Below are 57,671 nucleotides of genomic sequence, written 5' to 3' on the forward strand. Positions count from 1 at the left end.
CTATCTTCTCTTCCAGATAAGAGCGATAGGGGGACTTAAGGAGCTTTTTCTTGTAGTCAACAGACAGATTCATGATAAGGGGAATAGTGCTGTTAAAGAAATCATTCTCTTTCTTGTAATACTCATCTGTCATATCAACGTCATGACGGATCTCGGCTATGGTAGCCTGACTCATGATCCTGTCAGAAAGCTCGTAATACTTCTGATGAACTGCCCACTGCTCCTCGCCGCTGCTTGCTGCGTCAAAGTCCTTGCAGAGCGATTCAAAAGTGCTCTTGATCTCTTCCACATCAGGGCGCTTATATTCCATATCCTTAAATTTCATGCTTTATACCTCTTTTTAACGTATCCAAATCTTTGGGTCTCTGTTCTTAATCCGTATATCTGCACACTTTTTATGAACAGATATACGGATTGATATTATCTGCCTTATTTACTCAGCTCTTCCATCTCGTCAAGGAGTCCCTCGAATACATCCAGTGCTGAATCTATCACAGCAGGGCTGGACATATCCACACCCGCGATCTTCAGGAGGCTGATAGGATCTGTGCTGCAGCCTGATGAGAGGAACTTCAGATATCTGTCTACTGCGCTCTGGCCTTCCTTCAGGATGCCTGATGCCAGTGTGATAGCAGCTGCAAAACTGGTAGCATACTGATATACATAATAGTTGTAATAGAAATGAGGGATCCTTGCCCATTCGCTGCCAATCTCCTCATCTACTACCATATTATCGCCGTAATAGAGCTTGTTCAGTGCATAGTATTCCTTGTTCAGCTCTTCTGCTGTGAGAGTCTCCCCTCTTTCAACTATCTCATTGAGCCTCAGCTCAAACTCTGCAAACATAGTCTGACGATAGAGTGTGGTACGGAACTGCTCCAGGAAATAGTTGATCAGGTATGCACGCTTTTTCTTATCCTCTGTCTTGGACAGGAGGTGTCTCATCAGCAGTACTTCATTACATGTTGAAGCCACTTCTGCTACGAAGATCACATAATCAGAATATGCAACAGGCTGATTCTGGATAGACAGGTAAGAATGCATAGTATGACCTGTCTCATGGATCAGTGTGAACATGCTGTTAAGTGTGTCCTTGTGATTGAGCAGGATGTAAGGATGAGGTCTTGAACCTGCACCTGATGAATAAGCACCGCTCCTCTTTCCTTCATTCTCATATACGTCCAGCCATCTGTTCTCATAGGCTTCGTGTACCACCTTAAGGTAATCCTCGCCCAGGGGCTTTAATGCCTCGTATACGATCTCCTTTGCTTCTTCAAATGTTATCTTCTCATCAGCATCAGCCACCATGGAGCTGTAGATATCGTACATGTGCAGCTCGTCCAGACCCATGAGTTTCTTTCTCAAATCCATGTATCTGTGCATGCTGCCCATATGTCTGTGAACTGAGTCTATGAGATTGTAATATACGCTTGTAGGTACCTCTGTCCTGTCCAGACTTCTCTCGATATTTGAAGCATATTTTCTGGAACGGCTAAAGAATGTCTGCTGCTTGTAATGAGCATCCAGGATTGCAGCTGAAAGGCCCTCGTGCTCCTTCCAGGTCTTATAGAATGTCTTAAAGGCATTTTCCCTAAGGGTCCTGTCATTGCTCTCCAGCATAGGGATATATGTTCCCTGGGTCAGTCTGTGGCTCTTACCATCCTTGTCAGTTACTTCAGGGAACTTCAGATCTGCATCACGAAATACAGATCCAATATTCTCAGCACCTTCAGACATCTCTCCTGCAGATGCAAGGAGCTTCTCCTCCGCTGCTGAGAGAGTGTGCTCCTTCATGTGTCTTATCTTGTCAAGAGCTCTCCTGTAAGCTTCAAGTCCCGGCTCTTCCTTATAGAACTGATCCAGCTTCTCATTTGATATCTCCATGATCTCAGCATCAGAGAAGGATGCAGCACTGGATATCTTGGTCAGCAGGCCTACAGCCTTGCCTCTTCTGGCCTGATTAACAGAATTGGTCAGGTCTACATCAGCAGCCAGTGATGAATAACCATATAACTTGCCAATAAATACATCCAGGTCATCAGCTTTTTTAAACCAGTCAAGAAGCTTTGCACCGCTGTCTCCCAGATGTCCCTTAAAAGCTTCTATTTCCTCACAGATGCCATCTACCTTCTCGGCATCCTTGTCCCAATCTTCGGGAGTCTCATAGAGATCCTTCAGATTCCATGTATATTCCTCAGCTACTTCACTACGCTTTAAGATCTTATTTTCTTCCATTGAATCCTCCTGTATAAGTCGTAAGTTGATCTTATTATATATATTATTTATATACAATTGTTACTATAATATAAAGCTTTCTATATGAACAGTTAATTATATGATGTAAGGGTCAAAAGTCATTTCGATTCGAGCTTGCTCGAAATCGAATATGAATTTATGACCCGCAAAACATGAGCAAAGTAGCACGATTCTTTATTCAAGCAGCTGCCAATTAGAGACAAGCTTATTTAGTTTTTACGAACTTGCTAAAATCCATTTTCAGATATACTGTTGCAAAAGCAATTGAGCTCAGCGCCCAGGTTATGGGATATACCATATTCACAAAATTAATGTTATGAGCATAGAGGCCGGTAACATAGAGAAAGCTCACTCTGATGATGCACCAGCATACCATCATGACAACCATAGGTACTACTGCCTTGCCCACACCTCTCATAATTGCTGCCATAGCATGTGAAAAGGCCAGGAGGCAAAAGAATAAGGAGCAGGTCCTTCCCTTAACTGTCCCATACCAGATAGCCAGCTCTGAGCTGCTGTCAAAAAGTGCCACCAGATCAGGTATAAATATATAGGTCAATACACCTATTAACTCCGCCAGTATCACTGCGCAGGTTACACCAAACCTTGCACCCTTCTTTGCCCTGGACAGGTTCCCTGCACCCAGGTTCTGACTGATAAAAGTGGTGATAGCCATGGCAAAAGAAGTGATAGGCAGGAAGGCAAAGCCTTCTATCTTGGTATAAGAACCTATGCCTGCCATAGCATCCTCACCAAAGCTGTTGATATAAGACTGTACTACCACATTGGCAAAAGCTATGATGGAATTCTGAAATGCTGAAGGAAGTCCGTAGTGGAGGATCTTCCTGAGCATGGTCATATCAAATGCTATCTTGCCGGGAATGAGCTTGTAATCAGCATCTATTCTCATTAGCCTTATCATGCATAGTATGGCACTGACAAACTGAGATATAGCAGTAGCCAGAGCCGCAGCCCATACTCCCTGCTTAAAGCCGGCTATCAGGATCAAATCCAGACTGATATTGATAGCCGAAGAGATTATGAGATACATCAAGGGATGTCTGGAATCTCCCGACGCCTGCATAATGCCCACAAAGCTATTATACATTACAAAGCCCAGTGATCCTGCAAAATAAAACCTCATGTAGATAACAGACTGAGGCATTACAGATTCAGGCACTCCCATCCATCTGAGTATGGTAGGTGTACAGGTCACGCCTATCACAGTCATGGCAAGGCCTACTACAAGGCCCATAGCCACAGCGGTATGCACAGCCTTTGAAGTCTTCACCGCATCCCTGGCGCCTATATACCTTGCTATCAATACTCCTGCGCCCATAGACAGACCTATAAAGAAGCCTATGAGCAGAAATATAAGCGAACCAGCGCTGGTAACTGCCGACAAAGCAGATGTACCCAGCACATTACCTACTATGAGCGAGTCCGCCGTATTATATAACTGCTGAAAAAGGTTACCTACAAAAATGGGCAGTGCAAAGAAGGTCATCTTCTTCCACACAGATCCCTCAGTCATCAGATCCTTTTCTGATGCTCTCTTTGCAGATCCAATCCTTTCAGATTCCTTATTATCAGAAGCGACTTTAGGGCTGCTATCATTTATATCTGATTCGAACAATTTATCACTATTATTCGTAACAAACCTCCACAATTATATTCCGCTTCCGTTCAAGCCTGTTTGTTCGCCCATCAGACTTTAGCATACTGCTGACAGCACACCTGCCTCTTGATGGCTTATTGCTACAAATAGCGGCGAATAAACTATCCGCCGCTACATTAGAATACTATAAAGTCAAGGAACGCTATAAAGAGACCAAAGACAAGACCAAATAAAAGAGCCACCAGAAGTGCTGCCTTTAAGGCTGCCCATCTGTAGGCCCGTACCTGCTCGGGGGTGAACTCATCACCCCCGTAGCCGGGTCCCTTTTGCATCGACATGTCGCCTGTCTTATCAGCCTTGTCTTTCCAGGGCTTATACCAGGGCATGCCATCCACATTCATATTTACGATGGTCCTGCCATCGTCTTCCTCTTCTTCAAATTCTTTTTTCATTATTACAGCTCGTCAGAAGAACCTTCGGTAGCTACTACTCCGTTCTTCTCTTCATGCTTCATCTTAGCCATGATCTCTTCAGCTCTTGCATCCTCTTCAGCATTATTGTAGAGGTGGCATGCGCAGAAGTGCTCAGGCTCTACTTCCTTCCACTCAGGAGCTGCATACTTACAGATCTCCTTGCACTCAGAGCATCTGGTATGGAACTTACATCCCTTAGGCGGATTAGCAGGGCTGGGAATGCTGCCCTTAAGGATGATACGATTGATCTTAACATCCGGATCCGGAACAGGTATAGCAGAGAACAGTGCTCTGGTATAAGGGTTCAGAGGATTGGAATAGATCTTCTCTGTGGGAGCGTACTCAACCATGTTGCCCAGGTACATAACACCTACAGTATCAGATATATGCTCTACTACTGACAGATCGTGAGAGATGAAGAGGTATGTAAGGCCAAAGTCATCCTGAAGATCTTCAAGCAGGTTGATGATCTGTGCCTGAATGGACACGTCCAGAGCTGATACAGGCTCATCGCATACTACAAACTCAGGAGCCAGTGCCAGTGCCCTTGCGATACAGATACGCTGTCTCTGTCCGCCGGAGAACTCATGAGGATATCTGCTCTTATAGTAAGAAGGCAGACCACATACATCCATTACTCTGGTGATATAATCATCAAATTCGTTTTCAGGTACTATCTTGTGTTCACGAACTGCTTCGCCTATGATCTCACCTACAGGGATCCTGGGTGAAAGTGATGAATAGGGATCCTGGAATACGATCTGCATCCTGGGACGGATCTTTCTCAGTTCCTCACGGGACAGAGAAAATACGTCCTGTCCGTCAAAGAGTACCTTACCGGATGTCTTCTCCTGAAGTCTGAGGATAGTCCTTCCGCAGGTAGACTTACCGCATCCTGACTCTCCTACCAGACCCATAGTCTGTCTTCTCTTGATCTTGAAGCTTACGCCGTCAACCGCCTTGACATTGCCTGTTGTGTGCTTGAAAAAGCCTGATTTGATAGGGAAATATTTTACCAGGTTATCAACCACAAGGATGTCATCATTTTCGGTTTGAATATTGTTTACGTTTTCCATAACTATCCTTTTATGTGTATATTCACATCAATTATTTCTTAGATTTACAACTTACAGCTATCAGATCAGCTTGCTGACATCAACAGACTGAGGATATCCCAGCTGCTCGCCCTCTTCAAAATATCTGTAGCAGGATACTACGTGAGTATCACTGATCTTGAATTCCGGAGGATACTGACCCTTACACTTGTCACACTGCATCTCGCACCTGTCACGGAAGTAGCAATAGTTGGGCATATCAACAGGATTGGGAACTGATCCCGGTATGTTATAGAGCTTATCTACCTTCTTGCCCACTACAGGCTTGGACTTCATAAGGCCGATGGTATAAGGATGAGCGGGATGATGGAAAATATCATCTGCTGTACCTTTCTCTACGATCCTGCCTGAGTACATTACTACTACGTAATCAGCCATACCAGCTACCACACCAAGGTCATGGGTGATCAGCATGATCGAAGCATTCATCTTGTCCTTCAGAGACTGGAGGAGCTCTAAGATCTGAGCCTGGATGGTAACATCAAGAGCTGTTGTGGGCTCATCTGCGATGATCAATGAAGGTGAGCAGGCAAGAGCTATGGCGATACAGATTCTCTGTCTCATACCACCTGAGAGCTCATGAGGATACATCTCATATACGCCCTCTTTATTAGCGATACCTACCAGCTCCAGCATGTGCAGTGTATGTGCCTTGACATCTTCAGGAGACATCTCAGGATTATGGATCTGCAGCACCTCATCCACCTGCTGACCGATCTTGAATACAGGATTCAGAGCTGTCATAGGTTCCTGGAAGATCATGGATATCTTGGCTCCTCTGATCTTCTCCAGTACAGAGTTAGGTGTCTTTGCTATATCAAGCGCAGTTCCGTCACCCTGATTGAGTCTGATCTGACCGCCTACTACCTGACCTGAAGGTCTGGCCAGCAGCTGCATCAGTGACAGTGATGTAACAGACTTGCCACATCCTGACTCACCTACGACACCAACTGTTGCATGCTTGGGAATACTGAAATTAACACCGTCTACAGACTTTACTGTTCCTACGTCTGTAAAGAAATATGTACATACGTTGTCAAATTCTACAACGTTGTTCTCATCCTTCATCTTGGTGGTGTAGAGCTTGGGATCCTTAATGGCATTTGCGCGCTCTTCTTCCAGCTTCTTGGTTACTTTTCTGTTAAATCTTGTTATCTTAAGGGACTCACGTCCTGATATATACGAACTTTTCTTCTTTTCTTCTGCCATGATAATTACCTCTTAGCCTTAGGATCATATGCGTCTCTGAGACCGTCACCTACAAAGTTGAAAGCGATAACTGTCAGACAGATAAGCAGACCTACAGGTATCCATATGAACGCATAGTGAGCCATAGCACTGGCGCTTGATACTGAGTTGATGATTGTTCCCCATGTTGCAAGAGGATGCTTAACACCAAGGCCCAGGAATGACAGAGTGGACTCTGTCAGGATGACACCACCGATACCCATTGTAGCTGTTACGATCAGCTGGGGAATAACATTGGGGATCAGATGTCTGAATATCCTGTGGTTAACCTTGATACCGGTAGCCTCTGCAGCTACCATGAATTCCTGCTCACGAAGTGACAGGATCTGTCCTCTGACGAGACGTGCCACACCGGCCCATCCCATAACGCCCAGGGCTATCATCATGATGAAGAGACGCATATATGTATCCATACGAGCTGCATCCATCATAGCGCCCAGGATGATCATGATAGGCATGGAAGGCAGACAGTAGAATATATCTACCAGTCTCATGATCAGGTTATCAACCCATCCGCCGTAATATCCTGCCAGGCCGCCCATGATGACGCCCAGGAATATCTCCAGGAATACTACTACGAAACCTACCAGCAGTGATACACGTCCGCCATACATGATACGGCTCATAACGTCAAAGCCGTCACCGTCTGTACCAAGGATATGGGCAGCAGAAGGAGCTGCGAACATATCGATCACATAGTTGATCTGATTGGCCTTAATAACAAATTCACCTGTATCTCTCTGAGCGATATCCAGATCGGCATCGTTATAGAGGAGATTACCATCCTCATCATAAGAATAAGTGCCATCAGCATCCTGCATAGGAAGCTTGTAAGTCAGGCTACCCTTCTGGCTGCCGCTCTCCAGCATCTCTGCTATCTTGTTCTCCAGAGCGATCTTCAGGTCAAAATCCATACTGTCTTCACCGGTATAACGTCTTACAGTGAAGGTACCAAACTCGGCATATTCTTCACCGGCTTCATCCTTGATCACAAGACCTGTGTTTTCTTCATTAGGAGCAATAGTATATGACTCTCCGTCTGCTTCAAAGGAGCCGTCTCCTGCTATTGCCATAAGAGCTGCGGCCTTGAAGCTGTCAGATACCTTAAGACCTGTTTCCATGGTATCAAGAGTATATCTGGTATAAACCCTGGCTACACTTGCATCACCGGCTTCAAAGATTGTATAGTTGCCATCGCTTCCTGAAAGGCTATAAACCTTATCACCAAGAGTGAAGCTCTCACCTGTTGATGCAGCATTTTCAGCAGCTGCTGCAAATTCTTCGCCCAGGTCTTCTCCTGAATAATTAAGTCCGTCAGATACAGCTTCGATTGTAAAGGACTTTGCCTTGACCTTCTTAAAGCTGTACTCAACACCTTCATAAGTGAAGGTGCCGCCGGAACCTTTTACAGATGCCTTGGCAGCTTCTACAAAGCCTTCTTTGTCACCTGATACAGGATTAGCTTTGAAATTAACTTCCTTCTTGATGCCGTCATACTCGCCCACTTCAACCTTCACATTACCGATTGTTGCAACCTGAGTGAGGCTGGCAGCTGATATGGAATAGATCTCGTCAGCTTCCTTTCTGATGATGAAGCTTCCCTTGTCATTCACAACTGACATCTCAGCTATATCATCAGCGATCATGCTCTTGATATTGGAGTTCATAGCATTGAGGACTTTATTGTCTACTTCTAAGCTATCATCTACGACATAACCGTTATATGTGGCATTCTCTTTGGCCAGAGCGTAGTTTACATTGATCTCATCATATTTGTAGAAGATATCCTTCTGACCATAACCGTATACAATAGGTCCCAGGAAGGAGAATATGAAGAGGATGATCAGAGTAACTGATCCAAATACTGCCAGTCTGTTTCTGACAAACCTCTTAAATACCTGCCTTCCGGGAGACAGTACTTTAACACGGGCAACGTCATCAAGCTTTAGCTCTTCGTCCCCGGCCTTTTTCGCTTTTTGCGTTTTCTCACGCTCTTTTAATACTTCATTAAGATTATAACTGGACATTGTTTTTACCTGTCTGTTTCTAATTATGTTTTTATTCTTGCAATATTTATTCAAGAATAATTTGTATTTTGGATAATAGATCCAAAAGGTCAATTTATAGTTAGCTCAAACGTACGCGAGGATCTACCACAGCGTAAAGGAGATCTGAGATCAGATTTCCCAGGAGCGTCAGTATCGAAATAAATGTAAGATAGAACATTGTAAAAGGTATATCAGCCTGGGTCATGGATGAATATGACGCATAACCGATTCCTCTGATAGAGAACAGTGTCTCTGTGATCAGCGCGCCGGCAAAAAGTCCGGGCAGTGATCCGCCAAGTGTAGTAACAAGGGGAATAAGTGTATTCCTGAATGCATGGTAATTGATAACCTTCTTTTCAGGCACACCCTTTGCTCTTGCTGTTCTGATATAGTCAGCATTTAATACTTCCAGCATGTTGGTCCTGGTATAACGCATAAGACCACCGATACTGATGATAATGATAGTTATGCAAGGCAGGATGAAATGCTTTGCCACATCCAATATCTGACCGGTTCTTGACAGATTCATATAATTACGTCCCTGCATACCGGAGAGATCAAACCAGCCCAGCTTAACTGAGAATACGTATTTCAATATTGTCGCTATAAAGAAAGTGGGCATTGAAATACATACCATAGAAATAACTGATGTAAAATAGTCTGTAAAGCTATACTGCTTCTTGGCAGCAGTGATTCCAAGGGGAATCGCAATGATGATCTCGAAAATAAATGAAACGAGTCCCAGGATAAAGCTAAACCATACTGTTTCATGAAATTCCTGTGTAACAGGCTTGGTCCATGCCCAGCTATCGCCCCACTTACCTGTGATCGCATTGGACAACCATACGAAGTAACCTCTGATCACTCCCTTGTCCATACCGTACTGTGCATTAAGGTCTTCCAGCCATTCCGAGTAACTCTTACCTGCGCCTGGACGGGAGGCAAGCTCTCTGGCCTTTTGTTCAATATAACCCGAAGGCATATTGGACATAAGCAGATATACTAAAAACATTACAAAAAACAAAATGAGAACGCTGTATAATATGCGTCTTAGGGTATATTTGAACATTTCGCACCTTTTAATCATGAAAATAGCGGGAGGAGAATAAACATCCTCCCGCTTTTTCTATTTTTTAATATTACTAAATTTCTACAACTGATTTATCTTGTTGCCAGAGTGTCGATCTCTGCTTTCCAACCCCAATAAGGAGTCATGTCCTTAGGCATTGTATCAACATCGATTCTCTCTGTGGATACTGTTGTGCAATCCTTTCTCTGATAGAGAGGAAGCTCACAGCCCCAATCCATGATGATTTCCATTGCGTTCTTGTATACAGACTTTCTGTACTCTGTATCAGCACTGGACTTACCTTCTACGATAAGCTCGTCAAGTTCAGGATCATCTACAGCATAGTGGTTGGAGTTTGTACCCTCACCATGAGCATTCATGGAGTGATATACCTGAGTCATATCAGGATCAACAGTTGCCTGCCATGCAGCAGCCCACATCTGAGCTGTGTTGCCTTCAAGAGCGTTATTCCACTCGGAAGTACCAACGTCGGAAAGCTGAAGCTTGATGCCCATGCTCTCAAGATCAGAAGCAGCAGCTTCTACGATACCGTATGCAGGGTGATCCTGTGTACCGGAACCGGGAATGATCACTTCATATACTGTATCAAAGTCTGTGAACTTGCCTGTAGCATCATCAAATGTGTAGCCTGCAGCCTTGAAGTATCCAATAGCTGCCTGCTTAGCTGCTTCGTATCTTGCTTCCTCATTCATGGAATCGTCATAGATAGGATTGCCATCTACGTCTACTGAGTAAGCTGTCTTGTAGCCTTCATCAGCAGGCTTGGGAGCTGCCCATGAAGTATTGGAGATAGGATACTGGATAACAGAAGCCCTGTCTCCGTAGTAGGAGTTGATAACTGTATCACGGTGTACTGAGAGCAGAGTCATGAAGCCCTTTCTCAGAGCCTTGGAAGCGTCAGAACCGGGCTCGCCTCCAACGTTTACCAGGTCAGCGTTGATACCAAGGTATCCGTATCCTCTATAGTCTACAAGGTATGTTGTGATGCTGTCACCAACGAGATCATCGTTGCCGTTGGCATCCTTGATAGCCTTAACAGTCTCGTCGTTCATGGAAGGTACTGCTATATCAAATGTACCTGTTGTGATACCGGGTACATAGTCAGCATCTACAGCTTCCTGGAAGAGGAGATTCTTGACCTTGGGTTCACCCTCAAAATAATAAGGATTAGCAACCAGAGTTACAACACCGTTCTTGTAGCCTTCGAATGTGTAAGGTCCGCAGCCAAGAGGCTGTGTATCCAGGCTCTTCATCTTGGAAAGGTCACCCTTTTCAAAACCGAACTTGTTGTTGTCATAGTCATAAAGCGAAGGATCACCATAGTAGTGAAGAGGAGCGATAGGGAATGCCATATCATAGATAGCCTTGGCATCATACTGTGTCATATGTACAGTGAGTGAATAATCGCCTGTCTTCTCGATACCTTCAATATTTGCTGCAGACTCACCTGTGCTTACACCCTTTTCATAGTCAGCACCAAGAGCTGCGATTGTCAGCTGCAGACGGTTAGAACCTGCAGACTCAGTTTCTTCTGCTTCCTCTACTGTGTCATAAGCAGCTACGATAGCATCCCAGAAATCCTGAGCAGTAGCATCCTCAGCCAGTTCGAATCCCCAGTTAGCTGCGCAGGCTGATACAGAATCACCTTCTGCATTGTAGCCATTAGCGATACAGTAGTCTACGATCTCCTGAGCGAAAGCCGCGCCTGCTTCGTTATTATAGTAATCCCAGAAAGCATCATACTGCTCCTGAGTATAGTTGTCATTTTCCTTGTAACCATCCTCACCTGCTGCGAAGATTACGTTACCTCTGGAATCCATACCACCTCTGAACTCTTCCATGCCCTTTATAGGAAGTGCATATATTGTGGAAGATCCATCATATGTAGGATCGCAGAGTACATAGATAGAGAAGATAACATCATCAATTGTTGCAGGCTCGCCATCTGAGAACTTGACATCATCTCTCATGGTCAGCTTGTAATCAACTGTTCCGTCATCATTCTGAACGACTTCAACATTACCTAATCCGCGATATGTGTAGTCTGTTCCGTTGTAAGTTCTGGTCTCGCCTTCGATACCGTTCTCAACGATAGCACCGCCTCTGTCAGTAGCAAGCAGGAAACCACTTGTAAGCTCCTGAATCTCTACGTCATAAGCAGTTGTAGCAAAGAAAGGTCCGAACTTCTGTCCCAGAGTAGCTGTAGCATAAACTGCTGTAGAATCAGCGCTTTCTGCAGCAGGCTCCTCAGTAGTATCTTCTGCTTCAGCCTCTTCCTCCTGGGGTTCTTCTGCAGTCTCTTCTGAAGCTGCAGTTTCAGCACTCTCTTCCGGAGCAGGTGTCTTTGCACAGCCGGCCATCATTACTGTGGCTGTTACTGCAAGACCTGCAGAGAGCACTCTCGACATAAGTCTCTTTTTCATTTTTAATCCCTCCTTTTTTATTAAAAGTCTTCGAAAAGTAAAACTCCCATTACTTATTATTCGAAGAACTTTTTATCGTTTTAAAATACTTTCTGTTATTAAAAATCATGACACTCATGATAAAGATCAAGGCTGCACTTATAAGGAAGAGATAATCATAAATGTCACGTGAATATCCAGCCATCAAAGCACAGATGATGTCTGATATGATCGCTCCAGCGCTCAGCACTATGCTAAAAAGGGATGACGGAACTATCCTGTTCTCTATTCCCTCAGCCACTCTCCTCTCCATGGGCATCTGTCCGTATACAGCCTTGATACCTTCCTTGGTCATAAGGAATAACGGTATGACCTCAAATGCATAGATCAGACTGGTGGACAAGCTCCTCATAGCAAATGTGCTGGGAATAAGAGAAATGATATATGCTGCCGTGCATAGGAACATATAGACAACAGAATAGACTCCCTTGCTGCCTAGCTTCCCTTTTTCGCCTTCAAAGCAGTAATACTCACCTATGTACTCAGTATGTGTTTTTACTTTGCCTTTGCTATCGAATTCTTCAACGATCCGATAGTCTCCCGTATACTTATTAATCGCCATAACTATGAAAATATAACTGAATAAACTTAATCTGTCAATCTGCTGCGAACATATGTCCGCATACCGCGGACACTTTTTTTATATTTATACTAATAATTGACGCCTTTGTCATTAAAGCATGCATTTTTATGAATATCAGTCATTTATCTTCGAATAAATATTTATTTTTTACGAAAATATGTCTTTGAAACAGCGACACTTTAAAGCACTGCATCGTAAAACCAAGGCCTTCCGCATTTGCAATGTCCTTCTCCGGCACACAACAAACATCACAACATTAAATGTATTTAAATATAAAAAGCCCATCTGTAACTTTAAACAAATTACAGACAGGCCATTCTGTCACCAAAAATATTAACCGAAAGAAGGCTGCCATAGCTAGAGCTGTAAAAGCAAGAGCATCGATGGGGCATCTGACGTCATTAATATTTTAACGTTTTTTCTTTTATCAATCAAGCTTTTTTAACAAGGAGACTCTTACCTGTCATCTCAGCAGGCTTCTCTTCACCCATACACTCAATAAGTGTAGGGATGATATCAGCCAGGCATCCGCCCTCAGCCAGAGTATATTCAGGATCATAGTTCACCAGGATGAAAGGAACGGGATTGGTGGTATGAGCTGTCCAGGGCTCTCCTGTCTCGTAATCGATCATCATATCTGCATTACCGTGATCTGCGCAGATGAACATAGTGCCGTTCTTCTCAAGAAGAGCATTGTAGATCTTGCCTACGCACTCATCCACAGTCTCTACAGCCTTGACTGCTGCAGGGATCACGCCTGTGTGACCTACCATGTCAGGATTTGCAAAGTTGCAGATGATCACATCATACTTATCAGAATTAATTGCATCCAGGATCTTGTCGCATACTTCCGGAGCGCTCATCTGAGGCTTGAGATCATATGTAGGTACATCCTTGGGGCTGTTGACCAGCACTCTGTCTTCGCCTTCATTGGGCTCTTCAACACCGCCGTTAAAGAAGAATGTTACATGAGCATACTTCTCAGTCTCAGCGATCCTGGCCTGCTTCATTCCCTTAGCAGCTAGCCACTGTCCAAAGGTATTGGTCAGCTCTACCTTCTTAAAGGCTACTTCCTTATTAGGGATCAGTGGATCATAATCTGTGAAGCATACATATGTCACATCAATGCGCTGACCTCTGTCAAACTTGTCAAAGCTGTCATCGCAGAAGCAATGAGTGATCTCTCTTGCTCTGTCAGGGCGGAAATTATAGAAAATGATGGAATCGCCATCCTTGATAGTAGCTGTAGGCTCACCGTCCTTCATGATCACTGTAGGCAGTACGAATTCATCAGTCTTGCCTGCAGCATAAGAATCAGAAATAGCCTGGTGTGCGCTGTCAGCCTTCTCGCCAATACCCTTTGTCAGTGCATCATATGCCTTCTGAACACGATCATAGTTGTTATCTCTGTCCATAGCATAATAACGGCCGGTAACAGAAGCAACTTCGCCTACACCGATCTCTTTCATCTTGGCTTCCAGCTGATCTACAAAATCAATTCCGCTTTCCGGAGGTGTATCACGTCCATCGAGGAAGCAGTGTACATATACCTTATCAAGTCCGTTCTTCTTGGCCAGTTCCAGCAGTCCGTATACATGAGTATTGTGACTGTGTACTCCGCCGTCTGACATCAGACCATAGAGATGGAGAGCGCTGCCCTTTTCCTTGCAGTTATTAATGGCAGTCATAAGGCCCTCATTTTCAAAGAAGTCACCATCCTGGATAGACTTGGTGATCCTGGTCAGCTCCTGGTACACGATCCTTCCTGCACCCATGTTCATATGTCCGACCTCGGAATTACCCATCTGACCATCAGGAAGTCCTACAGCCAGTCCGCTGGCATATCCCTTTACAAAAGGATATTTCTCTTCCAGCATGTCAAGGTTTGGGGTATTTGCCATGGCAATGGCATTGCCCTCAGTCTTGTCATTAAGGCCGAAGCCGTCCATTATCAGCAGTACTGTTGGTTTGGAACCTTTCATTTGTTAACCTCCGAAAAAACAGATAATATCGTCAATCAATAGTTTTGCAAAGATATATTAACCCCGCAGAGGAAAACAGTCAACATCCTGCCTTACCGGTCAAAGCTCATCTCCCTCTTCATCAAGGATACGCTCCGCATCCTCAATATATTTTTTGGTAAGCTCTATGAGCTTCTTGGCACTCGGATCTTCTTTCCTCCTATAATAAAAGCCTGTCAAAGCATTATTAAGAAGTGTCAGTGCCTTGGGCACATCCGCAGATACTCCAATGCCGTAGAGGAAGCATTGGCCCAGTCTCTGCATGATATCCGCAATGGTGGGATCCGGCCTGCCATCCTCGCTGTAGGAAGCAAACATAGCTCTTTCATATAAGAGATAAGCATATCTCTCATTTACTTCCACATGATAACCGTGGAGATACATGTCTCCCAGCTTATAGAGGCAATTGGAATCATCAAATAAGAGCGCCCCTTTTAGGAAGTAATCATAGGCCTTGTCATAATCCACTTCCTGATGCCTTCCATAATAGTAACAATATCCCAGGTTGCAGATAGCTCTGGGCTCGCCCGCATCTGCAGCTATCTTATAGAGCTCATAGGCCTTGGTATAATCCTGTCTCACATATCTGCCTTCATAATAAAGAGTACCCAGGTTCAGTGCAGCAGCGGCCATATTCTGCTTTACACATTCCTCATAGCACTGGACCACCTTCTGCATGATCTGTATGGAATCATCCCTCTCATGATGCTCTACAGCCCACTGATACATGGCATCATAGTTTTCATCCTCCAGGATCTCCACTATCTGTTCAAGGTCCTCTCTATCTTCAGGAGTCATCACATCGCCGCTCTCGTCGGTCTTCTCAAACTCCTCCTGAGTGATCTGTCTGATGATATGCTTGGTCTGATCAGCGGGAAATGGTACCTTGTCACCCTCAAAGATATCTGACATGATGACAACACCCTTCATCATCACATTGTCCTTGCCAAAGGGTACTTCCACAAAGTCTCCGGCCTGCAAAAGGCCAAAGTCGCTGATATAGAAATACTCAGTATTCATGCCCCTGGGCTGTATACTGCAATAGCAGTATTTCACCTTATTGGGACTTGTACTCTCCACATAACCGCCGTCAAAAAGGAAGAGACCGTCAACAGGTATAAGGCTTCTTAGGTCATCTGATAATGTAGCCATTATCCTGTCTGCCTTCCTACTCATAATACCGTAATAGATATGATTCTTACCCTTGGTATCAGTGATAGTCAGCTGATACTCATCATCCTCTTCGCTTCCTGCCAAAGCTCTCTTACCCTCTATTTTGCCCCGAAAGACCTCTTCTATATGGTCCAGCACCTCAGCAGCTCTGTCTTTGCCAAGAGTGGCACCCAGCTTCCTTACAGGTCCATAATCAGGATCATCCTCTTCCGACCTGCAATATGCGCTAAACCAAAGCCTTCCTGAAGCTGATATAGTCAGCTTTTGTTCTGTTTCCGAAGAGGACGGCCCTGTCCCGCTCACACTGTTCCTATTTGATACCAGACGGATCTTCTGTATTTTCATAACGCCTCCTAGTGATCAACAAAGCAAGGTCAAATTTAAGATCATTCATTATCTGCTGTTGAAGGATCATACTGATCAGAATAGAAAAAGGGCCTGGTTACAGACCCTTTTATATTATCAATCTTTCTTATCTTTTCTGCTGTTGATTCCCACTCTCTTTACTATGGATTGCCACATCTGCTGCTGAAGCTCACCCACATAGCCGTTGTCCGAACATTCCTTCTTAAAGTCGTGATAAGAGGCATCATGTCCCCCCTCAGGATCTGCCTTTAGTGCCTCATAGAGAAGCTTCTCATACTTCTCAATGATCTCACGTTTTCTCTCACTGGTCATACGCTCACCCCCTAATTATGTCATTTATGATGCATATCTTCTTGACAGTCACCCCGGCCATCAGAACAACTGAATAACAACATGGTCATCAGTATGACTGAATAACAACATTGTCATCAGTATGACTGAATACATCAGTCAGTCTGCTCACTGCTCTCTTCCTGCAGATCCTCCGTATCTGACATACTGACCTTGCCTGCCAGCTGATGTCTCAGAAGTGCTATATCATATATTTCCTGCTTCATATCAAAAAAGCCTGCTCTGGGAAGGGACTGTATATTGGTATCCATTCTGCCAAGAGGCTGCCCCCAGAGGAATACATCCTTGGCATGCTGATCCGGAAGAGATAACATATAAGTATTGATAGCTCGTCCGAATGCAGGATCCTGTCTTAGTTCCCCGGGTTTCAGATCAAATTCGTCTATCTTGGGAGCCCCAACCACATCTATGTAAGGCGGAATCTCTCCAAAAGCCAGTGAAAAGAGTCTGATCTGGGTCCTGGCTTCCATAAGAAGCTTGCCCAGCCTGTTCTTGCCCTTCCACTTGGACGGGTCCGCTGAAAAAGGATCTCCTGCAGGCATGCCTATCCCCCACTCTCCATCCAGAGGATTGGCAAATACCAGGATCTTATCCCCTGTAGACAGCAGAAGGTTTCCCATTTCCTTATTCTGCATAAATTTGCTCATGGCAGCTCTGATCACAATTCCTTCGCTGATAACATCCCACTGCATCGTAGAAAAGCCTTCAAACTGGCTGCTTCCCAGCTTCTTGATCTCCGAAGGTTCTTTTTCTTCCATGATCTTGTTAGCAACGTGTCTCCTGCCAAAGAGCATCATCTTATGATACATAACATACTGCATCATAGAATTATATTCACTTCCCGCATAGCGAAAAGGCGAAATCCTGCGAGGGCTAAATTCGCCGAAGGCTTCGTTTTCATTGTAGAAAAAGACAAGCTCTTCTTTCTTCATGATCCCTCCTTAAGAGACGCTGTCTCATAAGAACCGGTGCCCATAACTCCCTGATATATCAGCGTATGATCATCTATGCAATTCCAGGAGCTGGTAGAATTGCCGGTGCAGCACACATAGCTTCTGCCATCATCAGCAACTGCAAAGCTTACTGCACAGTTACCGGACTGTACTACAAAGCCGGTCTTGCCGCACAGCACATCTCCGCCCAGATCTCTATCTTCAATCCTTCTGAGAAACCAGTTGGATATCTCTATACCCTCAGGATGCTCCTGTGTAGAGGTGGTAACATAATGATGACAGGACAGCACCTCCCTGCAAAGGTCATTATCAAGAGCTGTCTTCATGATCATAGCCATATCATAGGCTGTACAATAATGCTCATCATCATAGAGTCCTACGCAATTGGTAAAATGAGCACTGCCGGATAGTCCCATATCTCGGAGCTTATCATTCATCATATCCACAAAGGCTTCATGAGAGCCGGCAACATAATCTGCCAGTGCCAGCGCAGCATCTGCGCCGGACGGGAGGATGAGGCCATAAAGCAGATCCTTTACAGGAACATCTTCTCCCACATCAAAGCCTACTGCGCTGCAGTCCCTGGAATAGGTATAATCCGTGATCTCCCTGGTGATCTCAACGCTGTTATCAAAGTCCTCCTCTGACAGATTCTCCACAGCCACCAGAAGTGTCATAACCTTGGTCATAGAAGCGGGATACATACGCTCCATGCTGTTTCTCTCAGCTACTATCTCCATATTATCAGCATCTACCAGTATGCCGTAGCTGCTGATCACATCCTCTCCAAAGCCTCCTGTAGAGGGCGTGATCTCGGCAGAATATACATTATCTTCCTCGATATCCCATTCTGCCTCGGCATCAGCGCTTTTCTCTTCAAAGTCATCAGCCGTATCATCTGCGCCGGCTATAACAGGAGCTGCAGGAGTCTCCTCTTCATATATGCTATCGTCAGCCATAGCCAGCTGTCTGTCATCACTTCCATTCTCTGTGGTGAATGCAGGCAGTCTCCTGACCACTGAAAGTCCTGTATATGCACCCCACAGACTTACTGTGCTAAGTGCAAGTGTCAGCACAAATCCCGGTATGGATCTCACAAGGCGCTTTCTCTGATCAGCCCTGTGCATATCCTTCTCCATCTCGGATATCCTGCGATTCATGGCGGCTCTGCGCCTTAAATATTCTCTATCTCTACCAGACCTGTGTTCTCTGTCTGCTCTCCTGACAGGCCTTTGCACATAGGCATGGACATTTGTCCAATCCGCCTCATTTACGTTCAGGATCTCCAGATCATCATCTTCCAAGCTGTCATATAAGTCAGGTCTGTCAATTTCGCTAAAATGAGTGTTTCCCCCGATTTTATTCCCCAATTGAGCTCTCCCTTTTTATTCTGACGTGTTTGAAAAAAAGCAGGTAATTCCATAAACAATTTTACCCTAAAACCGATAATATTTCACCCCTTGTAATATTTTCAAAAATCTGCTATAGACCCCCGGAAATTTTTAGAATCCTTGTCAGAATAAGGTCAAGCCAGCCATTTGCTTTATTATTTGCTTTATTATTTGCTTTATTACTTGCTTTCTAATCTCCTTAACAGATCATATTTCCAGCTTACTCTTTTTCCTGGTGATCTCATTCATATATGCAGCTGTAATGATACCTGACGGGAGCGCTATAACGCCCATTCCCACCATAGAAGATATGACAGCAATGATACGCCCCGCCTGGCTCTGAGGCGCTATATCTCCGTAGCCTACAGTCAGTATGGTACAGCCGGACCAATATATGGCATCCAAAAATGTGGGAAAGATCTCAGGTTCAACCTGGAACATAATAAGTGCACAGGCTATGACATATAGTAGGACCAGGATAAATACGGCAGCCAGCGGCCTCCATACCTTTCTCATAACATTACCGATAACCCTCATGGCTGTGGAATACCTGAGCACCTTAAAGAGCCTGACGATCCTAAGCAGCCTTGTCAGAGCTATAGTCTTGGATACCGGAAAAAAGATAGCCATGACAGGTATTATGGACAATAGATCCACTATAGCCATAGGAGTAAAAGCATAGAACAAGTATGCCTTATAACTCCTGATACCCATCTTGTAATCAGATGTAAAAAGGCGAAGAAAATAATCAAAAACAAATATACATGCAGTAATAATATCTATAGGAAAAGTAAAAGGATTCTCTCCTTTGATAGTAAGCGGCATAAGGCCGACGACAACCGCTATGAGCATCATAGTGTCATAGGCCTTACTGGTCTTATCCCCATCATGGGATACTTCTACTATCTCGTATATTCTCTTTTTTAATGTCATGAAATCAGCCATGAACATTTCTCCCGTTTATACTAAGGCAATTACCGACCCTTTTGTCACAAAAAAGGCGCGGCCCTGCCGGCTGCTATCTCCTTCAGTAAATATACAAGCATACTCCCAATACTATTAACACTATGGACACAACCGCACATACAGCCATCACAAGCAGGTCTGCTATATGCGTTCTCTTTACTTTACCTCCGTCATATATGAGTTCTTCTTCTTTGATCAGCTTTTCTTTCATGGAATCCTCCCTGATACTATATGTATACATTATCGGACAAATATCATCCATTCTTCATTCATCTTTCATGCTAAAGACCCTGCACCATAAAGGTGCAGGGCCTTTTCAGGTCATACCTTATCCGCCGGCTTATTCTTTTTGCTCTCTACGATCTTTTCTGAATAGAAGCTCTGATAATGCTGTTCCCATTATGGTCATCATCAGCGCAGGAAGATCATAACTGCAGCTGCCATAGAAGAAGAGGATCACAGCTATGCCATTAAAGATGATGAGCACAAAGTAGTGTCTGCTCTTTTTGTCCTTCTTCTTTTCTTCATCTTCATCAGCATATGCAGGATGATGATCCTGAGCATCTTTGTCATCTCTGTCATCTTTATCCTTCTCATCCTTCTTTCTGCCATAATAGATTATGATATACACAAGTGACAGGATCAGCATCAATAGTATCAGAATATGGATGATGCATTTGCCACCAGCCGCCTCCTCTATAGCTATGCCTGCTGCCAGTATATAGAGCGAATCATTATCAATATCGATGACTATCACCTGATCCCTGATGGCACCCAGTACCATTTCAGTTACAAGTTCACCGGATTCGTTCGTATAGACCCTCAGCAGCTGGGCATTTCCTGACATGGATTCATCCCATATCTCATCAGGGATACTAAGGGTTACGCTCTTCTTGCTGTATTTTTCATCAAGAAGCACTTCTTCCTCTTCATTTACCTGCATAAAGAGCTTTGCATCAAATGCACCTGCGATGGTATAGCCATCAGGGATCACAGCAGTTACATTTTCCAGTACTTCTTCAGTCAGCCTATCATCGTCTTTCTCTATCCTGACTTTGTAGAGACGTTTTTCGCTGCTGCCTTCATCGCCCTCAGGAATGCTTTCCCATATATCGATCACGTATCCGGAGCTTCTCTCTCCTGAATCCTCAGACCATAATAGCTTATCGCTATCAAATACGCTTCCTGCATTATCCAAACCGCTATCGTCCGCATCTTCAAATACAGATCTGCCACTTTCTTCACGGCTGTCTTTTTCCGGCTCCTTTCCGTCAGCTTCGTCCGACTCTCTCCTATCATCATTCTTCTTGACCTTGGGCTTTTCATCAGGAAGCTTTTCTTTCTCATTATCAGGCTCTATGTCTGCGGTATTTTCCGAAGCAGGTGTGTCCCCTGCATCCCCTGTTGTCTTCTTGTCAGATGCCTGTTCTTTATTATCGTTTGCGGTTTCTGATTTATTTGCATCCTCACTTTCTGAAGGATTATCAGTAGCAGTCGTTCCAGGTGTTTCTTTAACAGCCTTTACAGTCAATAATCCGTTTTGATATGTCAGCTCATAGCAGCTGCTCACATCCTGATCTCCGGCCATTATCACAGCTTCTCCGTTTATCTTATTGACCACTGAGCCTGGATTTACTATATATCCCTTCTTGTTATCAGCTCTTACTCTGATAGAATCCTCTAATATCTCGTGCCCCTCTACCAGACTACCTTCTGTTATTGTCCAACTTTCCCTGGTCAGACGCTTACCGTTGTATTTTCTTTGGGCAGAATCCGCAGTAATAGTCAAAGGTCTGGGAGTGATGATCAGCTTCACTGCTTTTTCAGCCTGCAGGTAGAGATCGCTCTCACGGCTGATCAGTGTCACTTCCAGTTCGCCCGTAGCTGTGAGACTGTCACTTTGAGCCTCGCGGTCTATAAGAGGCTGATCTTCATACTTAAGTGTCATAGGAATGTCACTTATCATGTGACTCGCTCCATCATATACGATCTCCAGATCCTCTGCATATATCTCCTGATGGCCTTTAGTAACTGTCAATAGACCATTGTTGTAGCTTATAAGATAATTGGCAGTTTGATCTTTGCTGCCTTTCTTTATGACAGCAGCAGATGGGATATTATCGGCAGTTCCCACACTGTCAAGGCTGCCTGTCACAGTAACGCTTGTCAGGCTGTCGCCATCAGCAAGGCTCCCCTGAGTGATCCTGTAAGAATCTTTGGTAAGAATAATGCCGGGAAGATAAACTGCAGACGCAGAGTCAGCTGTGATAGTTATCTTTCTTGGCAGCACAGTATATTTGCCTTTTACAGGACTCAAGCTATAATTGGCATTATCTGTATAGGGAACGATGTCATATTCACCCACATCCATACCATCTGCGTCACATCTATAGCTTATATCCGCATCGCCTTCTGCCGTTTCACTACCCTCTGTTATAGTGTATTCCAAAGAAGCCATAGCTTCTCCATATATGCTTTCTTTATCCATAGCCTTAACAGTTACGGGCCTTGGAGTGATGGAGAGACTACCGTTTACATAGCTTACAGCATAGCTGCCTGTGACATCTGTATCACCTCTCATGATACGCACAGCTGAGGGAACCATATTTCTTGTGCCTGCATTAGTCACAGAGCCCGAAAGAGTGATATCAGTTATCTCATCTCCCTGTACAAGGCCTGTGATATTACAAGCATCAAGCTTGTCATTAAGGCTTCTGTCATAGCAGCTCAGAGCTTCACCGTCATACTCTCTGCTCAGCTCCTTGCCTTTTATGGTCAGTTCTGCCTGACTGACAGTTATATGTCCGTTATTGTAGCTGATATTATAATTGCCTGTTCTGTCCTCTTCACCATTCTTTATGATCAGAGCTGAAGGTGTAAGAGGAGTCTCTCCTGCATAAAGGCCAGTTCCTGTCAGAGTAATAGTGTCAGCCAGGTCACCTTCTGCCAGGCCCCTTCCGCCTATGCTTATAAGGCTATCTTCTGCGGCATAGCTTCCATCATAAGCCAGTTGAGTTCCGTCATATACCTTTGCCTGATCCCGGGCAGTAACAGTGATATTTCTCTTATTGATGATGATAGAGCCGTCATTGTAGCTTATGTTATAACAGCCTGTAACAACCTCATCAGCATCCTTTATCACCGCATCAGATACAGATACATCATAGCTTCCTACCAGCATGCCGTTACCTGTCAGAGTCAACTCGGCCACGCTGTCATTGCCTGCAAGGCCCATTCCGCCTATAACATAATACTCATTATCACCATCATTCTTGTCAGACATATCCACCGGGCCTGCAAATGTCGCAGCCGATGCATTGTACTCAAGGCTTTGATCCTTGAAGCTTACCTGCAGATCCCTTGGTGTAAAGGATAATATGCCATCCTCATAATCTATGAGATAATCACCTGTCACATTTTCACCATGAGCATTTTTGATAACAGCAGTTCTCACATGAGAAGCTTCTGTATCTCCCACTCTCCTGGCAATACCATCATTATATACATCAACAGAGGCAACATGATCTCCCTCTGCCAGGGACGCTTCCTGATCCACGCTATATTCTATATCTGCCAGGCTGTGAGGACTTGCATCATAGACCTTGGACTTGCTATCAGCAGTAATAGTCAGCGCCTTTTGACTGATAGTGAGCGTTGCATCCACTGCAGCAGCAGGCAGATGATTAGCTGACTCAGTATAGCCTATCCTGATCTTGTAGCTGCCGCTATGAATAAATGACAGCTCTGACTGCTCTTCCCCAACATTTTCGTGACCTTCCTCATCTGTTGTCACAAGAGCATATGTGAATGCACCTCCCACTATTTCTTCTTCCGGATGGACTGTCCCGATCTCAGGGCTGAGAGTCCTGGGACTTCCATTATATGTATAGCTTCTGTCATCTACTGTTATAACAGGGACAGCCTTTGTCACAGTCAGGGTGCCGGGTATCAGACTATAGTCGTAGTTAGCTGATACATCCCTGTTATCATGTGCAGTATCAACTACTACTATGCTGGCTTCATCAATCTGATTAGAGCAGCTGCCAACCTCTGTTTGGCTGCTCTGTGATGTCATGGCAAGACCGGAGAGTACGTGCCCGGGCAAAAGACCTGTAGCCACAGCCAGCTTATCTGCTGCCACACCCTCGCCTATCCCGGGAGCTGTAAGAGCACTTCCGTCATAGATCTTCTCATCACAAGGAGCTGTTATCTCGGCGGCTTTAGCCGTAATAGCCAGCTCTCCTGCTATATAGGTCACTGCATAGTTCGCCGTATTGTCTGCGCCGGACCTTGTGATCTGCAGATCATATGGCATATTATCCTCGCTGCCCACATCAGTTATGCTGCCTGCAAAACTAAGGCCCGAGATCTCATCACCTGCAATAAGGGCACTTGTCACTCCTTCGACCGTGCCTGAATATGCTATGGAATACATATCCGTAGTCAGACTGCTGCCATTAAATACACCGCTATGTGTCAGAGGAAGGTCATTGTATACTCTGCTCTCAGATGAGCCAGTGACAGTCACAGGTCTTGGAGCGATCGTTACCAGGATAGTCTTACTGGATATCCACTCACCTTCTGTTTTGGCAGATAATACATCGACGCTGTAATGACCGCTCTCTGCCACATCCTTTATCTTGTATGTCCTCTCATCAGCACCTGTTATGACTGCGCCGTTCCTGTACCATTTAAAGGAGTATTCCGACTCTGCAGAGCCGTCAGAATAACCGGCTGTCATGGTCACTTCTTCGCCGTCATATTCTTTGGAATTGCCTTCAATATCCGTGGTAACCTTGGCACCTATGATAGGAGTATTCTTAACAGCCTGCTCACTGTCATTGCAGTTATTATTTCCATTTTCTCCTCTTTCATTAGCCAGCGCTCTGACCCTGAATTTGTAGAAGCCGTCTTCATTCAGATAATCATTGATATTCAGCTGATTATCAGTCACGACCACAGTATCCAGCACTGTATCAGATCCCCAGTTGCCATTGTTTCCGGGAGCCATGATGATGGTCACCTCATAGGAGACCGTAACTACGGAAGCAGGATCACTGCCTGCATTTTCTTCATATCCTGTTACAGGATCCCATCTAAGGAGCGCCCAAGGGTAATAACCGTCAGAGCTGTTCTCGAAATTCTCCGGAACTGCCAAAGTGACTTTATTGATGCTAAACTCCTTAACCTCCGAAGTAACCGAAGGATATGAATCCGTTCCTGCAGATCTGGCACATACTTCGTAATCTCCTGCCTCTGTGGGAACATTTTCGCTCCAAGCACTATCGTCCTCTCCATAAGGTCTGTAGAGTATAGTGATATCACCCATATCAGCGCCAAAGAGAGCTATGCATGTAGCAGGCTCCCTTGCAGAGCCGTAATCCCAGCTATTTGCCGTCAGTACCAGGCTGGCAGGATCACCGCTTGTAGGCTTTGTAATGGTGAAGAGCTTATGATCAGCAACCGCTATACTTTCACCGTTGTCCTGCCTAACAGCAGTAACGTTAACATATATATCATATGCCTGTGCCTTTTTGCCTCTTGGGAAGCTAAAGGACTCTTGATCCCAAACAACATCATACTGGTTTGTGACAACAAGGCCATTTTCCACAGTCTTTACTGTATCCTTGCCTGCATTTGACGCATTATATGTATAATTATTGAGCTTGTAATACCAGTTATATGTATAGCTGTAATCCACCTCTTCCTCATGACTAAGGACAGCTGTGTATACAGGGTGGATAAGCGCGCCATAGGGGGCAGATACTGCATCGGAATCAATGGCAACTACTGCCTCTGCAGCTTTCTTTCTGAGAGTGAGCAAAAGCTCAATACTCAGTTCATCCACGTCATCTGATATCGTAACAGCACCTGTAAAACTGCCATTTGCAGAATCATCTGCAACAGCAGCTGCTGCCACGCCTGTATCTGTTGAAGCTTCAAAAGTATCTATCTCATAGCCGGATCTGTATGTATGACTTCCATCTATGCCAAGGCTCGTCCACTCATATATCAGCTCTGTCTGAGCTTCTTCTCCGGCTATCACCACCCTGGAGGGAGCAGCGGTGCTATCAGATATACGTACCTGTGCTGTTCCTGATGAGCTTATAGCCTGACTTGTCATTGCATCATCACTAAATACAGGAGTTACAAGAACAGCCTTTTTGGCTCCGGAAGCTGCACCAGCGCCGTATTGCCCCACATTCTGATAAGAGCTGTTATTATCTTCGTCTGCTATAGCACAGATCGAAACTGTATATCTGCCGCTTCCGTTTGCCCTGATGATATCCGAGAAATCATATTCGTTTTCAGGATCACACGGGATAGTGGTAACAGGGTCATCTTCGCCCTCCTTTGTGAGCTCAAGCTTATAGCCTGCCACAGATACATTGGCAATGCCTGCCACCTCATTCCAGGCTACCACGCCTCCCTGCCAGCTAATACCGCTTGGTGCAGGCAGAGATCTGCTGACAACTGTCAGCGTTGCCGGAAGATATGTGATATCATAGTTGCCGTTTATACCTTCAGCAGGGCTGGACGAGCTGATATCAATTGTATAAGCTCCTGTATCAGAGCCCGGCTGATAAAGGGGCGAAGTGGAATAATCCATGGAAAAGCCCTGTATATCACTAAAGCCTTCGCCATCTATAAATCCGTCTCCTGTAAGACTGATGAGCCCGGCAGTAACATTATCTCCATATCTTATCTGAATATCATCAGGCTTAATGGCAAGTGCTTTGGCTGTAATATCTGAAAGAGCTGTTGTCTGGCTCAGATCACTGCCAAAGATTTCATGGCTGTCATAGAGCACAGCCTCTGCACCATTTGCAGCAGTCAGCAGTTCATACCTGGCTGCCAGAGGGCTGTCTGCCTTTATGGCAATAGTCAGATCAACAGGCTTTTCACTGCCCACATTTGCATCCCGGTAAGATGCTGTTACTGTGATCGCATCATCAGATAAGCCAAACTGAGTCTTGATATCTTCAAAGCTCTGATCTACATAGGGAGATGCTCCTACGTAATATCTGAATCTGGCATCTGCAAGACTTATATCAGACTGTGCTACGCTTCTTGTCCCATCATAAGTCTTTGCTGCTACTTCTATGCCCTCTATCAGGATATAGAATTTCTTGATAGTCAGGCTGCCCTCTTCTACCACAATATTGTAATTGCGGGTATATAGTCCGCCTTCTCCCGAAGCCACATTGGCAGGTGTCACGCTATAGGTCCCCGGCAAAGAATCCCCGCTTGCAGCACAGCTAAACTCTACTTCATAGCTTCCCGCTGACAAAGTAAGTGCTTCGTTAGTATATACATCCACATAGCCATCTTCACTGCCTATGATCTTGGCCTTTTCATTATTATTCTTGATAGTACGTATCCTGTCTCCGTATACATAATCTGTCAGCTTAAAGCTGCCGTCATATATAGTAGGAGGATACTCCACACCATAATTGATATATGCATCAACTGCATAATAGTGAAGGTTCTTCTTGGCCACATACAACAGACCGGAGCTCTCACCTGCCAGTCCCGAAGAGATATGGTAATCTATGCTGTAATTAGTATCGGAATAACGTATATCGTCATCCACATTCATTGCATAATAGCCGCAGTCATGACTTTTGCCTGCTGCCGGACTTACCACTGCAGCATAGTCACAATTCACCTTAGTCCTTACAGGATCAGTAAGACCTGCCATGATGATGCTCTCATCTTCCGAAACGGCATTCTCGATGACAAACTCATGCTCAGATGCCGGACTACCGTATGTCACAGTCTGATTAACGATCTTTACGGTGATATCCCTTGGAGTAATAGCAGCAGGCAGCTCAAAGTCATCATTTACAAGAAGATAATCATGGGCCTTTTCTCCTCCAAGCACAGCTTCTGTCACCAGGAGCTTATCAGCACCCAGAATGTTATTATCTGTGTCAGCCACATTCTTGTCATTATATACAGCAGCTATAGAGGTCAGGACAAGCAAGTCCGCATCTGATGCAAGCACGCCCGAAGCAGCTACTCCATCAAGATTTCCAAAGCTGTAATATCCATGAGAAGCTGCAGCGCCCATGACTGTGCTCCTTGAAGCAGCATCAGTATAGACATTACCATCATAGGTCTTAGTGATCGCAGGAGCCGAGTCTATTCCGCTGACACTGATGGGTCTTCTAGTGACTGTAATGATCGCCGGATTCTCATGATCCCAGCCCACATTATATTTTTCTGAGCTAAAGCCCTCTACAAAATGGTGCCCCGAATCTTCGCCCTCTGTTTTTTCCACAAAGAATACATAATAGGTCCCAACATCAAAAGCTTCAAAGAACGAAAGGCTGTCATCTATGTTAAAAGTATGTCCTTCTGAAACTGCATTTACATATTCGCCCTGCACCTTCTTCATGATCGAAAGCCTGGGATATCCTGATGCTACATTCACATCACCATTCTCTATACTGTCAGCCTCTGCAAGACCCAGCAGTTCATAGGCAAAAATATCAGCATCAGGGCTTTCTCCATATACAATCTGGGCACCTGCACCTGTCACACGTACATTGACCTTGCCATCCTTGACTATGCACGCAGTGGTAGCCTGCTGGCTATGCACCGCATCAATGATATAATTGCCGTATGATCCTGTAGCCTTAATAGCTACACCTCTTTGATCCTCTTCTGTGAGATAATAATGTATGGCAACAGGCTTATCGTCTCCCACATATATGGTGTCAAAATCACCGCTCTTTCCAATATTTTCCAGCGTCAGGCTATCACCGGCATATATGGAGCTCGTCCCGTCACTTGCCAGGCTTATAACTGCATCAGACAGATCAAGATCTGCCAGAGTCGTGCCGTCGTATTCTCTGTCTATACCCCTTATACCGCTTATGACGACAGGACACTTTTCTATGGTCAGTGTTCCCTTGCCATACTCTATTACATAGTTATCTGTGATAACATTCTTTCTGTCATGTTCATCCAGAGTGTAAATGGTCAGATCTGCAGCAGCTATATCCGAATATACTCCGGCATTCTTATAGCTTGCCGTTGCCCTGGCGTTATAATGTTCCCCTGCAGGCAGCAGGTATTCATAATAATCGCCGTCAGCACTGTCCTTGGTCTCGAATCTGAATTCATCCCTGCTGTCAAGCATAGTCTGGCTTCCCGCATTGTATACCTTAGACAGATCCTTGGGATAAACCTTGATATATCTGGGCAGTATCCTGTAGCTCTGATTCTGTAGTGTGAAGGTATAATCTGTAGGATAATAATTTGCACCTTCAACTCTCTCAACCTCAGGGATAGCACTGTAGTTTCCCGCATTTGTCTGCTTGTTTTTGACGGCAACACTAAAATCAGAGGTAGAATCAGGGATCCTGCCCGTATCACCCACTATCTTGATATAAGGCGCCAGAGGGCTGCCTGTATAATCATATTGATAGTCATCTTCTGTATATACGGCATCTTCGTCGCTGTTTTCATCAGGAAGCCACTTGATATCGAGAGGATAAGGCTTGATCTGTCCGGACAGCTGCAGACTGGTCTCTCCCTCAGGGAATACATAATTCCAGTTTTCATATACTCCGTGGAGATCATCAGCGGTGATGACCCACAGATTGCTAAGGGTCACTCTGGTGCCTTCATCCACACCACTGCCACTGGCATGCATATAGTCAAATGATGCGTCAAAATTGAGCATCATCGTCTTTCCGCTCTCTGACGGCAGTATACCGTTGATCTTGTAATAAGGATCTGCCGTGGCACCCTCAGTCTCTATTCCCGACTGCAGCCTGTAATAATCTGAATATCTGCCGTCTTCCTGAGAATACTTATAGGTCACATCTCCCACATGGTCTTCAGGCTTACCCTGTATAAGAGCTGTTCCGTCATAGATCTTGGTAAATGCTTTAACCGCAGTGACAGTTACAGGCACAGGAAGCAGTCCCACTCTCTCACTTCCTGTTATAGAAGCATAATTGGGGTCATTACTAATGACATAATAGTAGACTACATGGGGTATGGGATCTCTGTTTTCATCCACTATTACATCCTTGTATGAAGGCATTGTGCCAAGAGCCTTGGCAGGATCTGAGTCTTCCAGATCCAGTCTTGATGAAATGTCTTCACCTATGGTAAAAGCTTCTTCGCTGTAATAGATACTATAGCTCTCCGGTCTGTAGAGCCATCTTTCACTGTATTTATAGCTTGCTCCCGTATAGCTCTGATTTTCCACAGGGCTGGTCTGCAGGTAGCTATTGTTGGGATATATGATAAATTTGTAAGAGCCGCTGGCAGTCTCTGTTCTGCCGTTATCCTTTCTCTCAATATCAGCCACGCAGCGCAGCATGTAATATCCTGCATCATAGCCCACAGGAAGATTAAAGGTATTGGTGTTGGAAGCAGGTATGGGGATCATCTCAAAGTTATCTATTGTTTCGGGATCCATACTCTCAAATTCGTCAGCTGTAATATCTGTCAGCTTGCAGTAATACCAGCTGTACTCCTTGATGTTATTGGCACTTGCTTCACCTGAGTCGCCCCAGTTGACCAGCGCATTAAACTGATTGCGGGTATCTGATCCATATTTGTAATACAGAGGATCCTGTTCCAGATTCCTGCTGATGGTAATGGTTATGACAGGCTTGATAGCCAAAGTAGCATCTGTTACAGCTATATAATATCCTGATTCTGAGGCCTTAAAGCTGTATTCAGTTACAGCGCATACCTGCGAAAGAAGTGCTCCCTCACTATCCGCAGCTTCCACAAGACTTCTGATATTCTCAAGCTCTTCTGCTGTCAGCGCCCTGCCCTCGTTTATCCTGAACCATCCAAGGAAGCTGTAACCTGTAGGCTGCATGGTCGCATAGAGACCTACCTGCTGCCCGTAGTAATAGCTTCCTTCACCGGACAGAGTAAGGCCGTTTTCTTCATTGCCGTCCAGACAATATGCACTGGTATGAATGGATATAGAGGAATCTCTCTCATAATAGAAAGTCACATCCGCATCCAGATAGGCTTCAAAGCTGTTATTATCCCCAAGGTCCAGTGTCCCCGAATCCGAAGCATTATGCCTATAGGTACCGTTTGCAAAGATTACCATACTGCCTGCCGCACTCAGATCATGATCCTCAACCATGATGATATCTTCTGATTTGACACCTTCCAGATTTTCAACTGCAGCAAAGAGATTATTGCTGTCAACAGACTCTGTGTAATAATAGGTAATCCCGCCATTTGTATCAGTCACCACAGGGACATCCGTAGGCTGAGCGCTTCTGGCTTTTTCAAAGAGATCCTGCTGATATATCTTATTATTGTCCTGATAGAGATGTACTATGGCAAAATCTATCTCTGCCGGTATCCACTGTGCTTCTACCAAAGTATCGCATATGGGCATACTAAAGCTTGCAGAGGCAAGGGATAGTTCATAAGCATAAGCATCCTTATCCAGCTCTTCACCCTTAACGCTGTCTGTATAATCATATAGCTTCCAGCCCGTAAACTCATATCCTGCCTTGGAGGGAGTATTGATAGTTATAGTACTGCCGTTGATCTTACTGATGATCTCATCATTGGAAGCGGTCGCCGAGTCATTCCTTCTGATAGTAAGAATTGCTGAAGTACGTGAATAATAAGATTTAAGATTAATAGACTTACTGCCGCAGAAGCCACTTAGCACGTTCCTGGTATTTCTCACATCATGCTCATAGCCCTCCAGCACATAGCTGCCATAATCCATGCTAAATTCCGTAAAGGCTTTTACATAGTGGGATACCTTGCTGGCATAGAGGATCCTATCCTGGGCATTATTGTAATATCTGATATATAGTCCGGTCTTTTCCACTATAGTATTAGTATCATATTCATACCGGATCGCTACTTCCGTGGTTTCGGCATATAGGTGCTCACCATCCAGGGTCCCGCTATAGTATGAAGTGGATCCCGGCAGGGCATAGTAAGCTATATCAAAGTTTTGGATAGGCTCGTTAAAACGCTTGCCATAAAGGGTGATCCCCCTGGTAACGCTGATATCGCCGTTTACAGGATCTGTAAAATCATGATCCTTATACCATATGATCTCATAGCCCTCACCGGGGTCGAAAACCTCCGAGCCGTACCTGTCAAAGCCAACCTCTGCTCGGGGCACTGTTGTCACCTGCCCGTAATCGATCCTTCTGCTCTTACCGTCGTAAATATATGTAATAGCAAAATCTTTGACAAACTCAAAATAGTAGCTTAACTGAGTCTCAAATACATCTGCCGTACTTCCTGCCACGCCTAATATAGGAGTATCAGAGCCGCGGCCGGAAATCCTCTCATCACCTCTTGGCGTAACAGTGGCTGTACCATAGTTCACCGAAGGAGCATTGTCATCTGCTTCAAAGGTCTCTCTTCCCACATGGGCAGTAACACTGCCGTTGTAGTAATAATATGCCAGATTGCCCACATAGAACCTGTCATCATCTACCACTGTGAACAAGAGCTTAGGATCATGGCTGTCATTCTTTATGGCATAGAACGTAGCAGTTCTTGTTTCTTCTGTTTCCTTAGGATTGATATAAGTAACCTCTACAGGCTCAAACTCTTCCCTTAATGGTGCATCCTGGGCATTAGATGTAAACACATCAGATTTATTTGCTGCGCATATCTGATATGTTGTCCCTTCGTGCACATGTGTCAGCGGAACTTCGCCTACATATGTACCATCTGTATATTTTCTGTATGTAAGTCTCAGATAATAGTGCCTGTTTGTAACAGGCTGCAGATAATAGACCTTGGCATATGTGGCAGTGGAGCCGCTGCCGGCGCCTACAAGCAGCTTTCTTGTGCGGCTGTTTACCAGGGAAGCCTGGGTATTATACTGGGTATAATCGCCATGACCACCTTCAGAGCCCAGTCCCACATAAGATGAAGGCGAATATCTGTACCAATAATCCGCGATAGTATAGCCCATATCGCTAAAGGACGCAGGCTCATCCGGCAGATTAGTCACATCGGAAGAAGATGTAATACTGCCAAGGTATGTATGTGCACCGGGATTATCCCCATTATCGCCCACAGGAAAAGGATCCCTCTGACCGTTATAATAGTACTCAGAATCGATAAAATAGGATGTTCCCCACTTTTGCAAAAGGGTATAAGAGCTGATCTCGGACTGGTTGTAGCTGCCGCTGTCTGCGTTATAGTCCCTTCTGTAATAACTAACCGTAACAGGATATGACTTACGGGACATATAGAGCTTTAGTACAGTTATGGAATCCTCTTTGATCGTCTTGTTATCTTCTTCATATATGTTCTCCAGGATCTCAGACGATAACAGCTCCTCTTCCCTGTCCACATGCTCATAATGATTCTTGGCTTCAACACCATCCATGAGCCTGGAGATTGGTATCTCGTCGTCGTCGCCTTCGCCGTCTTCTACAATGCTCACAATTCTTCCGGGCTCTATATAACGCTCATAGCTGGTCTCTTTCTTAAAGAAGCCTGCATCTGTACTGGTGTATGTACCACCTGAATATGTATGACTGACATCCTTTGTTATTTCCAGATATACTTCTATGATGTACTTGGACTGTTCTCGGGAAGCATATTCTCTTACCACACTGACATCACCGGCAGGCATGGTCACAGGCCTGGAGCCCGTTGACCAGTCTACAAAGTTGGCCAGATAATACTTATCTGCCGTCACTACACCCTCGCCCTGGGGCCAGCGGGCAGTCCAGGCTCTTGAGTGTTCCTTGCCGTTTTCGTAAGTCACCATTCCGTCTCTGTCATATCCGTAGGTCTCAAAATAAGCCGCAGACAATTCCCCTTCCCCCGGGAATGCATATCCATAAGGGAAGCGCCAGCTGGCATCATCTTCAGGATAAGCAGAACCAAAGAGACATACATTCTCATCACGATTGCCTCTGTAGACATTCATAGTGAGATCATACACATTTCTTGTATAGTAGAAGGATACGATGGTAGGTCCGTTCTGGACGCCCTCAGGCAGCTCGCCTTCTATCCGGGAATATACATAATGGCTTTCATCCTGATCATATGTGCCTTCATTCGCAAAAGCATTAAGCGCAGCAAGGCTGTCAAATTCCAGCCCCTCCGAACTGCCATAGGTCACTTTTACAGCAGCAGCTGTAAAGCCCACAAGCTCCCTGGCTGTGACGATCTCTATGCTCTGACTTGTGGCATCGGAATCAACATAGGCATGTATCTCTTTGCCATAGCTGGCAGTGATCAGTTCATCAGCCTGTATGGCAGGATTGAGGCTAAAGTTCTTCCCAAGATAATCATTTTCCCCATCGGATGTATCTATTTCCTGGAAATAATATCTTATTATGTAAGTGGCTGAATCCGCTTTGAAATAGCCTGTTACATTAAGGCTGTTGGCAGGCATGGTAGAAGGAGCCGCACCTGCATCGCCATAATTCCAGCCTATAAAGCTGTATCCTATATGGCTTGGGAGTGCATGCTCTTTAAATTCCTGACCATAGTAGAAATAGTCAGTAATGACCTTACTGGTCTGATCATAATCTGTATAACTGTAGTTAACTGCGTATTGCCTGAGAGCATAATAAATGTTCAGCTCCATATCATCTTCAGTCACTGTGATAGATGATATATATTCAGGACTGCCCTCAGGAAGCTGAGGAGTACTGGTAAGACTGTAACCGGTCCTGTCCTGTCTGATCGCTGCATCATTATAAGAGATGCTGTCACCATACGCACAGGAATATACAGCCGAATTATCCGCTTCATCAGGGTAACTCAGCTCTGTATCATCATCAGCTTCAGTCAGTCTCTGGTAATAGTAATTGACTCTGTAGCTAAACTTCTTATTGGTCCAGCCTGCTTTCAAAGTAGCTGATTCATTTTTGACATAGGATGCACAGTCAGGCAATATTGATGAGCCTGCTGTCCAGTTGGTAAATACATATCCGGCTTTGCTAAATCCGTTGGCAGGAAGTACTACAGTATTATCCTTGAGTTTATATATAGGATCCATAGATCCTGTAGCATCAGCATCATTTTTATCAAAGCTAAGCTTATAAACAGTGACAGGGCTTTCACAATATCTGACATTGCCGCCGGTATCCTTAAAGAAGAGATAATGATCACCTGCATCAGCAAAATCTATTGTTGTTTCAAAAACATGGGCAGGTGCTTCATTAACAGGTTCAATGGTGATCCAGTCATCCTCTGATACCCCGTCAACAGATCCTGCTATCTGATAAGCTGACAGCCCCAGAAGATCGCTGATCCTGACAGATGCTCTCACATATGAATAATCAGGAGCCTGGACAGCGCTGTAATTCTCGCAGATAGGAGCAGAGTCCAGGGATTTGACGACAAGAGCCGCATCCACTGCACTCTCAAGGCTCTGTGACGTGAAGCTCACTGTATAGTAGCCGCCTGACTTAAAGCTGCTCCTCGTAAGCCCGCCAGATCCCGCCGTATAATTAAACACAGTACCTGCATCATCATGCTCATAGCCGCTGTTATAGGTCACATAACAGTCTGCACTTTCGCCCTGGAGCAGATATGTCACGCTATCATCTTCCAAGTCGCCATGAATAGCATCAGCATATTCCAGACTTGATACACCCATATCCATTCCCAGCTTCATCGCAGATAGCCTGGCTGTATATTTATAGGCTATCTTTGACGATGCACTGCCCTCTGTATAATTGTTATACATGCCTGCATCGTCCTCACCTATCCTGGCAGTGATAGTGGCAGAGTATGCCCCGACTCCATTTTCAACAGAATCCTGCAGGATGATATCTCTTACGTCCAGGCTGGTCTGGGCAGTGATGATAGGGCTGCCCATAATATCATCACCCTTATAGAGATCGATCTCATAAAGGATATTCAGTCCATCTCTTGTTATGGCAACCCAGCTCAGAGTTCCTGCCTTCGACCCCCATTTAAGGGATGTAATCTGGGGAAGGGGAGCCCTGGTAATAGATAGAGAGCCGGCTTCCAATACAATATCATAGTTGCTTTCCTTGGTTGCCGAAGTAAGGGTATAGGCTATCGAATTTTGAACGGGAGATTCCTCCACTGTCCTTACGGATCCGGATACAGTCACAGAATGAAAACCTTCGCCCTCTGCAAAGCCGTCTCCTGACTCCACATGATTACCTGATGTATGGGCATTGCCGTCATAAGGCCAGCTTTTGCTGTCAGAGCTTATGATGATCTGCCTCTTTTGAATGGTAAAGAACGCGGGTGCTGCAGTGATCGCGCTGTAATTGGCGGTCTCTGCCACCTCAGCCCAGACATAATATCTGCCGGCATCTTCAGGCACAGTAGTTACTGCAGCAGACTTATCAGCGTCTTCAAAACTCTCTTCATCTCCTGCTCTCAGATATTTATATGTGACTGATGCTGCGTCTCTTATGCCCTCCTGGGTAGCCACGCTAAGGTCATCCGGTCTCTCTGCGTATTTCCAACTGTCATGATTGATAGTGGTAGTAAGCTCATAGCCGGACTTTACTATCTCAAAATGTGTCCCGGCATATACGCCGCTGTAATTGCCTATGAATGTTATGATGACCGTTGCAAGGCTGCCTACGTTAACGTTTTGATCATAACTGACAAGATAATCATCAGAAGTCAGCTCTATTGTCACCGGGCCATCACCACTGTCTATATTTAGCTCTACAGACGTGACCGCAGGCGTAATTGGACTGCCTGAATATACAAATGGCCCCTCTTCTACGGTCACAAGGACCTCTGTTTCTTCGTCCACCAGAAGCGAGGTAACAGTCAAGCTGCCGGGTATAACAGTTAACTCATAATTATCTGCCGTAAGGCCCTGGGCAGTGATATCATAGCTTCCTGTAGCGGTTCTCACCTCGTCATCACATCTGTAAGGACAGCTAAGCTTGTCTGCGTAGCCGCTTCCCAGCACAGACTCAAGGCTGTCTCCGCTTACCAGACCACCATCACCTTGTGACTGTGATGCACGTAAGCTGTATGTGGGAACAGGACTGCCATATACTATCTCTTTGTCATCGATTGTCAGAGAAAGGGCTCTCTTTGCAATGCTGACATGAGCAATATCAGAAACTGTACTTGTCTCTTCGCCCTCTTCTGTAATAGCTGCTACAGCTTTATAATAACCGCTGTCAGAGACGTTTCTTACTGACAATGTGCCTTCAGTTCCTCCCTCCAGGGCGCTATAGCTACCGTTAACGCTGTCAGCGCGGTACCAGGTCCATGTCACTGAATCGTAAGTCTGATCAAGAGCTACTGTAAGATCAACGGCTGCACCGTCATAAGTCTTACTGTATTCTCCGCTAAGGTTGCTTGCAAAGCCCACTCCCTTAAGGGACCATCCGGCATAATATATATTATCCTCAGCAGGGACTGCATCTATAGTTGTACCTGCTGCGACAGCAGCAGATGAGTGATCATCACTTGTATAATATCCCAGAAAATCAAATTTGGTCCTGCTGGCCGCAGGCATAGTAAATGAAGGTGCATCTCCGCTTACAGCAGCTTTTGAAACGCAGTAATCAGAATACGTATTATTAAGATAATAATTCCGGATCAATAGCCTGGTAATATCAATTGCAATATCAGACCTTTTGACATTACCTGAAGCGTCCTTGACATAGAGATAATAGCTGCCCGAATCAAGACCTGCATAAGAGAGCTGGGCCGTAGCACCTCCCCCGCCTTTTACAGGAGCTCCATCAAATTCTGTCCAAGCCGATACTCCCTGGGCCAAGCTGCTTTGTGACAGGGCATAGCTCACAAGACCTGCTCCCTCATCATAGGCAGCTATTTGTATATTGTCTCCCGAAGCTGCATATCCCGTGATAGTAGGAGAAATATTATCAACTATCTCAATAGCAAAATTGATAGTGTCTGTATCCTGCGCCAATATCAGATCACTCACCGGCACATTAAAATACAGATAATATCGACCAACATCCGGAGTTGCTGTCCAGACAGGTGCTGATGCAAGGCCCTCTATGGAAGACGCATAATGGACCTCAACGCCGGAGCTGTAATGCTCAGTGCCATTCTCATCATCAGAAAATATTGCATCTGCTGTAAAAGTCACAGAATCGTCATAGGATATACTGTAGAAATCTCCAAAAGCTCCTGACATAAGAGCATCGCCATTGGCATAAAGCTTGTATATGGGGTACTGAGTGGCTGTAAGAAGCATAGCACCCCGCATCATTTTTTTATTTTTGCTGCCCTTTGAAGGCTCTGTCTGATCCTCGGTCAAAGACTGCGCATCATTTTGGGCCACTTGCCCTTCATTTGCCGCACTCTCCTGGGGCAGCTCTGATATCTTATCACCATCGCCCTCCGGCTCAGTATTATCATTAGCTGCAGGCTGGCTTTCAGGCAAAGTATCTGAAGCTGGATCTGCTGTAGGAGCGGGATCTGCTGTAGGAGGAGCTTCCTCTTCACTAATAGGTGACGACCCTGAACCTTGAGCAGCTTCAGAAGCCGGATCACCTTCTAAGGACGACTCCGTTGCTGAGCCGGGCTGCGCCTCAGGATCCGGAACAGGATCTGTTTCAGACTCATTTACAAGATCTATTTCATCCCCGGGAGCTGAGGATGCAGGAGCAGGTTCTGTTTCAATAAATTCCTTATTCGAAGCTATCTCATCTCCCGCTGTAGCGCTAAAGCATGCACAATCAAATACCATTAGCACTGCAAGCAGCATAGAAGCAATACGCAAGCGCTTTTTATTTGAAATATACAGTTTAATATTTTTATGTTTTTTCATATTCATCCCCCTATCTGCAAGCGACAAGACCGGCAGGATACATTATCAATATTTCATTTATAAGCATAGCAATCTATCATTACACTACTATTACATCCTGAAAATCAGCTTCATATCTCTTTTCTCAGCTTGTCTTGTGCAACAAAAAAGGAACAGCTTATGACTGTTCCTAAATGTTTATTTATTTCTCAATGCATATAGATTCTTTTATTTCAGATTACTTAAGCTATTTAGATATATTTTTGGCCAATATATCCTATTCTTTCCTCTGCCCATTCATATTGACTCATATATTCCCCTTCAAACACAGACAATGCCTTAAGATCGTATTCTTCAGCCAGATAATAATCGCATTTGATATGATCTGCCATAACTGCATAGGAATCCCTGTGCTGGATGAGAACATCCTCTTCTCCCAGGTTTTTAAGTGTTTCTCGAAGAGAAAATACGATCTGTGAGAAGTATCTTTTTTGATTATCATCATCTGATGCTCTGTCTCCCCAAAGAGCTGCCCTGATCTCACTGTTAGTGGCAGAAGCCCCCTTACGATCCACCAGATAAGCAAACAGCTCTTTGGATTTATTTCGTCCAAAGTGTACTATCTCACCATTGTAAAATACTTCAAAATTACCAAAGCATCTGACATACAAGCCATCCGCTCTGCTCTCCACAGGATATCATAGATTGGATAATACTCTCCTTAGATCCTCGGGAAGAGCAGGTTTTAACAGATATCCGCTTACAAAGAGCTGGTGGGCGTCAAATGCATACTCCGGATATGCAGTCAGTATTATGATATTGATCAGAGGCTGATATTTCTTGATCTCTTCAGCCAGGGTCAGCCCATCCATTTCGGGCATATTAATATCCAAAAAGACTATGTCATAGCACTTGTCGGCAACCAGCGCAAGACATCCCTTCCACCCCTCTGCTTCATCTATTTCAGCATGAGGCAGGATACCTTTGATCAATCTTCTCAGATCCAGCCTTGCTCTTTTTTCATCATCTACTATCAATATGACCATCTGATGCCCTCCCCTTTTTGGGAATAGTCACAGTTGCAATACTACCCTCTCCGGGCCTGCTGTCTATAGTCATACTACCACCACACATTGTGCGCAATCTTTCCTGTATATTCATAATACCGATATGGGAGCGTTTATTATCTTTTTGATTCTTATCCGTCACAAATCCCACTCCATCATCAGATACTTCTATCACATATAATTTATCGGTTTCAAAGCTGTGAATCGAAACCGTACCTTTGCCGTCGGGGTTATTTCTGATCCCATGCTGTACAGCATTTTCCACCATTATCTGTACAGTAAATACCGGCAGCCAAAAATCCACAGTCTCCAGATTTTTTTTTACAGTCAGCTTATCTTCAAAACGAGCCTTCTCCATATAGAGATAATTATCTACTGTTTCAAATTCCTTTTCTGCAGGTATGAGCTCAGTCTCAGTGATCATATCCATACTGCCCCGCAAAAAAGATGTAAAGTGGTTCAAAGCCTCCTCTGCCTTGTCAGGCTCATCAAGATACGATCTGATGACAGTAAGACAGTTATAGATAAAATGCGGCTGTATCTGGCTGTGATAGAGGCGGATCTTATCATCAGCAATCTGTCGTTCTTTGGCTATAACATCATAAGTGTACTCATACTGGTGCACCAGGATCAGCAGGATCAGACAGAGAGAGATCGTAACATTATAAAAGGAGATCCCATAAAATAACATTTGGCACAAAGCCCCTGCAAAGGGCATAACTACAATAGCCAAAAAAGCAATAAACTCTCTATGTCTTAAAGCTCTCTTATTAAGCATGACCTGGATAAATATAGGTATCAATGCCATCATCAGGATCAACTCAGCCAGATAAAAATACTCACCGCGATAATAGCGATTATTTCCATCCACACCATAAAAGAACTTCATATTCCCGTTTAAAATAACAAGTATAATGCCAAGCATACTAAAAAAAACATTTACCTTCAGGCAGATATGGCACACATTCCCCTGTCTCGTCCCTATGACAGCTGCCACATGTGAAGCAATCAGGGCCGGTATGATATAGAGGCAAAGATATATGCTCCAATATGCCAGGCTGACTATAGTGATCGATATCTCTGAAGCATTGCCATTGTTAAAGATGGCAAACACTTCTGCAATGTTCATAATGCCATTTGTAAACAGCAGTACCATACAGGACCATGCAGAACGCCTGTCCAAAGGGCTGGCTGGGTATATTGCGATAGCAGATATGATGCTGAATACTGTGGCCCAGGCTTCAAATGCCATCTGAATATATTGAAAAGCAGTCATGGCCATTCTCCATCTGTGTTAAGCGGATTCCATAAAAAGTATACATTCTTGAATATTTTATCCAAGAATGTATATCTTTATGATATTTTCATTACTAAAGCAAAGGATCCTTCTCTATATACATCGTATAAATCACGGATACTATAAAGATATTTGGAGAATGTTTTTTGAATCCCATTTCAGATATGGTACAATTATGTGAGGGTTATTATTATTTGTAGGGGGAGCATTATTTATGTCCTTAGATATTTATATGCCAGGTTTAAACGAACAGTTTCCAAACAGAGTCATGCTTCACATGGACTCAGAAGGACGCACGTCCATGCAGCCTGATATCACTGTTTTTCCTGTAAGATGCAGCAAATGCCACAGGATCCTGCCTCACTTCTATCTTCACAGAGGCTCTTCAAATAATTATGTAGGCAATATCAGATGCCGCTTCTGCGGACACGATATCAGCGTCAGCGACAGAGAATATATGGTAGACAGGATCTATTTTGATGAAGATGAGATCGATTTTGCCTGTCTCTATCTCCTGGACTGGATCTATATAGACGCTATAGATACCATATATGACGGTGCAGCTTCTAAGGTAGTATTGAAAGATTACACAAGATCAGCTCTCAATTATATCACAGTAGACGATCTCACAAGACGTATTGCCAATGCTATCAGCAAGCAGCTCACCGGCAATATGAGCTTTGTGACAGATCCCAGATTTCCAAAGCTTCCTGCTGATATCAACAGATGGATCGAGCTCCTATACGTAGCCGGTATCCAGCTCCCGTCCAATGTAAGGATTGTCCGAGAAGCTCCTGTACTGCCCTCCATGGAAGGCAGTGCCATCAGTGACTTTAGGAGCATGGACAGCCTTATGGCACGTTTCCCTGCCAAGAGGAAGTTCCCTTTTGAGAACAGCGAAGATCCATATGGCTTTGGCGGCAGCTTCGAGAAGGTAATAAATGAAAGTGCATCTCATACAGATGATTTCATCATAAGCGAAGACGACTATGATCCTGACGATATTGCAGACATAGAAGATTAAAAATAAAAATCTCCGACAGTAGATCATGACAATGATTCTGTCGGAGATTTTTATATGCCATCAAAAATGCTGCAAACCGAAAAACTATTCAATAGCGCCTAATGCTTCAATGATTCATTCTCCAGTCGATACACCTCTGGAGGTAGTCAATGTATTCAGGATTCTTGCACATGCCCTTTCCTGCTGTATCAGAAATCTTGGCCACATCCTGACCATTGCACCTGGTGGTCTTCATGACAATGTTAAGAGCAGGCACCTTGGTATCATTGGAAATGTAAGTACCTATTCCAAAGGCTACTCCTGCCTTACCTTTAAAATGTGCAAAGATAGCAGCTGCCCTGTCAAAATCAAGGGAGTCAGAGAAGAGCAGAGTCTTGTTCACCGGATTAATGCCAAGGCTTTCATAGTGGCTGATCATCTTCTCACCCCATTCAATGGGATCTCCCGAATCGTGTCTTACACCGCTAAAGAGTGTAGCATAGGTGAGCTGGAAATCCTTAAGGAAGCAGTCTGTAGTAATAGCATCTGTAAGAGCGGTTCCGTTGAGGACTCCGTACTCTTTTACCCAAGCGTCCAGTGCATACCAGTTGGAATATGCAGGATTGTGCTTGTGATTGCCCTGTCCTACGCACATGATCCACTCATGAGCCATGGTGCCTACAGGCAGTAAGCCATACTTTCTGGCCAGATATACATTACTGGTACCTATGAATCTGCTCTTGCAGTCAGGACAAGCAGCAAGCTCAGCAAGTTTCTTTACAGCAAGCTCCTGAGCCTCTGCTGACAAACGTCTTCTAAGACCAAACTCAGAGAACACTCCAATATCCAGTTCGCCGCCTTTTAACCTCTCAAACTTGGCATCCAGGCGCTCCTTAAAGGAATCAATAAGATCTGCGTAGTCATACTGCATGCGGAAATATACTTCATTGACAATAGCCAGCGTGGGTATCTCATACATGGAAGTGTTGAGCCAGGTACCTGTGGTCTCTATAGATAGGCCGCTATCGCCATCTGCCGTGATCTCAAAATCCGCATATCTGGGCTGCCACAGGCGCAGGAAATCAATATAAGAGCCCTTGATCCACTTAATGCCGTCCAGATATTCCAGTTCCTCCTCGCTAAAGCGAAGCTGGCAATATGCCTGGATCTGCTCTCTGATCTCTTCTACCATCTCAGCTGTAAACTTCACATCAGTATTACGGCATTTGAAAGACCATGTAGTCTTGTAATCGCTGAACTGGTGGTAGATTGCCTGACCCATTGAGAATTTGTAAAGGTCTGTTTCCAGTAAACTTGTGATGATCTGATCTAGTTTCATTCTAAGATCCTCCTATATTCCCTATCTTTATTTATCGTTTGCAGAAGTTCTTTGGCACGGGTCTCATAACACCGCGCAAAGAACCTGTGTCACAATTATACAATCTCAATATGGCAGGCCTTCATGGCTTCAAGGGCTGTATCATGGCTCTCAGGGCTTACACCTGCGCAGCACTCCCTCCTCACCTTCACATGTGCATTGGGAAGAGCTGCTTTGGTCAAAAGAGCATTACTGATCACGCAGATATCTGTACACAGGCCAATAAGCTCCACTTCCTCAATTCCCGCATCCGCCTTTATCCTGGCATTCTCGCTTCCGCCCATCTCTTTATCGAGCTTCTTAAGGAGAGCAGCGAGCTCGTCACTGCCAAATGTAAGCTTATCTATTATATCAGCCTGATCCTCAAAGCTTGTCAGTGCAGGGATGATTTCCCAGCCCTTTGTATCCTTGATGCAGTGAGGAACAGGAAGATTAGCTCCCTCTTCCGTCTCCATATAGCTGTCAAAATGTGTATCCCTTGTCATGATGATATGGTAGCCCTCTTTAAGAGCTTCTGCCACCCTCTCTTTGACAGCAGGGACAATGGCTACTGCTTCCTTTGAACCAAGGACCCCGTCCACAAAATCATTTTGCATATCAACTACGATGAGCACTTTCTTGTTTTTCATTTTTTCTCCTCTTTCCTATGGTCACAGGTCGCCTCTACTTTTCCTGTTTTTTTCCTGTACTCTCCATTTTTCTCATAAGCCAAAAGCAGATATTATCTGACTCTTGCATACATCAAAGGCTTTCTTCCACTGACGCCTTCTCTCCTCTCCTCACGGCCAATGGCATTGACCTTGCCGCTGTTTACGTATTTCCTTATAAAATCCCTTCTAAAATTGGCCGTATCCAGCTTTCTGTCCAAAACAGCTTCATATATCTTCTGCATCTCAGATAAAGCAAAACAGGAAGGATCACTAACAAGGCTAAATGCATCATCTGTATATTCTATCCTGTTCCTGAGCCTCTCCCTGGCAGTCCTGATCACGAGCGCATGGTCAAAAGCCAGATCCCTCTCTGTTATTATGCTCCTGTCGCTGACAAAAGCCATTCCATCCTCAGTATCCTTCAACTCGAACAGATCCGCAGATGCAGCATCATCTCCCGCCCTTATAAGGAGCTTCTTTCTGGGAACAAAAGCCATATATGCTACAGACAGCACCCTGGTCCTGGGATCCCTGTCTACCGCGCCAAAGGTGCCAAACTGGCTGATAGGCAGACCTTTAAGCGAAGTCTCCTCTTCCAACTCTCTTGCTGCGGCCTGATCTATGGATTCATCTATCTCCATAAATCCTCCGGGAATAGCCCAGTGTCCCTTGTATGGAAAGCCTCCTCTTCTGATCAGTAGTATACATAATTTGTTACTGTCATTTAAGGTAAAGACTACTATATCTGCTGTAACCGAAGGCCTTGGATATTTGCCCGGATCATAGCTTTGAAGAAATGCCTTCTCCTCTTCACTTTCCGGTGTATACATATATTGATCACCACCTCTTTATCATTAAGAAAATATCCAAATCACAAGGATCACACGAATATGGTCCTATGTAGATGAGGTAGGTGTCAAAAGTTCCTTTTGACACCTTATGACTAACGGATTGTTCCGTTTCTTCGAAACTCCCACAATCCTAAAACATTCGCATAATTACGACATAGAAGTGCCTCCCTGCACTTCTGGACATGTCGAAATGCATCCATGCATTCCGCACTACGTGCTACTTTGCTCATGTTTTGCGGGTCATAAATTCATATTCGATTTCGAGCAAGCTCGAATCGAAATGACTTTTGACCCTTACGTCATATACATTATAGTCATTTTAACTATATCAATAATAGTCTATATGACTATATTATGCAAGCATTATTTTTATTTTTTCTATAAACTTTTCAGCCCCGTCTCCGATACTATAAGTAACAATGGAAGGACTCCTCCCCCCAATAACCCTTTTCCTTCCATAGTCCTCTTTTAACCCTGCAGCCCTCCCATCTGCAGGGTTTTTCTTTTGAAACTCCCCTTGATTCTACTCATTAAATTCAAATAGATATTATTATCTGATATATCCGGGTATCATAAATTTCTATAAACTTTTGAAGCTAATGACCGATATAAAAAGTGCAGGGAATGATAGATGATCAAGGAAGGGTCCTCCTCCCCCCAACACTCTTACCCTTCCTGATATGATAGGTGCGGATATCCCCCAAATATCCGCATAAAAATAAAACCGATGGTTCCCCTCCATCGGTTTTATTATTTCCTGTTTATCATTGCACCTTACACCTTAACTTAACGAATCACAAAAGCAGGTTCCAGCATCTGATCGTACGCCAGGTCATCTTTTGACCCTGACCATTGAGGTTTCTGATAGTCAGATCCTCAAGCTCGTCCAGTTCTTTTCCCTCCTCCTGCTTCCTGCGGATCTCTGACACAAAATCCACAAGCTGACGGTCTTTTAAATCCATCTGCATGGCATAACCTCCCTTCGTCTACACAGTTCAACACTTCTCGCGAAGGGCCGTTCTGTAAAAATAACTGTCTCGCTGGTAAATCTACGGGCAATCGTCACCATATATATTATATTACGTTTACAGTCAAAAGTACATGCCAAATATTAATTTTTCATAAAATCTTCACTATTATTTTGTTTAAAATAGCGTGTTGCGAAAGCACTGAGCTATATGATACAGTAATCATGTTTCAAGAAGGAACAATACTAAATGAATATGTAAATAGTGTGTAACTGGTAATGCAGGCATGAACTATCGGCTTTCTGAATTTTGTGATTCGGATCAATGCTCGTGGTTTATGCTTTTTTTGTGCTTTATCACTTTTACGATCAGAAAGCCGAAGGGTGAGTGAATGTATAAGATTATCAAGGTTCTGAACAATAATGCATTGTTTGTTAATAAGGAAGGCAGGAGGGAGTGTATCCTGCTGGGTAAGGGAATCGGATTTGGCCATAAAAGCGGCGATATGATAGACAAGACTCCCGCTATGAATGAATATCATCTGGCCAAGGATGATGACAGACGAAACAAGATCGGTACTGATTCGGGTATTGAGCCTGTATATCTGGAGGTCGCAGGCCGCATTATCGATGAAGCCAAGCTTGTCATAGACGGAGTCCACTCCGATATACTCCTGCCCCTTGCAGACCATATCGCTTTTGCAGCACACAGAGAGAAACAAAAGATCTTCGTACCCAATCCGTTTATACCTGATATCAAGGTCCTCTATGGCAAAGAATACTCAGTAGCCATCAAATGCAGGAACATGATAAAGGAAATGGCAGGCTACGAAGTAACTGAAGATGAGGCAGGCTTCATTGCTCTCCACATCCATTCAGGTCTCTCTCATGAAGCGGTATCCAGGACTATGAGGGACACTCAGGCTATCAACAGCGCTATGAAGCTCATTGAGAGTCAGCTTGAAAGCCCCTGTGACCATGAAAACGTCTGGTATACCAGGCTAATGAGCCATCTTTATTACATTATCGTCAGGACCAGGAATGGGGACCCTTTCAGGATCGATCTGGGAGGCTTTATGGACATGCGATACCCCACTTCCAGCCACATAGCTTATAACGTACTCAGACATATTCAGGAACAGCTTGATATGGATATAGATCCTCTTGAGCAGGGGTATCTGGCGCTCCATATTGAATCCCTGGCCAGATCAGCCAGAAATACGGTTCCTGTCGACATCAGATGATAATACATTCCCGGATAATAATCTGGGAATGCATGCACACAGACCAGAAAGAAGGTAAGCATGTTCAATTTATTCAAAAAGAAAAATGTGGAGATCCTTACAGCCATCACAGATGGCAAAGCAATTGATATTACTGAAGTATCCGATCCTGCTTTTGCAGGCAAGATGGTAGGCGACGGAGTGGCCATCATCCCCTCTAAAGGTGAGCTCTGTGCTCCCTGCGACGGGGAAGTGTCCATGCTCTTTGACACCCATCATGCCGTTGGCATCACATCGGAGAAAGGCGCTGAGATCCTGATCCATGCAGGCATCGATACAGTAAAGCTTGGGGGCAAGCATTTCACAGCACATGTTACTACAGGTGATAAGGTTCATAGAGGTGACAAGCTCATCACAATGGATGTGGAAGCCATCAAAGAGGAAGGCTATGACACTGTGATACCCATTGTGATATCCAATACTGCGGCGTTTGAAGCCGTTACTCCCATTAAAACAGGGGAGATTACTAAAGGCGAAGACCTGCTGAGTCTCACTGCAAAAGCCTGATACAAGGTATTTTTAGGGGTGCAGTCAGATCTGCAGGATTTCCAGGGGATAAACAAAAAAGGAGGGAAAAGAGTATGAAATTCTTACAAAAACTGGGTAAAGCTTTAATGCTGCCTGTAGCATGTCTGCCTCTGTGCGGTCTGCTGATGGGTATTGGCTATCTGCTTTGTCCCGCAACCATGCAGGGCGGTGATATTACGGGGTTTGTACCGCTTCTGGGATTATTCCTTGTTAAGGCCGGCGCGGCACTTATCGACAACATTGCTATTCTCTTTGTTATCGGTGTAGGTGTTGGTATGAGCGAAGAGCATGACGGTACAGGCGGACTTGCTGCCCTTGCTTCATGGCTCATGATCACCACACTCTTAAACACAGGCTTCGTTACAACTATCATTCCTTCAGTTGCTGACGATGTAAACAAGACAATCGCTTTTGATAAGATCGCTAACCCTTTCATCGGTATCCTTGCAGGTATCATCGGATCTTATTGCTATAACCGTTTCAAATCCACCAAGCTTCCTGACTGGCTCAGCTTCTTCAGCGGCAAGAGAAGTGTTGCCATCATCTCAGGCTGCATCTCAATTGTTGTATCTGCCATTCTCCTCTTCGTATGGCCTATCATCTTCGGCGGACTTATCGCTCTTGGTAAAGGTATTGTAGGCTTCGGAGCTGTAGGTGCAGGTATCTATGCATTCCTGAACAGACTGCTGATCCCTATCGGACTTCACCACGCTCTTAACAACGTATTCTGGTTTGATACCATTGGTCTGGGCGACCTGGGTCACTTCTGGGCAGGTGAGACCTCTGCTGATGTTACATGGGATCTTGGTATGTACATGTCCGGTTTCTTCCCTTGCATGATGTTCGGTATTCCCGGCGCTACTCTTGCAATGGTACAGAGTGCCAAGACCACCAGAAAGAAAGTAACAATGGGTCTTCTTGGCTCAGCTGCTCTTTGCGCTTTTGTCTGCGGTGTTACAGAGCCCTTCGAATTTGCATTCATGTTCATGGCTCCCGCACTCTATCTGGTATATGCACTTCTCTATGGTATCTTCACAACCATCACTGTTCTTGTAGGCTTCAGAGCAGGCTTCTGCTTCTCAGCAGGTGCTACAGACCTTATCTTCTCTGCTTCTCTTCCTGCAGCAAGGAACACATGGCTGATCATCCCTCTGGGAATTGCAGCATTTGTAGTATTCTACCTGGTATTCCGCTTCATGATCACAAAGTTTGATCTCAAGACCCCCGGAAGAGAGGATGAAGATTTTGAAGAAGCAGAAAAGTCTGCAGTTCTTGCCAATGATGACTTCACAGCTGTAGCAGCTACAGTCCTTGAAGGTCTTGGCGGCAAGGCAAATGTTACAGGCTATGACTATTGCACAACCCGTCTTCGCTTCGAGATCGCTGATTACACCAAGGTAGACGAAAAGAAGATCCGCAGCGCAGGCGTTGCCGGCATCGTTCGTCCCGGTAAGAATTCCGTACAGGTTGTAATCGGAACCAAGGTTCAGTTCGTATATGATGAACTGAAGAAACTCATCAAAGCATAACTATATCAAACCACTTTTGTACCAAAAAGTTCTGAATCCCCTGTATCAAAAGGGCCCCGCTTGCGGGGCTCTTTTGTATTCTATATGGCGCAGGCCAAAACACAATAAATTAGAGGCATCACGATCATATCATCCGATATGATCAAACGCACAAAAAACCATAGGCACAAATAGCTGCAACAGCCTTTGAATCTATTATCTCCTTATCCCTTATCATTTTTTTAAGCTCATCAAGACTAAAAACCGCAGTAGTGATATCTTCACCACCGTCCAGACACTGCCCTTCAGGACTAGGTTCACAGTCATAAGCCACATATATATCTGCCCACTCATTGCAAAAAGCAGGAATAGAAGCATTCCTGCATAGAAATCTTATATCAGACGATATAAGTCCTGTCTCCTCTTTCAATTCCCTGAGTGCGCTTACAGAGGTATCCGCATCATCTTTCTCTGCGCAGCCTGCAGGGATTTCCCACAGCTCCTGGCCAAATTCAGGTCTAAACTGGCGTATGAGCATTATATTTCCATCCCCAAGCACAGGTAAAACCCCTGCACCATAACCTATCTTATGCTTTACAAAATCCCATTCCTGATGACTTCCATCAGGACAGATTATACTGTCCTTGTAAAGATCCAGGATGCCGCCTTCGTATACAAGTCGTCTCCCCGTCAGACGCAGCTTTCTTTCCCCTTCCAACTTGTCTCCTCCCTGTCATGAATATTGTTTTAGTGAAATGCAAGCTCCATCCTGACTCTTCCCAGACAGAGCTCTGATTTATTATATACCATTACAGGATCTGTTGCCTCCTGCCCACAGGCCAATGTCATATTGACACTGCTGAGGTTCTCTACATATATCCTGCTGTCCTTCTCATAGATACAGCAATGGCGTCTTGAAACAGTCTCATCATAGCCTATCCTGATATCGCAATCACTTCCGGAGCCTATTATCACAGGCTGTTTTAGTGAAGCCATAAAGCTCTTGTCAGGCCTGTCCAGATCCCTAAGTTCCAATACTTCAGGAGCTGCGAAGAGAAAAACCGTATCATGGCCTTCCCTTGATCCCTCGTTGCCTCTCATAGCTGCATCAGTCCCCACATCCTCATCAGAATCAAGGGGAGCAGTTATGCTTGATGCGCCTTGATACTCGTTAGAAGTATTATTCGCTTTTCCACATCTAGCATCATCACCGCTTTTAAGTTTATCCATAAACTTCTTAATGATTCCCGCCATCGATTGTCCTCAATCATCACGGACCCTGATCAGTCCTTTGACCCCAGCCCGCAATATCTTCAATATTTTGTATTTTCCCGCTGATATCCTCTATAAGCTCTTCATCAGCCCTTAGGAAAAGTTTCGATTCATCACTCTTCCACGCTGCATTAAGATCCATATCTTCAGCTTTTAGTTTCCTTACAACATCCTTATCTATTACATCGGCTATTTTCGTCAAATCTTCAAATATTTTCTGATAAATTTCCGCAGCATCCCCTGACCAGTAGGAGGACATATCTTTTATCAGTTTAGCTGAGTCGTCTTTGGCATTCATATCATTCCCTTTAAACACTTATCTGTATCTGACAGTTTTATCAGTGATTTACAAGTCTTATACAGCAGATACCGGAAATCATAACAGGCTCCTTAGGAGCACTCTCACATCTTCTGCAGCCTTTATATACTCCTTTGCTGCCATAACAGCCTCCTCGCCTGCCTCCATAATTTCCTGGCGATCTGCCTCTCTTGCTATTTCCATCAGCTTCTCACCTGCTGCTTTTAGTCGGTATACATCCACCTCTATCCTGGCCATATCTTATTCTCTCTTTATACGCATTAAAAGGCATCATTCCTGATCTCCAAAAAGAAATCTCCCAAGCTCATCTCTCGTTTCCCTGATATCTGCAGCTCTTATCCCGGCTCTCGGTCTTACAAGCCTGCTGCCGGAGTCAATATTTTCAATTATCCTCTTCTCAGCAGCATCATATATACGGCTTATCTCCCTAAGGGCCGCCGATGACCTTCGCATCTGCACCAGGTTATCTTCCAGCTCCCTTTCTATGGCGACGAGCCGCATATAAATATCATCTCTTTTATTGGCGTTTGGAGCATCAGCCGTGCTGAGCCTCAAAGCGATGCGCCGGATCTCTTCTATACACTCTTCCAGATGGGCGCACAGCTTTTCCCTGTCATCAGAGATATCCATTAAGGCATTTGTATCTATATACATATCTTTATACGATCATTATGATCAAACAGAAAGCTTCCTCAGATGATAATCAGCCTGCTGCCGTCCTTTATCCCCTGAGTCTCCATACTCTTATCCATATCAAGAGCCACGCCCAGATCTTCACTCCACATACTCAGGCATGACACTGTAGTTTCATTTGCAGAATTTTCTTTTCTGCATACAGAATGGACAGTTTCTTCCAGCACTTCACCTGCCTTCTTTTTTTCATCCAAAGCAAATTCATAGCTCTTGCCTGTTGATGGGATCTTAATACTTGTGATAATCATATCATTCCTCCTTGCATGATATTAGTGTGATCACAATAGATGCTTCGTCATATGATCATTTCCGTCATCAGGCCCCTGTATAACGGGACCACCTCCAGTATCCTGTCAGATGCTGCTACCAGCACATACTCGGTAACACCGCCTCTTGCGATGACTACGCTTTTAAGCAGCTCTGCCTTTACACAGCCCAGGATTTCTATTGCAAATATCACCTTGCAGCCGCTTGTTTTTGCAATCCCTTCCATCCATCCCTCAATATCCATATCGACTCTTGGCGACGCCGCCTTTAGGTCTTCAAGATATATTTCATCCTTTCCCTTATAGGAAGCGTAGTCACCGGCTGCCTTAGAGCTTGCAGATAGATTCATGCTAAGACCCAGCATTTCTCCTATATGATCTTCAAAGTCTTCTCGTGGCATAGTCATAAGCCTTATTTTGTCACCGGAAAGGGCATCGGGAGCCAGGATAAGAAGTTCTTCCCCGGCAGAATATATCACAAGTTCATCTACTGTCTTGTCAAAAGGAATCAGACGGCATATACGCTCAGGCTCTGTTACGAGTCTTACTATCCTGCTGCCTATATCTGTAAGGGCGATACTGCCATTTTTATCATCTACCCTTTCTATAAAGCCTTCCCCTCGCAGTCGAAACAGACTCTCTGCCATATTCCGGTATCCTATAGACCCTCTTTTTTTGCCACACCCCGGTATATAGGCCAGCTCTGCACCACTTCCCGATAAGAGCAGCTTTAATTCTGTGATAGTCAGGATAATACTTCCTGCAGATCCTTTGATCATAGGGATACCACTTCCTTTTGATAAGCCCTGGATATGGGCACCATATCTCCGTTACACATTATCAGCAGATTATTCTCATTATCCACATGATCCAGATATCTGCTGTTGATCACATAGCTTCTGTGACATCTTACAAAATGCTCAGGCAAGAGCTTTATCAGTTCATCCAAAGAATATCTGAAGCTATATTCCCTGCAGCCTGCCCTGATATAGAGTCGCCTGTTCCTGGCTTCTATAGATTCTGCTTCCTCAATATCCAGCTCTTCCTCACATTCACCGTTAAACACTCTTATCCGGCCTCCCCTGATGGGGCCCTTTGTATCCCCTCCTCTTCTTCTTGCTCCTGTTGATATAGCCCTTTTAAGATCACCATCGTCATAAGGCTTTATGATGAGTTCATCCGGATATATACCACCGGAAAGATATCTCATAGGATCCGTATTGTCATCTACAAATACTATGGTATACTGACTCGGGTCATCCTTTCTAAGCCCGGCAAGATCCTCGTCCTCATATGCCATGGTCATATCCCAGCCCATAAGCTCATAAGGGGCTCCGGCAAAGACCAAAGCCCTGTTATAATCCGCAGCGTTGTATACGTGATATGACCATTTATCGTCTGTATACAGAGCAGCCATCTCAGGTGTGATCCTTTTCACCCTAATGACATCCTGCTCAGTCATGACCAGCAAAAATGAGATCATAGCATTATCATCCCTTCTGTATAGGTGTCAGCAGCGCTATAGATCCGCCTTTTCCAAGGCCTGTGAGATAGCCGGTCCCCGGCCTTGTCCTGGCAGCAAGCTCGTGATAGGATATATCTTCAAAATCAAGCACCCTGTTCTCATCTGCATTACCGCCAAGATGTACTCCTGCCCTTGGCGGGAATATGTACTCTGCCAGTGTATAGGACGACAGGTATTCCTCATCACCATGAGCCGCCACTGCACATATAGTCACAAGACCGGCATCATCCCTCTCCATCATATCTGTAATGAGCGCGGGAAGGTCTTTAACCATGCCCTGAGGACTGTATATAAGCCCCATGCTCTCTCTAAGGTCATCCATAGCGATCATGACCCGTCTCCCCTCTTTCATTGCAGATATAGCTCCTTGTATCCTCTCATGGAGAATTTCTATGTCGTTTGCGCCAGAGTCTATTATGATCAAGTAGGGAGGCTCTGCTGCTGTCTGTGATGATCTGATAATGGTATTTAAGAGGCCACTCTTGCCGCTCCTCTTCCTGCCGCAAATGAGAAAGCTTCCCTTATGATCAGTATCTATAGTCACTATAGAAGCAGTGGCCGTGTCATATCCTACTCCTGCAATATATGGTCTTCCAAGAGCTTTTAGCTGCTCTTCAAATATGCTGTATAAAGGAGGCTCCGGAATATAAGGGACAGGCTCCGGACGCACGCCTACATAGCTCTCATCTGCTCTCCTGGCATCAGCTGATATATGATCCATTCTCTCTGCAGGTTCGCTGCAATATACAAGAGCTGTCCTTAAAGCTCTTACCTTGCCCTCCATCTCCATAAGACCGGATCCCGCATCCCCCGGCAGAGGCAGGTCATCTTCCGCCCGTCTTCCAAGGAGCATCCTGTAGGAAGCCCTATCTGCCATTCTCATTACTATCCTGGTCCTGATACTGTCAGCCATCCTGATAGGAATATCGTGAAGACCAAATTCGCTCCCGCTGACTATTATATTTACTCCGCTTCCTACACCCTCAGAGGCTATATGGATCAGTTCTTCATCATAGCGCCCCTCAGTCCTGTCTCTGACTGCAGCCATGCCGTCTATCACCAGCATGGTAAAAGGCGCATCCTTTTTATAAACTTCTGCCCTGCCTGTGCTTATCCTCTCTTCCAGCATATGAAGAAGGGGACCTATCTTGTCTGTATCAGCCTCCGATATGTATCCGCCTACATGAGGATAGTAAGCAAAGGGCTCAAGATTTTTTCCGGACATTTCCACAATATATATAGCCATCTGCTCCGGACTGTAAGCATTTACAAGAGAGAACAATATAGACTGTATGAGACTGGTCCTTCCGCTGCCCTGCATGCCCATTACAGCTATATTGCCATCATCCCTTCCCGGATACCAGGGAATATAGCTTGCCTTTTCGGGAGCATCCAAAAGAGCTGCCATGAGCCTGGTATCACCTGCGCCTTTTACAGAATATCTGTCAAGGAGCTCTCTTGCACCTTCCATTGTCAGATCTTCAGAAAGAGAAGGAAGATATAGATAGGCTTTGGCTCTTGATTTCTTGGGCTTCCTAAGAGCCTCTATCTGTCTGCATATAAGTTCCAGCTCCGTATGGCCTTGTCTGTCACCCGACCTTCTACGCATTGCTGCCTTATCCGGACTTCCCATGGAAGAGAGCATGATCGCAGGCTCTTTGTCATTATCATATACCGCAGCACTATAGGCAGTCTGAAAGAGCGTAGCCGCCCTACTCTCACCTATGGTCAAAAGCGCCCTTCCTGCCTTCTCAATACCAGCTGCCTCAGGCGAGCCTATGACCTCCATGGAATCCTCCCTTGTCTGTACCCTGAGAGCTATCCTGAAGGAGACATTGCTCCTGATATTAGCGTCCACAGCGCCTGCAGGCCTCTGGGTGGCCAGTATGAGATGCAGGCCCAGACTTCGTCCTGCCTGGGCTACCGCAGCCAGCTCCGGCATAAATTCCGGCATATCTCTTGCCAACAATGCAAATTCATCTATGATGATAAAGAGATGGCTTAGTCTGTAACCGGACTTATCCTTAGCTACTCTGGCCAGGTCATCCACATGACTTGCAGCAGCTCTTTTAAGTATCAGCTGCCTTCTGGTCATCTCACCCCTAAGGGCTGTCAGTGCCCTTCTGGCCTCTTCTCCTGACAGATTAGACACAGAGCCTATTGTATGAGGGAGGTCTCTGAATACATCAGCCATACCTCCGCCTTTATAATCTATGAGGAAAAGCTCCAGCTCTTCCGGAGCATAATTGACAGCAAGAGACAGTATGAGAGTCCTAAGGAGCTCAGATTTGCCACTGCCTGTCATACCTGCAATAAGGCCATGAGGACCGTGCATGCCCTCAGACAGATCCAGGATCACAGGCACGCCTGCTTGTCCCACGCCAATGCGTGCTCTTATGCCTTCCCTGCATCTGGCTACGCGCCACCTGCCTTCTATATCCAGATCATCAGGACTCTCTGCCTTATACAGATCCAGGAATGACAGCTGCTCCGATATGGGAGATCCGCTTCCCATAAGATCAGTCTTTAAGCCAAAGAGATATGATACAGCCTTAAGAGGATAATCCCTGCTGACCTTATCAAAGGCTACAGTTTTCCCGGATCCCCTACCTTCCTTTGATCTATATATGCCCGAGTAATTTCCCTTTTTTTCTATTATCAGCTCCGTATCTGAAGGAATACTCTTGTCTCCAAGATAGATATTGATGATACGGGGACTTTCTCCATTTTTAGTCCCGCGTTTTTTAAGCTCAGAGGGGATGAGATAAGCCTTGTCAGTTATTATGATATAGGTCTGCTCCATAGAAGCACTGTTTCTCATATGATCTGTAAGAGCAAGGGATAACCTGTCACACTCTGCCTTACCCATAGCAATATATCTGGCAGGCTCCCCTTCATTCCATACATGGGGAAGCCAGTGTACATAACTTAGTTCATCACTTATCCTGCTATCCTCGGATAATAGAAATACCAGCTTGACATCATACGGACTCAGGTTAAAAGCAAGTCCCAGTATGAGTATGGTCGCTATCCCTATCATGTCCTCAAAGCGGTCAGAACTAATACCCACAGAACCTGCGCTTCCAAGGTCTGCACATACAGGTACATCCTCCAGCTGCCTGTATTCATCCAAAATGCTATCAGCTTCCTTTACAAGCTCATCACCCATGTCAAAATAATGCCAGTTCCTGTGGTCAATCAGGATCCTGCTCTGGGGGCTGCCAAGTCCCATACGTATACACAGATAATCACTGTCAGCAGGTGTCATATTCCACAATCTGCCGGATCTGCCTGCCAGGCTTACCTTGGAAGGCAGCGGCGGATAATTATCATTTAATATCTTCTTGCTATTCTCCAGGATCATATCCAGCTGCCTTCTGATCCCTGAGAGATAATCCCTGTAAGCATTTCTCATCTGCATTACAGATCTGTCAGCAGAGGAGGCATTAGCTGTTAGCGCTTTGTCCGGAAGGCCTTCCAGCACAATGACCCTTTCTTCCACCTTCTCACTTATCCTGGGGGCTATATGCACCCTGTTCTCATTATGGCGCTCATAATTTTTAACAGGTGTATGGGCAGGCCCTTTAGGGAGCTTAACGGTCAATTCGCCCTCTCCTTTTGATACAGCAATGGTCTCCCCTAGCCATACCAGGCTCAGGCCATAGATATATATACAGTCCCCCATATGAAGCACTGCTTCCTTACTGATCTTAGTACCTTCCAGAAAACAGCCGTTGGTACTCCTGTCCCTGAGCTTCCACTGGCCCTTTTGTCTCACAAAGAGTGCATGCACAAGAGATACTATCTCGCCCCTTGGCCCCCCTGCAGAGTAGCAGATTTCGCAATCGCTTCCACGGCCCACGGAGAATTTGGAGATAGCTGAAATATCATACATTTCATAGCTTTGGAATACCTTTCTCCCGGTGGACACCCAGATAGCGATCCTCTCGCCATATCTTGTCATACATACGAAGCGCTCACCGCCTTTTAGCTCTTCACCCTTATAATCCTCGGGATAGATCAGTGCTATGCCCTCTTCCCTGGGATCTCTGTCATAACTACAAAAATGCCACCTGCCGGAGACATTCTCCAGCAAAGCGGCATTATCTTCTTCAAGCCCAAAGACATAACTATCAAGCCTGATACGGTATTCTAAGATCTCTATATCCGGCAATACGCATTCCTGATAAGCATTTTGTGAAAAAAAGGTAAGGAGC

General features: G+C 44.9%; 38 protein-coding genes (2 of these 38 cut by a window edge). 4 read left to right on the top strand and 34 right to left on the bottom strand.

Features of this window, described 5'->3' with window-relative positions; all coding sequences use genetic code 11:
• The 21 genes from G636_RS0102035 to G636_RS0102130 form a co-directional block, all read right to left on the bottom strand.
• Window positions 1–325, bottom strand: partial view of a M3 family oligoendopeptidase gene (locus tag G636_RS0102035; protein ID WP_026506662.1) — the beginning only. 1,352 nt of this gene lie to the left of the window's left edge; the window shows 325 of its 1,677 coding nt (coding positions 1–325); the start codon lies at window positions 323–325; its stop codon lies off the left edge, out of view.
• Window positions 326–429: 104 nt separating this feature from the next.
• Window positions 430–2,235 (bottom strand): oligoendopeptidase F, encoded by a 1,806-nt coding sequence (gene pepF / locus G636_RS0102040; RefSeq protein WP_026506663.1) that lies wholly within the window; start codon window positions 2,233–2,235, stop codon window positions 430–432.
• Between the two features lie 226 nt (window positions 2,236–2,461).
• Window positions 2,462–3,790, bottom strand: a complete 1,329-nt coding sequence (locus G636_RS0102045; protein WP_035778570.1) for an MATE family efflux transporter — start codon at window positions 3,788–3,790, stop codon at window positions 2,462–2,464.
• Between the two features lie 260 nt (window positions 3,791–4,050).
• The gene (locus G636_RS0102050) at window positions 4,051–4,326 is read right to left on the bottom strand and encodes a hypothetical protein (RefSeq protein ID WP_026506665.1); all 276 of its coding nucleotides are present in this window, start codon (window positions 4,324–4,326) and stop codon (window positions 4,051–4,053) included.
• Between the two features lie 2 nt (window positions 4,327–4,328).
• Window positions 4,329–5,423, bottom strand: coding sequence for an ABC transporter ATP-binding protein (locus G636_RS16935; RefSeq protein ID WP_081668228.1), 1,095 nt, complete (start codon window positions 5,421–5,423; stop codon window positions 4,329–4,331).
• A 60-nt stretch (window positions 5,424–5,483) separates the two neighbouring features.
• Window positions 5,484–6,671 carry an ABC transporter ATP-binding protein gene (locus G636_RS0102060; protein ID WP_026506666.1) on the bottom strand — a complete coding sequence of 396 codons (1,188 nt, stop codon included), beginning with the start codon at window positions 6,669–6,671 and terminating at the stop codon, window positions 5,484–5,486.
• Between the two features lie 5 nt (window positions 6,672–6,676).
• Entirely contained in the window at window positions 6,677–8,737 is a 2,061-nt protein-coding gene (locus G636_RS19225) for an ABC transporter permease (protein WP_051226398.1), read from the bottom strand.
• A gap of 100 nt (window positions 8,738–8,837) precedes the next feature.
• Window positions 8,838–9,827, bottom strand: coding sequence for an ABC transporter permease (locus G636_RS0102070; protein ID WP_026506668.1), 990 nt, complete (start codon window positions 9,825–9,827; stop codon window positions 8,838–8,840).
• Window positions 9,828–9,919: 92 nt separating this feature from the next.
• Window positions 9,920–12,271 (bottom strand): ABC transporter substrate-binding protein, encoded by a 2,352-nt coding sequence (locus G636_RS0102075; RefSeq protein WP_026506669.1) that lies wholly within the window; start codon window positions 12,269–12,271, stop codon window positions 9,920–9,922.
• 49 nt (window positions 12,272–12,320) lie between these two features.
• Window positions 12,321–12,872: a hypothetical protein gene (locus tag G636_RS0102080; protein ID WP_026506670.1), complete on the bottom strand. Its 552-nt coding sequence runs from the start codon at window positions 12,870–12,872 to the stop codon at window positions 12,321–12,323.
• A 452-nt stretch (window positions 12,873–13,324) separates the two neighbouring features.
• Window positions 13,325–14,875 carry a 2,3-bisphosphoglycerate-independent phosphoglycerate mutase gene (gene gpmI / locus G636_RS0102085; protein ID WP_026506671.1) on the bottom strand — a complete coding sequence of 517 codons (1,551 nt, stop codon included), beginning with the start codon at window positions 14,873–14,875 and terminating at the stop codon, window positions 13,325–13,327.
• Between the two features lie 99 nt (window positions 14,876–14,974).
• Window positions 14,975–16,432: a tetratricopeptide repeat protein gene (locus tag G636_RS19230; RefSeq protein WP_051226399.1), complete on the bottom strand. Its 1,458-nt coding sequence runs from the start codon at window positions 16,430–16,432 to the stop codon at window positions 14,975–14,977.
• A 117-nt stretch (window positions 16,433–16,549) separates the two neighbouring features.
• Window positions 16,550–16,765, bottom strand: a complete 216-nt coding sequence (locus G636_RS0102095) for a hypothetical protein (protein ID WP_026506672.1) — start codon at window positions 16,763–16,765, stop codon at window positions 16,550–16,552.
• A 134-nt stretch (window positions 16,766–16,899) separates the two neighbouring features.
• Window positions 16,900–17,736, bottom strand: coding sequence for an NADAR family protein (locus G636_RS19235; protein WP_051226400.1), 837 nt, complete (start codon window positions 17,734–17,736; stop codon window positions 16,900–16,902).
• On the bottom strand, window positions 17,733–19,127 hold the full coding sequence (locus G636_RS19240; RefSeq protein ID WP_051226401.1) for a D-alanyl-D-alanine carboxypeptidase family protein: 1,395 nt from the start codon (window positions 19,125–19,127) through the stop codon (window positions 17,733–17,735). The genes G636_RS19235 and G636_RS19240 overlap by 4 nt, the downstream gene beginning before the upstream one ends.
• 228 nt (window positions 19,128–19,355) lie before the next feature.
• On the bottom strand, window positions 19,356–20,093 hold the full coding sequence (locus tag G636_RS0102110; RefSeq protein WP_026506673.1) for an ion transporter: 738 nt from the start codon (window positions 20,091–20,093) through the stop codon (window positions 19,356–19,358).
• A gap of 82 nt (window positions 20,094–20,175) precedes the next feature.
• A complete protein-coding gene (locus G636_RS20175; RefSeq protein WP_155832296.1) occupies window positions 20,176–20,325 on the bottom strand; it encodes a hypothetical protein in 150 nt (49 codons plus the stop codon).
• Window positions 20,326–20,454: 129 nt separating this feature from the next.
• Window positions 20,455–38,868 (bottom strand): MBG domain-containing protein, encoded by an 18,414-nt coding sequence (locus G636_RS0102120; RefSeq protein ID WP_026506674.1) that lies wholly within the window; start codon window positions 38,866–38,868, stop codon window positions 20,455–20,457.
• Window positions 38,869–39,098: 230 nt separating this feature from the next.
• A complete protein-coding gene (locus G636_RS19245; RefSeq protein ID WP_051226402.1) occupies window positions 39,099–39,539 on the bottom strand; it encodes a winged helix-turn-helix domain-containing protein in 441 nt (146 codons plus the stop codon).
• A 6-nt stretch (window positions 39,540–39,545) separates the two neighbouring features.
• The gene (locus tag G636_RS19250) at window positions 39,546–39,893 is read right to left on the bottom strand and encodes a LytR/AlgR family response regulator transcription factor (protein WP_051226403.1); all 348 of its coding nucleotides are present in this window, start codon (window positions 39,891–39,893) and stop codon (window positions 39,546–39,548) included.
• Window positions 39,871–41,190, bottom strand: a complete 1,320-nt coding sequence (locus tag G636_RS0102130; RefSeq protein WP_026506675.1) for a sensor histidine kinase — start codon at window positions 41,188–41,190, stop codon at window positions 39,871–39,873. Before G636_RS0102130 ends, G636_RS19250 begins: the two co-directional genes overlap by 23 nt.
• 253 nt (window positions 41,191–41,443) lie before the next feature.
• Between G636_RS0102130 and G636_RS0102135 the strand changes: the two genes are divergently transcribed.
• The gene (locus G636_RS0102135) at window positions 41,444–42,235 is read left to right on the top strand and encodes a hypothetical protein (protein WP_196803010.1); all 792 of its coding nucleotides are present in this window, start codon (window positions 41,444–41,446) and stop codon (window positions 42,233–42,235) included.
• Between the two features lie 106 nt (window positions 42,236–42,341).
• Here the strand turns inward: G636_RS0102135 and pncB are convergent, their stop codons facing one another.
• The 4 genes from pncB to G636_RS20180 all read right to left on the bottom strand — a co-directional run bounded on the left by pncB (window position 42,342) and on the right by G636_RS20180 (window position 46,061).
• The gene (pncB, locus tag G636_RS0102140) at window positions 42,342–43,553 is read right to left on the bottom strand and encodes a nicotinate phosphoribosyltransferase (RefSeq protein WP_026506677.1); all 1,212 of its coding nucleotides are present in this window, start codon (window positions 43,551–43,553) and stop codon (window positions 42,342–42,344) included.
• 95 nt (window positions 43,554–43,648) lie between these two features.
• The gene (locus G636_RS0102145; protein ID WP_026506678.1) at window positions 43,649–44,221 is read right to left on the bottom strand and encodes a cysteine hydrolase family protein; all 573 of its coding nucleotides are present in this window, start codon (window positions 44,219–44,221) and stop codon (window positions 43,649–43,651) included.
• A 92-nt stretch (window positions 44,222–44,313) separates the two neighbouring features.
• Window positions 44,314–45,072, bottom strand: coding sequence for an NUDIX domain-containing protein (locus G636_RS16960; protein WP_051226404.1), 759 nt, complete (start codon window positions 45,070–45,072; stop codon window positions 44,314–44,316).
• An 815-nt stretch (window positions 45,073–45,887) separates the two neighbouring features.
• The gene (locus G636_RS20180; protein WP_155832299.1) at window positions 45,888–46,061 is read right to left on the bottom strand and encodes a hypothetical protein; all 174 of its coding nucleotides are present in this window, start codon (window positions 46,059–46,061) and stop codon (window positions 45,888–45,890) included.
• A gap of 391 nt (window positions 46,062–46,452) precedes the next feature.
• On the opposite strand from G636_RS20180, the gene G636_RS0102160 reads away from it, so the two are divergent.
• The 3 genes from G636_RS0102160 (at window position 46,453) to G636_RS0102170 (ending at window position 49,400) form a co-directional block, all read left to right on the top strand.
• The gene (locus tag G636_RS0102160; RefSeq protein ID WP_026506679.1) at window positions 46,453–47,304 is read left to right on the top strand and encodes a PRD domain-containing protein; all 852 of its coding nucleotides are present in this window, start codon (window positions 46,453–46,455) and stop codon (window positions 47,302–47,304) included.
• Window positions 47,305–47,364: 60 nt separating this feature from the next.
• Complete coding sequence (locus G636_RS0102165; RefSeq protein WP_026506680.1) at window positions 47,365–47,850, top strand: PTS sugar transporter subunit IIA; 486 nt, start codon at window positions 47,365–47,367, stop codon at window positions 47,848–47,850.
• Window positions 47,851–47,924: 74 nt separating this feature from the next.
• Window positions 47,925–49,400, top strand: a complete 1,476-nt coding sequence (locus G636_RS0102170; RefSeq protein ID WP_026506681.1) for a PTS transporter subunit EIIC — start codon at window positions 47,925–47,927, stop codon at window positions 49,398–49,400.
• A 142-nt stretch (window positions 49,401–49,542) separates the two neighbouring features.
• On the opposite strand, the gene G636_RS0102175 is transcribed toward G636_RS0102170, so the two are convergent.
• The 9 genes from G636_RS0102175 to G636_RS0102215 all read right to left on the bottom strand — a co-directional run.
• Window positions 49,543–50,097, bottom strand: a complete 555-nt coding sequence (locus G636_RS0102175) for an NUDIX hydrolase (RefSeq protein WP_026506682.1) — start codon at window positions 50,095–50,097, stop codon at window positions 49,543–49,545.
• Window positions 50,098–50,126: 29 nt separating this feature from the next.
• Window positions 50,127–50,633 (bottom strand): FHA domain-containing protein, encoded by a 507-nt coding sequence (locus tag G636_RS19255; RefSeq protein ID WP_026506683.1) that lies wholly within the window; start codon window positions 50,631–50,633, stop codon window positions 50,127–50,129.
• Window positions 50,634–50,649: 16 nt separating this feature from the next.
• Window positions 50,650–50,949 (bottom strand): hypothetical protein, encoded by a 300-nt coding sequence (locus tag G636_RS0102185; protein WP_026506684.1) that lies wholly within the window; start codon window positions 50,947–50,949, stop codon window positions 50,650–50,652.
• A 78-nt stretch (window positions 50,950–51,027) separates the two neighbouring features.
• The gene (locus G636_RS0102190; protein WP_026506685.1) at window positions 51,028–51,207 is read right to left on the bottom strand and encodes a hypothetical protein; all 180 of its coding nucleotides are present in this window, start codon (window positions 51,205–51,207) and stop codon (window positions 51,028–51,030) included.
• A 33-nt stretch (window positions 51,208–51,240) separates the two neighbouring features.
• Window positions 51,241–51,600 (bottom strand): hypothetical protein, encoded by a 360-nt coding sequence (locus tag G636_RS0102195; RefSeq protein ID WP_196803011.1) that lies wholly within the window; start codon window positions 51,598–51,600, stop codon window positions 51,241–51,243.
• A gap of 62 nt (window positions 51,601–51,662) precedes the next feature.
• Window positions 51,663–51,911 carry a hypothetical protein gene (locus G636_RS0102200; RefSeq protein ID WP_026506687.1) on the bottom strand — a complete coding sequence of 83 codons (249 nt, stop codon included), beginning with the start codon at window positions 51,909–51,911 and terminating at the stop codon, window positions 51,663–51,665.
• A 47-nt stretch (window positions 51,912–51,958) separates the two neighbouring features.
• Window positions 51,959–52,708, bottom strand: a complete 750-nt coding sequence (locus G636_RS0102205) for a hypothetical protein (protein WP_026506688.1) — start codon at window positions 52,706–52,708, stop codon at window positions 51,959–51,961.
• Window positions 52,705–53,412 (bottom strand): LytR/AlgR family response regulator transcription factor, encoded by a 708-nt coding sequence (locus G636_RS0102210; RefSeq protein WP_026506689.1) that lies wholly within the window; start codon window positions 53,410–53,412, stop codon window positions 52,705–52,707. The genes G636_RS0102205 and G636_RS0102210 overlap by 4 nt, the downstream gene beginning before the upstream one ends.
• 7 nt (window positions 53,413–53,419) lie before the next feature.
• Window positions 53,420–57,671: the 3' portion of an FtsK/SpoIIIE domain-containing protein gene (locus G636_RS0102215; protein ID WP_196803012.1), read on the bottom strand. 26 nt of this gene lie beyond the right edge of the window; 4,252 of the gene's 4,278 nt are visible here — the last part of the coding sequence; its start codon lies beyond the right edge, outside the window; the stop codon is at window positions 53,420–53,422.

Origin of the sequence: Butyrivibrio sp. MC2013 (assembly GCF_000424585.1) — a bacterium.
In the GTDB taxonomy this organism is placed as follows: domain Bacteria; phylum Bacillota; class Clostridia; order Lachnospirales; family Lachnospiraceae; genus Butyrivibrio.

Bases quoted from the DNA above. Each gene is read 5' to 3' on its own strand.
- pepF (WP_026506663.1), bottom strand. From the start codon at position 2,235: ATGGAAGAAAATAAGATCTTAAAGCGTAGTGAAGTAGCTGAGGAATAT.
- G636_RS0102045 (WP_035778570.1), bottom strand. From the start codon at position 3,790: ATGACTGAGGGATCTGTGTGGAAGAAGATGACCTTCTTTGCACTGCCC.
- G636_RS0102050 (WP_026506665.1), bottom strand. From the start codon at position 4,326: ATGAAAAAAGAATTTGAAGAAGAGGAAGACGATGGCAGGACCATCGTA.
- G636_RS16935 (WP_081668228.1), bottom strand. From the start codon at position 5,423: ATGGAAAACGTAAACAATATTCAAACCGAAAATGATGACATCCTTGTG.
- G636_RS0102060 (WP_026506666.1), bottom strand. From the start codon at position 6,671: ATGGCAGAAGAAAAGAAGAAAAGTTCGTATATATCAGGACGTGAGTCC.
- G636_RS19225 (WP_051226398.1), bottom strand. From the start codon at position 8,737: ATGTCCAGTTATAATCTTAATGAAGTATTAAAAGAGCGTGAGAAAACG.
- G636_RS0102070 (WP_026506668.1), bottom strand. From the start codon at position 9,827: ATGTTCAAATATACCCTAAGACGCATATTATACAGCGTTCTCATTTTG.
- G636_RS0102075 (WP_026506669.1), bottom strand. From the start codon at position 12,271: ATGAAAAAGAGACTTATGTCGAGAGTGCTCTCTGCAGGTCTTGCAGTA.
- G636_RS0102080 (WP_026506670.1), bottom strand. From the start codon at position 12,872: ATGGCGATTAATAAGTATACGGGAGACTATCGGATCGTTGAAGAATTC.
- gpmI (WP_026506671.1), bottom strand. From the start codon at position 14,875: ATGAAAGGTTCCAAACCAACAGTACTGCTGATAATGGACGGCTTCGGC.
- G636_RS19230 (WP_051226399.1), bottom strand. From the start codon at position 16,432: ATGAAAATACAGAAGATCCGTCTGGTATCAAATAGGAACAGTGTGAGC.
- G636_RS0102095 (WP_026506672.1), bottom strand. From the start codon at position 16,765: ATGACCAGTGAGAGAAAACGTGAGATCATTGAGAAGTATGAGAAGCTT.
- G636_RS19235 (WP_051226400.1), bottom strand. From the start codon at position 17,736: ATGAAGAAAGAAGAGCTTGTCTTTTTCTACAATGAAAACGAAGCCTTC.
- G636_RS0102110 (WP_026506673.1), bottom strand. From the start codon at position 20,093: ATGGCTGATTTCATGACATTAAAAAAGAGAATATACGAGATAGTAGAA.
- G636_RS20175 (WP_155832296.1), bottom strand. From the start codon at position 20,325: ATGAAAGAAAAGCTGATCAAAGAAGAAGAACTCATATATGACGGAGGT.
- G636_RS0102120 (WP_026506674.1), bottom strand. From the start codon at position 38,868: ATGAAAAAACATAAAAATATTAAACTGTATATTTCAAATAAAAAGCGC.
- G636_RS19250 (WP_051226403.1), bottom strand. From the start codon at position 39,893: ATGGTCATATTGATAGTAGATGATGAAAAAAGAGCAAGGCTGGATCTG.
- G636_RS0102130 (WP_026506675.1), bottom strand. From the start codon at position 41,190: ATGACTGCTTTTCAATATATTCAGATGGCATTTGAAGCCTGGGCCACA.
- G636_RS0102135 (WP_196803010.1), top strand. From the start codon at position 41,444: ATGCCAGGTTTAAACGAACAGTTTCCAAACAGAGTCATGCTTCACATG.
- pncB (WP_026506677.1), bottom strand. From the start codon at position 43,553: ATGAAACTAGATCAGATCATCACAAGTTTACTGGAAACAGACCTTTAC.
- G636_RS0102145 (WP_026506678.1), bottom strand. From the start codon at position 44,221: ATGAAAAACAAGAAAGTGCTCATCGTAGTTGATATGCAAAATGATTTT.
- G636_RS16960 (WP_051226404.1), bottom strand. From the start codon at position 45,072: ATGTATACACCGGAAAGTGAAGAGGAGAAGGCATTTCTTCAAAGCTAT.
- G636_RS20180 (WP_155832299.1), bottom strand. From the start codon at position 46,061: ATGCAGATGGATTTAAAAGACCGTCAGCTTGTGGATTTTGTGTCAGAG.
- G636_RS0102160 (WP_026506679.1), top strand. From the start codon at position 46,453: ATGTATAAGATTATCAAGGTTCTGAACAATAATGCATTGTTTGTTAAT.
- G636_RS0102165 (WP_026506680.1), top strand. From the start codon at position 47,365: ATGTTCAATTTATTCAAAAAGAAAAATGTGGAGATCCTTACAGCCATC.
- G636_RS0102170 (WP_026506681.1), top strand. From the start codon at position 47,925: ATGAAATTCTTACAAAAACTGGGTAAAGCTTTAATGCTGCCTGTAGCA.
- G636_RS19255 (WP_026506683.1), bottom strand. From the start codon at position 50,633: ATGGCGGGAATCATTAAGAAGTTTATGGATAAACTTAAAAGCGGTGAT.
- G636_RS0102185 (WP_026506684.1), bottom strand. From the start codon at position 50,949: ATGAATGCCAAAGACGACTCAGCTAAACTGATAAAAGATATGTCCTCC.
- G636_RS0102190 (WP_026506685.1), bottom strand. From the start codon at position 51,207: ATGGCCAGGATAGAGGTGGATGTATACCGACTAAAAGCAGCAGGTGAG.
- G636_RS0102195 (WP_196803011.1), bottom strand. From the start codon at position 51,600: ATGGATATCTCTGATGACAGGGAAAAGCTGTGCGCCCATCTGGAAGAG.
- G636_RS0102200 (WP_026506687.1), bottom strand. From the start codon at position 51,911: ATGATTATCACAAGTATTAAGATCCCATCAACAGGCAAGAGCTATGAA.
- G636_RS0102205 (WP_026506688.1), bottom strand. From the start codon at position 52,708: ATGATCAAAGGATCTGCAGGAAGTATTATCCTGACTATCACAGAATTA.
- G636_RS0102210 (WP_026506689.1), bottom strand. From the start codon at position 53,412: ATGATCTCATTTTTGCTGGTCATGACTGAGCAGGATGTCATTAGGGTG.